The organism is Microcoleus sp. FACHB-831 (assembly GCF_014695585.1).
Classification (GTDB): Bacteria; Cyanobacteriota; Cyanobacteriia; order Cyanobacteriales; family FACHB-T130; genus FACHB-831.
In genome coordinates this window covers 1-57,115 of sequence record NZ_JACJON010000023.1, presented here as the reverse complement: position 1 = coordinate 57,115, position 57,115 = coordinate 1, and the positions used below count along the sequence as shown (strand labels likewise).

Here is a 57,115-nt window from a genome sequence, read left to right as displayed (position 1 = left end):
TTGCTAGGATATGCTGCGCGTCATTTGCTCACAAGGTGCTGATTCTTCTACAAATTTCAGCTTAAGCCTTGTGAGTTTTCTTACAACAGCCCCCCACTTTTAAAACATCCTCTTAGAGAGGTATTCTTGTTTCTTAGCTGACTTCTACCTCTCTTCGGCTGCCTAATTTACAAATTTGCCTATCAACTTGGTCAGTTTGATGAATTTGTCGAAAGTAGTGCAAAATGTAAGTTTTAATAGAGTTTGGCTAGTAGCCTGGAACTACAATTCCAGGCTTACTGGCAGCGAAGGAGTTAATTGATGAATCAGAAAATCTAGCTAATGACAAAACTAACTTAGATTTAAACAGCCGCAAAGTAAGTCTTAGACTTGACAGGATCGGGAACCATTGTTTTGTCCCCTTCTTGCCAACCAGCGGGACAGACTTCATCGGGGTGAGACTGCACGTACTGGAATGCTTTTAGGGTTCTGAGGGTTTCATCGACGTTGCGACCAACAGCGAGGTTGTTGATGGTTGCGTGTTGGATGATTCCTTCTTTGTCGATAATGAATAGACCGCGCAGTGCTATTCCAGCTTCGGGATCGAGGACGTTGTATGCGGCGCTAATAGTTTTCTTGATATCAGAAACTAGAGGGTAATTCAGATCGCCTATGCCGCCTGTCTTGCGGTCTGTCTGAATCCAAGCTAGGTGGGAAAATTCGCTGTCTACTGATACGCCGAGGACTTCAGTGTTGAGTTTCTGAAATTCTTCGTAGCGATCGCTAAAAGCGATGATCTCTGTCGGACAAACGAATGTAAAGTCAAGAGGGTAGAAAAATAAGACTACATACTTGCCGCGATAGTCAGAAAGTTTAATGGTCTTGAATTCCTGATCTACAACCGCTGTTGCAGTAAACTCAGGTGCTTGTTGACCAACCCGAATACATTCTGTTTGATGCATTAATGGATTCTCCTTGATTGATTGTGCATCGACTCGCGTCGGTGGGGGTTAATCTAGTTGCAGCCTTACCGCCGACCAATAATGCTCATTTACGAACTGTTACAAATATATCATACTCATAACGAGTTTGAGTAAAAATGGCTAAATTAGATACGCGCGAGTGGCTCCTAACTAATGGGCTGGGAAGTTTTGCGAGTGGTACGGTTTGTGATGCCCGTACTCGCACTTATCACGGCTGGTTAATAGCTGCTTTATCGCCGCCAAGCCAGCGCACTCTATTGCTGTCTCATGTCGATGCAAGCCTAGAGGTGGCAGGTCAACTATATGCACTTTCGACGAATTTTTGGATGGGGGGTGCAATCGACTCTTTGGGCTATCAACTGCTACGTTCTTTTGAAATTGAGCCAGTCCCTAGTTGGATTTGGGGTGGCAATAATTGGCAGTTGAGCAGACAACTGGTAATGCCCTATGGGATGGGAAACTGGGGATGGGAAACTGGGGCAGAGTCTTTCTCTTCCCCAACTGATAATCCTCCATCCAAGATATCGAAGCCTGAGTTTTGTAACCGTGTACTAATCCAGTACCGTTATGAAGGTGCGGAGGTAGCTACTCTAAGGTTAAGGCCGCTGATTGGCGATCGCGACTTTCACCATCAACAATCAGCATCATCGGGATTGTACTTCTCTTCTGTAGTCGGCCAACAGCAAGTTTTGCTGCAAGCACATCGTCCAGGCTGGACGGGGACACCTTGGCAGTTGCGCTGGACTGCTGGTGACTATCAGCCAGATGGAGTTTGGTACTGGAATTATTACTACCCAGCGGAAAATCGCCGGGGATTGGGCGATCGCGAAGATCTATACAGCCCTGGCTACCTCAGCGTGAAACTGCAACCAGGAGACTTGCTCACCCTAGAAGCGCGAGTGGGACTGCCACAACCCTGGCAACCTGACCTTAAACCCCAAGACTTTGAGCAAGCAGTAATTGCCGAACAACAACGACTATCTGAAGATTTGGGATTAGGCGCGGCTGGTGACGAATCCGAAGCAGTAGAGTCCCAAATACTATCTAATAATCCAAAATCTCATTCCCAGGCAGAGCCTGGGAACGAGCAAAATCCAAAATCAATATGGCAGCAGTTGTTACGAGCGGGCGATCAATTTATCGTAACCCGCGCCATAGCTAACAGTCCTACTGTAATTGCTGGCTATCACTGGTTTAACGATTGGGGACGCGATACGCTAATTGCTTTACCAGGATTGGCGTTAACGACTGGGCGATTTTCTCTAGCCAAGGGACTGCTGGAAGCGTTTGGTCGCTATTGCAGTAATGGTTTAATTCCTAATACCTTTCCTGATGCGGATTCTCAGCCAATCTACAACAGTGTCGATGCTTCGTTGTGGTGGATTGAGACCCTTGGACTTTACCTGGAAGCAACGCAGGATTGGGATTTCTTGGCATCGCAATATCCTGTAGTGCGGCAGATTTACAAAAATTTCTGTACTGGTACGAGCTACAACATCCACGTTGATGCTACGGATGGATTGCTGACTTGGGATGCTCCCGGTGTGGCGATTACCTGGATGGATGCTGTTATTGATGGTCAGCCCGTGACGCCCCGACGGGGTAAAGCTATAGAAATTAACGCCCTCTGGTACTCTGCTTTATGTTGGGCAAGTATATGGGCTGAACAGCTCGACACTGGAACAACGGCGAATTCAACGAAGTTAATTAGCCAGCAAAAGCGGTATGCCCAGCAGATAGTACAGGTGAAGCGATCGCTGCAAAAATTCTGGAATCCAGCGCTAGGATACTTTTACGACAGAATTGGGCCAGATGACGTACCTGATGCCAGCATTCGCCCCAATGCGGTTTTGGCTCTTTCCCTAACTCATAGTGGGTTTAGGGGAGATCTGGCTCGTTCGGTCTTGCAAGTGGCACGCGATCGCTTGCTTACCCCCTATGGTCTCCGCAGTCTAGATCCAGCCGATCCGGACTATGTGGGTACTTATTCTGGCGATCGCTGGTATCGCGATCGCGCCTATCATCAAGGCACTGTTTGGAGTTGGCTGATCGGCCCATTCATCCGTGCTTGGAAACGTTTTTACGACTCACAACCCGTTCCCTTTGACTGGCACCCAATGCTCGATCACTTCCAAGAGCAAGCATGCATAGGCTCTATTTCCGAAATTTTTGATGGAGATGCTCCTCATCACGCCGAAGGAGCGATCGCGCAAGCTTGGTCAGTTGCCGAAATAATCCGCCACTACAACGACTAATGTTTTATTGGTCGTTGTAGCGGCAACATCCAAAATACTAATTTAATACTTTTCAAATGGCTCAAGGCAGATTTGAACTGCCGACCCCAGGCTTATGAGTCCCGTGCTCTAACCAACTGAGCTACTGAGCCGTTTTTTCTACTTTATTAGCTTAACACAGCTAATTTATAAATTGCTACCCCCTTTTCAGAAATTACAAAAATAAAAAGGCAAAAGACCATATGGTCTTTTGCCTTTTTATTTTCATTTTTCCCTACGCTTTAGCTACGGCGGGGTAGAAGAGCAATTGGGTTTACCGCACCCTTTCCAGAAGGATGTACTTCAAAGTGAAGGTGTGGCCCAGTGCTGTGTCCTGTGCTGCCCATTAAGGCAATTTCTTGACCCTGCTCAACCGTTTGACCTTCACGCACTAGAATCCGGCTGTTGTGGCCATAGCGAGTCATGGTGCCATCAGGATGCCGAATGTCTACCAAATTACCGTAGCCACCGGAGTTCCAGCGGGCATAGACTACTACACCAGGGCCCGCAGCCACAATTGGCGTGCCCGTCCCAGCAGCAATATCAATTCCCTTGTGCATCCGTCCCCAGCGCCAGCCGTAACCAGAGGTTAAGACACCTTTAGCAGGCCATATATAGCCTGTAAATGCCTGTTCTCCATCAGGATAGTAGCTATCCGGTACATTAATGGGCGGTAGTTCTGGAGATACTGGCTGACCGACGGGGATCTTAATCACCGGGTTATAGGTGTCGGTTTCAACAGGCGAGGTAGCAACAACTCGACGCTGTGTTCTAGGGCTGGGGTTTTCGGGAGCTGGAACCTGGATCTTAATTGGACCCTGTTGAGAGAGCGACTGAGGTCGCAACTTCTTTTGATTTTCGCCTTCTTTGGCTTCGTTGTAATATGCTTCGGGATTAAACTCCGGATTGATGTATTCGGAGGATGCAGAAGCATTGTTGGATAAAGGTGAAACTGGTGGCTTGACCGTAGGAACCGTTAGATTCAGCGGCTTGGCTGCACTATTTTCCTTCTGATTTTGATACTGCTCGCGTAACTTGTTGATTTCAACCCTTAATTTGTCAACGTAAGGGTTAGAATCAGAGCCTGCTTTTGAGTTGACCGACTGTTTTACATCATTTGCAATCAACATCGTGGAATTGGGCACAGCAGTTCCCGCGCTCAATGAGGTGGGGCTGCTGGGCGATTTACCCTCAGCCAACGCATTTATCGCAGTGGGTGTGGGTAAAGACAGCACAGAAGGCTTCGCGACAACGAGGTTGCTGCTCGTTGGCAAACTAGGAACAGCTAAAGTCGGTGCTGGGGCATCCGGAGATTTTCCGAGTGCAGCAATTGTAGCTGTAGTTTTTAGGCCGGGAACTAAAGTGGTGGCTTTGGGTTGCGGGATTCTCAGATGTTGACTGACTTGAAGCCGATTCGGATTGTCGATTCCGTTGACCTGCATCAATTCTGAGCGAGAAACACCGTAGGATTGGGCAATCTCATCTAGAGTATCTCCCAGCTTCACCTGGTAATCTACTGCCGGTACTGCCACTTGAGGTTCAGCGATGCTTGCAGTTGGCTTTTCTGCTGTCGCTGAGGCTTTTGGTGTCTGTTCGGCTTCAATATTTAGATTGGGTATCGGCGCTGTTGTTGGAGCGATCGCCGCAGGTGACGGTACTGGGCTAACCAGCGGTGTTGGCATCTTTGCTGTTGAGGGCGCTACTACAACGCTCGATGCTGCTGGTGTTTCTAGCGACGGTACCGGGCTAACTGCGGGTGTTGGTACCAGCACTGGTTTTGGTGCGATCGCCAATGGTGACGGCGCTGGTGTTTGCAGCGACGGTACTGGGATAACCGTCGGTGTTGGCATCGTTGCTTTTGAGGGCGGTATTACCACGCTCGGTGCTACTGGTAATTCCAGCGATGCTACCGGGCTAACTGTTGGTGTTGGGACGCTACCAATAGACTGTGGTGCAGTTACCATCGGCACTTCTGCTTCAGAGGCAGCAGTTGGGATGGTGACACTTGAATTTTTTTCAGCAACGGCTGACGCCCCATTTTGCTGATTCGCCAGATTTAATGGACTTGTAGAAGACTCCTCAGACTTCAACTCCGCCAGACTGTTCTGCAAGCGGTCCCGCTTCTCTTGCAATCGCGTGCGGGCATCCTCTTGTCTTGCCTTTAAAAGGTCATTTACTTTGCCTGGGATGGCGATCGCTTCGCCCTCTGGCAGTACGCTTGATATCGTCCCTGGCACTTGCTGTAACTGAGCCGGGGTAACTCCGTACGACTTTGATACGCTCTCGACGGTATCGCCCAGTTTAACTTCGTGAACCAGGCCGTTTACTGAGGGAACTTTCAGTACCTGTCCGGGGGGGAGGACAGAGCTTTGTTTGAGCTTGTTGGAAGCAGCGATCGCGGCAGGCTCTACCTGATACTTCTGCGATACTTGCCAAATTGTCTGCCCCGGCTTTACCTCATGTTCAATTACTTTTGGTTTCGATACCTGTGCCGATTCGCGCTCCACCTGTTCTGGGGTGTTTACCGCGGCAGATGGGGCATCTTCCGCAGGAGGCGTATTGACAGCGGCACTAACAGGCTCACTATGCGGCGAAGGAGAGGCAACAGCGACGGACGACTCTTCCTTCGGCTGTGTCGAGACAACATCGGCATTTTCCGTTGCGGCGCTAACTGCTGCGCTTGTCGGCTCTGTGGCGATAGCTGAGTCTGCTGCCATTGCTTCATCGCTTTGTCCTGGCATCAATAGGCTAGATGCGCCCATTGAAATTGCCAATCCAATCATGGCGGCAGATCTGCGAGCGCGACGGTTAACATCGGTCGAAGTTGGCCTCAACGAACCTGAAGCTCCGACTGCCTGCTTTGTGCCGTTGCAGTTCTCGCGTAACGCATCATTGCCTGCTGCATTGTCTGCTTCACAGGAAGGAACTGATTTAACCTTCTGCCTAGATTCGCTTTTCAAAAACGACCTCCTACTTATGACGAGCGCTTAACTGTCCCTGAATATCTTGCTTTTCTAGCAGTCAAGGGGACTAATCACACAAACCAGTGATCTAAATCACTCCCAATTACGATACTTAGGCAAGATTACCTTGCTTTTTTAATTTAGACAAGTTACTTGACTGTTTTGGAAAAATTTCCATTCAGTAATGGCTCAGTTATGACTACTGTCTTATTTTTATTGATTTCGTCAGTTACGAGCCTCTTGTCAAGATACGTGGGAGATGTAACCTTGACTGTTGCGGCCAGCATCCTGGGAACAACATACTGGCTAAACATGGATTTCTCCGGAAGACTTCCAGAAGACTCTGGGTTCTTTGCCTTTCGCACCCTGCTTCGTTCCAAAATGCAAATCTAAGCTGATTGTAATTAAAGCAACAACCATAGAATCACTGATATCAGCAATACAAATGAATCGAGCAAAAAGTGCGTAAACCAGCTGAAAATCGTGCTATTGCTTGCATTGAGGTTGCTTCTGCCTTTTGGTAGCCCATGATTTGGGATGATCAAAATCTATCGCTTGTTGGAGCTTTGGCGCTCATATTTTTCATATAAATTTCTTATCAAAGGCGCTTGGGTTTTGTATTCTAGATAGCTAAATTTAGGATAACCAATTTTCCTTACAATTTCCGGAAATCGCAGCTTTTAAGACGTTCGTCTACCTTATATATCCATATAGAGATACAGTTGCGATCGCTCCTAATTACAGATGGATTTTGCTTGATTTTCTTGTAGCTGAAACCCCAAACAGCCTTATCAGATCTAAATAAAACAACACCTTAAAGTTATAAACAAATCGCGTCTCCAGATGGAAATATCTCAGTAAGAGGGCACAATAAAAGAAACCAAGAGGAATACATTGATACCAAACGATAAAACGAGCAAAGGAGAGTGCATTGCTCTAATGGCTGATGAAAGCATTCACAATTTCCGATTACGCAAAGCCCTACCTGGTTTAAGGAGGTTTTCTATATCACAAGCTAGATGTAGAAATCGCTCTTTTAGGACGCTAAGTTTTGTTATCCCAGATAGCCAAGCTGGCGACGGGCTTCAAATATACCCACTGCGGCGCTGACGGAAAGATTTAAGCTGCGGACTCCTGGTTCAGACATGGGAATATGAACAGTTGCATCGCAGGCATCTAAAACCTGTTTGGGCAGGCCAGTCGTTTCGCTGCCAAATAACAGCCAGTCGCCAGCTTGAAACTGAAACTTAATATAACTACAACTTCCAGAAGTGCTGAAGCCGATCCATCGTCCACCCTGGAGTCGATGCAGCGCTTGAAAATCCTCTAGAGAGTCGTGACAGTGGAGATTGACATAAGGCCAGTAATCTAAACCAGCTCGTTTCAGATAGCGATCGCTTATTTCAAAACCCAGCGGCCCCACTAAATGCAATTCTGTCCCCGTAGCAGCGCAAGTACGGGCAATATTACCCGTATTTGGCGGAATCAGGGGGTTAACTAAGACAACCCTTAACATGATCTGCCCCAAACTTATCGCCAATGAAAAAATCTTTAGGCATTCATAAATATACCTAAAGACAGATGCCTTATATAACTTATATTAATAGCGTGCAACTGGTAGGGATTGATTAGATATTTTGATTCCTCAACTAAACACTCAGAGAAAAAAATTAGGCTACCAACATTTGGCACAATTTCTCTTCGAGTTCTCGTTCCTGTTCGGCCATTGCCGCGATCGCTTGAACGATAATACTGCGGGTGTCAAAATTTTGGTTATAAAATTTTAACCAACGTTGGGCTGCGTTACCCTCCTTTAAAAGTTTTTGCAGGGGCGAGAGGAAGCAACTGAAGCCCCGTGCTTTAGCGATCGCCCAAACTTCTTGGTAAATTTCCCCAATCCAATCTCGTGCCAAAATCTCTCTCCCGTCTTCCCAGTGGCGCAAAACTGCATCTAAACTCTGACGTGCGGCAGCAGCTTCATTCTCGTCGGTCAAAGTAATTAATTCTTCTGAAGATAATTGACTCATTTCCAGGGGATCGAGACGGGGATCGTCGATAAGCTGGGTAATACGCGCCTCCAACAATGCCATGACTGCTAGCAACGCAACGGGATCTACCATCAAGTCACAGATCCTAAGTTCAACCCGATTGAGATCGTAGGGGCGGCGGTTGCCATTTGGGCGCACCGACGACCACAAGTGACGGACATTTTGCATCGTCCCGGCGACTAACTGTTCTTCCGTCCACCGGATAAAATGAGCGTGACTTTCAAACAGGGGCACGTGGGCGGGAGTTTTTGGGAAGAGACCCCAGCGAGTCGAGTGATACCCTGTAGCTTCGCCATCCAGGAACGGGGAAGAAGCACTTAAGGCAAGGTAAAGCGGTGCTTCTAAGCGAACCAGGCGAATTGCACGCATCAGGATTTCGGGATCGCTTATGCCAACGTTGATGTGGACGCTAGCGGTGACTACCTTTGTGCCGTAGGTGTTTTCGATGTAGGAGTGGTAGGGGTTGTTGGGATCGGAACGGTAGAAGCGATCGCTCCCTCCCAAAGACAACGTACTCCCAGGAAGAATCGTATAATCTCCCAAAGTAGTTAAATATTTTCGCAGTTCTCGCCGAGGACGGACTAGGGCACACAGCAACCTGTCATAACAACAGAAAGGCGCGGTGGTATATTCCACATTGCGGCTATCTGGCTCAGTTACAAATCCATCCAAGTCTGCCACAATCTTATCTGAGAGGCCGACAATATCACCCTGCGGCGTCCCAGTGTACATTTCAATTTCAAAGCCTTTTGATAAAAGCACAGTTTTTCCTCAGCTAAGTATGGCTTGGGACTAGGGGCTAAATCGCCGATTACCAATGATTAATCAGCATTAATCAAGAATAAAGTGTATCTGGGGAAACAAAATAACCCCTCTGTCAATAGTCTGGCATTAAAGGCGATACTGGCGGTAAACTTCACTGGCGGCGCGGTGCAATAATGAGTGGCGATAAACAAGCGAATCAAGGTCATCGGCGTAACCACCGCCAATGACGCAGGCGACGGGATAGCCTGCGGCGAGACAGGTACTTAATACTTGCATTTCGCGGCGAAATATACCTGTATCGGTAAGGGAAAGTTTTCCCAAGCGATCGCCTGCATGAGGATCGACGCCAGCATCGTAAAGTACCAAATCTGGCTTGATTTCTGACAACAAATCTGGTAAGTAATTAGCCAAGGTTTGCAAGTATTCGTCGTCTTCCATGCCAACAGGTAAGGGTACATCGAGATCGCTTTGTTGTTTGGTTCCAGGGAAGTTGACTTCGCAGTGCATGGAGAAAGTGAAGACACTGCGATCGCCTTGAAAGATAAAAGCAGTACCGTCGCCTTGATGGACATCTAAATCGACGATAAGGATTTTTTGGACAAGGTTTAGCTGTTGCAAAACGCGGGCAGAAATCGCTAAATCGTTGAAAATGCAGAAACCAGATCCGTAAGTGGGGAAGGCGTGGTGAGTACCGCCTGCGGTATTGCAAGCTAAACCGCAATTTAGTGCGAGTTGGGCTGTAAGAATTGTACCGCCTACCGCCCTACAAGTTCGTTTTACGAGTGCGGGACTCCAAGGCAATCCGATGCGACGCTGTGCTTTGGCGTCCAGAGTTCCTTGATAGTATGCTTGGGCGTATTCGGGGGTGTGGACTAATTCTATCCACTGTTGGGGTGGGGGTTCGGGCGCGTGAATTTGTTCTGGGGTAGCGACTCCATCAGCTAGTAACATATCGTGGAGTTTGCTAAATTTGGGCATGGGGAATCGATGCCCTTCTGGTAGTGCGGCGACGTAATCTGGGTGGTAAATTATTGGCAAGTCCATGTTTTATATTTTGGACTTATCGGGGAGATTACCCCAACGCCACTTTTAAAGGGGGGCTAAGAGTTTGTACCGCAGAGGCGCAGAGGTAGCAGACGAAGAAGGGATTAAAGATGCGATCGCACTTTTAGCACCTAATCTCTATATTCTGTTACCTTCGCGCTCTTGGCGTCTTTGCGGTTCATCAAGAATTTTAACCGCAAATAAAGATGCGATCGCAATTAGCATTCCCGAATAATTTGCAGTAGCGAGATCCCCGACTTCTCTAAGAAGTCGGGGATCTGAAATGACATCTCACACTTTAGCGGGGACGAAGGAAACGACGTACTCCCCAGATTATTGCCGCGATCGCTAGTGGTGCTATACTCCATCCAAAGGCGTAAGATTGGGAAATGGGATTAATTTTTTCTGGTGGATCTTTGGGTGAGGCGAGTTGGGTTGAGATAATTGTTGCTGTGACGCCGCTGAGTCCTAATCCGAAGCTGGCGATCGCTATTGTATAGTTTAAGGCGCGATCGCTCTTAGTTTGTTCTATGTCGATTATGCCTTGAATTGTGCGGATGAGGTTTTCTAGTAGTGTTAATCCTGGGGTAAGGTTGGCGCTATCTGACTCTATCTGTGATAAATATTTTTCAAGGGCATAGTTTCTAAATTCTGCTAGCGATTTAAGCAGGTTGTTATCATCTTTTTTGGCTAGCATCTTCAGACGCTTTCTATAATTATCTAAATTTACTTTAATTGTGACGCTTTGGGCATTAAGGCGGATTAAGCTATCCGTGTAATTTGATATTGCGTCTAAGTTATCAGTTAGATTTTCCCGCAGCGTGTCGAGGCTGTAACTATGGCTATTAGTTTGTTTGGTAAAATTTATAATAGATTCTCGCCCTAAGCGATATTTATCTTTTAGATCTTCTTTAATTTGGCGGCTTTCTCGATAAGCCCAATTAATTTTATTGCGGTAGCAAAACAGGCGGATGAAGTCAAAATAAACCTCGCTTACTTTTGTTTTTAATAATTTTAGGTCTTCCCCTGGTGGAAATAGCCAGACTAAGATGTGAGAAGTTTCTTGAGATGAAGAATGCTGATTGAATTCGTATAATGTACCTCCTAGCAGTTGGTTCGCTTTTGATATAATTCCTTCAGCTTTAGGCGCTAATTGCTTATAGCATTCTTCAGCTACTTGCTTGGAGTTTTGTTGAGCATCTGTAAGTTGTCCCCAAATTAGCCAAGTTTCACCAATTGTTCCGCGCCATTTCCCTGCGTCTGGCTGGGGATCTATTTTAGATAATATTATTTGCTTCAGATCAGCTAAATTTTTGATAGGTTGGGGTTCATCTTCTTTATTTGTTTTGGAGCCAGAAAAGTCAACGTGAAGGGCATAAGTATCGCGCAGCAGTAGAGGATAATAATACCCATCGAGATCGGAAGCAAGCGCTATACCTCCTAGTGGGAGAAAATCTTTATCTGATTTTTCAGCTTCCTCTAGCTTATCTAAAAAAGCCTTAGCATCGGTTTTCTCTAAGTCGGGATAAATTTTTTGGCAGAAGCGCCGACGATTGGAGGTGATGTTTGTAGTTGGTTGTCCTAAACCTTCTCCCAAGTCATAGAGAAATAGATCGACTGTAGGGTAAATTATGTTATCCATTAGCAAGGATACCCAGATGCAAGAAGCGCTGCAATTTGGGCTGGGGAGAGGTTATTTTCTAAAACTTTAGTAGCCAACTCCTGAAGTTTGTCTTCCTCAAGATTTTCAATTTTTGCAACTAGAGTGTTGCTAGTTTCTGTACTTTGTTGTTCTGCGGCGTAATTGATGGTGGGTAAATCGGCTTTATTACGTTTTCTGGCATGGTCGTGTTCAGGCATACCAGCTTCTTGGTACAGTTTATCGAGTGGGGGATAACTTTCGGCGATCGCATCCAGTTTACCAAGATTTGCCATAATGTTGGGAGCGATCGCATTCAATTTTTCTTGCTGCTCTTGGGGTAGCGGCGAATCCAACTGAGCAAGAGCAATTAGAAAAGATCTTAAAGTAATAACATCAGCGTTTTTCATCATAACTCCGGTATTTTGCCAGTAATAGTAAACGCCGCCCAATAGTAGGGATGGTCGTAAAGTTTCTCCCCTGGTTCCATTCTATCAAGTTGCTTTAGCTCTCTTCTCAAAAACGGGCGGATAGTTCCCTCATCGTCGGGAAGCTTTTCACGTTCCGCTTGATAGAATTTAGTTAGATCCTCAACAGTCAAATCTCGCAGCCAGCGCAGTGCTTGTGCAAGCGCTTCTGCTGGTGGATTTGTGGCTAGCAAGCGATAGAATTGCATCATTACTAAAGCGCTGGCGGCTGATTCAACCGTCCACAAGGTAGTAACAACATGGGCGACACCCCAACGCAGAAAGCCACTGACTAAACCAACATATTCAGTTGTAATAGATTGATTGCCACTAATCGCGGTTTCGCAAGCAGAAAGGCTAACTAACTGATAGCTAGAATCTGGGAAGGCAAGGGGTAGAATTTCTTCTATAGCTAATCTATCTTTTCCACTAAGCGCCAAAGCAGAGAGTTTGGGATTATTAAAATTGTAGCTGCCATGCCCTGTAAAGTGGAAAATTTGGTGAGATTGTTGCAGCGCATCTTGTAATTTACTTTTAGTAGCTTCTGTGGCGGCGATGCGGGTGGTATTGGAGAACATCCGACAGATAATTTCAGATTCAATCTCGGCAAAAGGCAGGGGTAAAAGTTTTTCGCCGTCTTTATTTTCACTTTTGGGATGTTCGACGCTAAGTAGGGGAAATTCATAAATTGCCCCCGCCACTGGGGAGCTTGATGATAATTGCAGATTAATTCCCATTTGGGCGCTGGGAAGATAAGTAATAGTCAAGTTATCTGGAAACAGTGTATGCAGGGGGAAGCGGTGCAAATCGCGGTGAGGAATTAATATCAGATTACTAATGCTGTTGCGTGCGGATAAAGCAGATAAAATTGCTGGAATATCGAGGATTTTCCCCAGGCGATTTATCGCAGCGGGCAATTTATCTTGCCAGTTGTTTGTGGCTTCCCCTTGCTTATATTCAGATTTGCGATAAGCGGTGTAATCTGCATTCCAATCCTTCACCCATTTTTCAAACTCTGCTAGTTGTTTAACCCCCCTCAATTCCCCCGAAGCGGCGGTAAGCTGGAAACTTTCTTCTCCTTCCCCGTTTCGCGCAGGGATGGGGAGGGGTTCTTCTGCATCGCTTGCAATCAAAAATGTTGTCAGCGCGACTGGGCTAATATGCCAGTAAACTATTGCAGTAGTGGAATTCGCCAGTTGTTTAATATCTGAGTAATTGGGTTTGGGAATCTCATCACCCCACGCAGACAACAGCCAACTCAAACAAGAATTTTTGCCTTCTTCTGCTAACTCAATCGCCTGCAAGAGTTGCCCAGACTGAACGGCTATATCAACCGTCAACTGCTGAAAACCCGCAAATTTAAGAGCTAGCTGTTTTTTACTATCTTCTGAGCGATTTTTTTCATTCAGCAAACGCCGCAATAAATCTGTACCGCGTCGCCTTAATTCGTCTGCTTCAGTTGTTTGCCCCAAACCTAAGAGAGGTTTAATTAAATCTTGCAAAACATCGAGATGCAACTCAGGAAAATCTTCTGCTGTAAGAGTAATTAGGGCTTGCTTATACTCAACTACAGCTTTATCCCAATAGCCGCGATAATTTGATTTTCCTTCCCCTTCAAAATAGTGCGCGTCACCAATACGTTGATGCAACCTTCCCCAGCCTTCGGGGTGGGTGTCTTCGTGGCAATATTTTAAGCCTTCTTGATAACTCAACAACTCTCCTTCATAGCCGCGTCGAGCCAGAATCGGATTTAGCATCACTGATGGAGAAGCGGGGAATTGCATCTGCAAAATCATAGCTGCTTGGGGGTTATAGTTACGCGAATTCCCCGCAGCAACTCCTCGGTTAATCCAAGTGTCGTGGATGTCGTGTTTGACTTCTATAGCTTTATCAAAAGAAGCGATCGCATCTTCAAATCGCCCTAAATTTCCCAACGCAATTCCCCGGTTAAACCAAGCTTCGTGGAAGTCGGGTTTGAATTCTATAGCTCGATCGTAAAAAGCGATCGCTTCTTCAAATCGCCCTAAATTTTCCAACGTAATTCCCCGGTTAAACCAAGCTTCGTGGAAGTCGGGCTTGATTTCTATAGCTCGATTTGAAGAAGCGATCGCATCTTCAAATCGCCCTAAATTCTCCAACGCACTTCCCCGGTTAAGCCAAGCTTGGTGCAAGTCGGGTTTGAATTCTATAGCTCGATCGTAAGAGGCGATCGCCCCTATAAGATTCCCCGCCCTATATTGATCGTTGCCTCGATCAAACCATACTTCTGCATCTTGAGATTCCAAGTTAAAGATATTCTCTCTATCCTCTCTTTCCTCTGCTTCCTCTGCGCCTCTGCGGTTTGTATCTTCTCTTATAGACTTTGCATCTTGCCCGCTTTTCCCAACTGGTTTCGCTAACAAATCTCTACCAATATCAGCAGCAATTTCGCCAACTTCCCCACAACCCACACGACTCAAATTCACCATCCGCCACGCTAGCTGATGATCTGCATCTGGCAATTGCCGCAATTTTCTTCCATATTCACGCAGCCAATTTTTGAAGAAGCGATCGTTTACTCGATCTCCCAAATGTTGCAATATCTGCGACTGATTCCAATTCTGACTTACTCCAGTTAGAAGATTAGCGAACAACTGTTCATATTCGCGATCGCTCAGTCTTTCAATTTTTACCGCATTATCTCCCCGAATACCCAACAACCGCCGCAGGAATCGAACCAACCGCCGCCAAATTCCCCTAAGCATTTGCCGAATCTCCGCGATTATCGAATTTATCTAATTATAGGCTTGACAAAATAGCCTTAGCCAGTAACGTCGCTGTTATGTGATTAGCGCGGCGCAATCTGTTTTAATTTTCATAGTTTAAAGCGTGCGATCGCCTTTGATAATATTTTGGTTAGTGCCGAGTTATGGCGATTTTAAATATAGGATTGCGAGCGTTTTTAAGGGTGCGATCGCATTTATATTGACTATAGAAATATATATACAATTTACCCAGTTTGACTCGACATTACTGGCAATTTCTTCTGATTTATTTTGCTCTATATTTAGCAACTATTTTGCCAATTTTACCTAATTTGCTCTTCTAATTCAGCTTCAGCAATTATCGAATTTTTCACTAAAATTAGAGTATCCCAATGTTTGCAGTTAATTTGTGAGTGGGCATTGCCCACCCTACTAATGAAAAAATTTAACTAGCGATGCTAAATTCGCTGCTAGCGTCTGTGTCGGGCATTACATTTATCTAAATTCTAGGCGCAGCTAACTGGCGATCGCTCTTATGTGTTGTAGCGCAATGCGATCGCTTTTATGTGTCGTAGCGAGTATGCAATTGTTCTGCTGAAATATAACTAGCGTGCGCGATCGCGCATCGTAACGTGAGATCGCGCATTAACCTACCGCAGAAAGAGTTCTAGCATGCAGCAACTCGCGAGACTCCTGCTTTACCCTACCTTCCATCGCCTCTTTCTGTAAGGTGATGAAAGCCTGGAAGTCTTCAAAGTCATACTTGCTCTGCAAACGCTGACGCAACTGATCTTCTGCCTTAACCGTCAGATAACCACTAGCCAAAGCTTGTTCAACGATTTCACGAATCCGACACATTTTACTTACCCCCATAAGATACGAATTGCTACATTCCATAGTTGTAGACGAAGACTACAATGATTTGTGTCACAGTTCCGGATAACTTTACGCGATATCTTTCTAAAGAAAGAAATTTAATCGTAGTGCGATCGCACTACGATATATTTTATTACGTTTTGTGTCGCAAGGCGTCAAGTTGGCAATGCGCTAAGGATGCAAAGCCGTGCTAACCTATCCCCTATAAGTAGGAGCTATGCCCCGTAACGCGAGGCACTTCTCTCACCTACTCTCCCCTCCATACAAACGGATATTGGTGAGCGTTACGCTTCTTCCTGGGGAAAAATATATTGTGATTGTCTGTACCGCACGATTAGCCAAATCTATGAAGTCTTATCTCGCTGCTGCTATTCAAATGACCAGTCTGCCTGACGTGGAAAAAAACCTGGCTCAGGCAGAAGAACTGATCGATCTTGCCGTGCGGCAGGGTGCCGAGTTGGTAAGCTTGCCAGAAAATTTCTCATTTTTGGGAATGGAAGACGAGAAAATCGCACAAGCTAGTGCGATCGCCCTTGAAACTGAAAAATTTCTCAAAACAATGGCGCAGCGCTTCCAAGTCACCCTGCTAGGCGGCGGCTTCCCCGTACCAGTCGATAGCGGCAAAGTCTACAATACGGCTCTGCTAATCGACCCTAGCGGTCAAGAACTCGCCCGCTACCAGAAAGTCCACCTATTTGATGTCAACCTGCCCGATGGCATTACCTACCGCGAATCTACTACCGTTCAGGCTGGTTCTCAACTGCCACCAGTCTATCCTTCGGCAAATCTAGGTACGTTAGGACTCTCTGTTTGCTACGATGTCCGCTTCCCGGAACTTTACCGACATTTGGCGCACAAAGGAGCCGACATCATATTTGTCCCCGCTGCCTTTACCGCCTACACCGGGAAAGACCACTGGCAAATTCTGCTACAAGCAAGAGCGATTGAAAACACCTGCTACGTCATCGCTCCAGCGCAGACTGGCCGACACTACGCCCTGCGCCAGACTCACGGACACGCGATGATTATTGACCCTTGGGGCGTAATTTTAGCTGATGCTGGGGATGCGCCAGGAGTGGCGATCGCAGAAATTAACCCCGCCCGTCTAGAACAAGTGCGCCGCCAAATGCCCTCCCTGCAACATAGGGTTTTTGTTTAGCGTTGATTGCTGAACCATCAACCAATAAAAAACCGGGCAGCACTAACAGCTACCCGGAAAGCTTGGGGGGCGAACAATACGCCCTCCTTACCTTTTGTGTGAATTAGGCAGTAACAGCCTTCTTGGTGACAGCGTTCAAATCGCCCTTGGCATACTTAGCAGCATACTCATCCAAAGACATCTGCTTGATCTTGGTACCATTACCAGCAGTGCCAAAAGAGTTGTAGCGGTCTGAACAAACCTTCTGCATATACTTAATGGAAGGCTTCAAGAAGTGACGGGGGTCAAACTCCTTAGTATCTTTGGCTAGCGCTTCCCGCACAGCAGCGGTGATTGCCAAGCGGTTATCGGTGTCAATGTTGATTTTGCGGACGCCGCTCTGAATACCCTTCTGAATTTCTTCAACAGGCACGCCGTAGGTTTCGGGGATTGTACCGCCGTACTGGTTAATCAGGGCGAGCAAATCTTCTGGTACAGACGAGGAACCGTGCATAACCAAGTGGGTGTTGGGCAGGCGGCGGTGAATTTCTTCAATGCGGCTGATAGCCAGGATTTCTCCGGTCGGCTTACGGGTGAACTTGTAAGCGCCGTGACTGGTGCCGATGGCAACTGCCAAAGCATCTACCTGGGTTTGCTCAACGAAGGCAACAGCTTCGTCTGGGTCGGTCAGTAGTTGGTCGTGCGAAAGAACGCCTTCAGCACCGTGACCGTCTTCAGCTTCACCCATACCAGTTTCCAGAGAACCCAAGCAGCCAAGTTCGCCTTCAACGCTGGCACCGATCGAGTGGGCAACTTTCACCACTTCGCGGGTGACGTTGACGTTGTACTCGAAGGTAGCTGGAGTCTTGGCATCGGCTTCTAGGGAACCGTCCATCATCACGCTGGTGAAGCCGTTGCGGATAGCAGAGTAGCAGGTGGCTGGTTCATTGCCATGATCTTGGTGCATGACAATGGGGATGTGGGGGTAGGTTTCCACCGCTGCCAAAATCAGGTGGCGCAGGAAATTTTCGCCAGCATACTTACGAGCGCCACGAGAAGCTTGCAGAATCACCGGGCTGTTTGTCTCATGGGCAGCCTGCATGATGGCTTGGATCTGCTCCATGTTGTTGACGTTGTAAGCTGGGATGCCGTAATTGTTCTCAGCCGCGTGATCCAAAAGCAGCCGCATTGGTACGAGCGCCATATCTGATACTCCTATTAACTGGTTGTCAGTTAGTTTGTTCTGGACGGGCAAAATTATTACAATAATCTTAAGATACTTTTCGCCCCATAGCGTATTGTTTGCGGAAAATTGGGGATCGCCCATACGTCAACAAGTTTTCGGGTAAGCCCCTGCCACTGTTTTGATGCTTAAAAAACCCGCTCTGTGGCCAGAAAACGGGCTGGTTTAATTTTTTATTGAATCCGGAGGCCGGAATTTTATGGGTCGCCCGGGATTCGAACCCGGAACTATTCGGTTAAAAGCCGAGTACTCTACCGTTGAGTTAGCGACCCGTTCGCTGCGTTTTTGCAACGTTTACAACCTTAACACAGCTCTCTAAAAATATGCAAGCACTTTTCAGAAGAAAGTTGCACTCAGGCAAACTCGTGTTTCGCAACTAGCTCCAGGATCTAGGTAAATCAAGCGATCGCCACTGTTGAGCGCGTTACGAGGGGCACTCCAAGGCTCTAGGCAGTAAAAGTCTTTGCCCTTAACTGTCCAGAAAACTACGATCGAATAGCTTTCGTCGTAACTGAGTGTTAGCTGCAACTGGCGGCTAGCGTCGGTTACGTTTGCCGACTGGCTAGAAACATTAAGAAAAGCAGCGTCAATTTCATCGCTGTTGAAGTCAAAGTCGCCGTTGAAAAAATGGGTTGTTTTGGTGCGCTGGTCTGCGTATTGGTCGGATGGGATATCAAACTTTAGCTGTGTCTTGTCGGAAGAAACAAAGTAGGGATGCAAACCAGTTGAAAAAGGCATCGGTTCAGCCGACTGGTTGGTGTACCGTTGCCGAATTTCTAGGGTGTTGCCCTTAAGTTGGTAGGTGAAGGCTACTTGGAAATCAAATGGATAAAGGGCACGGGTTCGATCGTTGCTGTTGAGTACGAGGGTAATGCTAATCGGGTCAGCCGTAGTTGTGTCGGTGACTTCCCAAGGCAGGTCGCGGGCAAAGCCGTGTTGCTTGAGGGTGTATTGTCTGCCTTGATGGGTGTAGGTATTTTCAGGTAAGTTGCCGCAGATGGGAAACAGAATGGGAATTCCGCCCCGCACGCTTAATTCTGGATTGGCAAATCTTTCTGCATCTAGATATAGGATTTCGCGATCGCGAATCCGCCATTGTGTAATGATGCCACCGCGCTCTGGGACGACTTCTAGCTGCGCCTGGGCGGCAACATCTGAGAGGATGTAGGTTTTGTATTGCTGTTCGCGAACGGCGATCGCTTCCACGGCTGTTGTTTTTACTCGCTGGGTTACTTTCAGTTGTCTCGAACTTTAACAGAATTTTATTCAACTCCCCCGCTCAGCTTTACAGATTTTTAATACTTAATCTTTTATGCTGTGCTTAAGGACATAAGTATCTCTTGTGTCTACCCCCGGCCTCAAACACCAAAACTCGCTGCTGCTGTCTGTCGGTAAGAGAAAAATATTTCTTTGTTACGCATAGGCTAGATTTCTACATCTGTGATAAAGATCACAGGTGCATTTGCAGCACAATCACACTTATTGGCTGATTTCAATCAGTTTCTAGGTTTGAGAATTATTTCATAGTAGAATAGAAAACTATTAAAGGATGCTCTGCTAGTTATGATTCGCGCACTTGTGAAGTCTGCTTTCCAAACGGGTTGCTTCAGCGTGGCCTCAGAAGGTTTGATACGCCAGGTACTGGCGTATAAAGGCTACCATTCAGCCGATTTAGATGCCTTAGATACCCTCTGCGAGGCAGTGAAGACGGGCGAAATTCAACGAGAGGCGGGTGGGAGCGATACGCAGGTATTGAGTCACAGCACTCGCTAACATTACTTTGGGCTACTCGAACCCCCAAGCGCCAGCTCATAGCGGCATAAGGCGCCAAGTTTGTAGCGGGCAGAGAGAACTAGCATCAAAGAGAAGTATTAATAATAAAAATTTTGATTTTAACAATGCCCCCAGCGATCGCGTTGGGGGCAAAATTTTTAGATTAAAATATTATTACAGGACTTATTCGCGGGGAAAAACCCTGAGTTCTCAAAGATTAGCTACCCCGAAAGCTACCATTATTCAATGGCTAAATCATCATCGGTGCTTCGGTTTACAGGCTCCCTGCATGCCCGCTTCAAGGGTAGTGCCCCACCAACTCAACGGCAAAGCTCCAACTTACCGCGCCATTACCTGCGTGCAAGTTTCCCAGACGTTTCATAACCGCTCCTGAAAAAATGCAAAAATTTGCTCGCGCCGCCGACGACATACCATGTCTGCTCTATCCTTCAACAAAGCTTGCGAGTACGAGTAACATCGTTAAAAGCCTTGTGCGCGAGGATGACTTGGTTTAAAAGTAACAGTCGTTGGTATCGTGAAATTACTACCTTAAATGCCGCTCAATTCCAGCTAAACTGTGAGATTAAATCGGCAAGATTATCTAGAGATCTCACTTTGAGACAGGTAAAATCACGGGAACCCACCCCCGTCAAGTTAGATCTAAGCCGTATACCCCATCAGGGGGCGGTAGGTTCAAAAGCATTAGAACAGTTATATAGGAGAAGCAACCTATGCTACACCGCAAGATTTATCAACTCTGTTGCGATGGTCGTGAGGTCTGTATTTTCTTGCGGGATCAGCAACGTTGGATAGAACGCGCTCGCATCATCGACATTGAAGGAGATTTAGTTACCCTACGCTACGAGACCGACGAAGAAGATGAAGCCTGTTCTTGGGAAGAAATGCTGCGCTTAGAAAGCATTGGCGCGGTTCAGACGAAGCTGGCATCAGTACCTAGAGGCAATGCTGAACCTCTCGTCTCTGATGATTGCCCAGAAGCAGAACAAATTCGCCCTCGTTCCCCAGAAGATGGCGGGACTAGAGATTAGAGGAGTAGCAGAGTTAGAAGTTATGAGTTTAGAAATTTTCTCATAACTCCTAACTTTTAGCTCGGTACTCTATGGCGATCGCTCACTCCGTCCCGTGAGCGGGTTGAAATACGGGACAGTAACCTTCTGGCGTGACTTTAAAGCCATACAGAGGAGAATCTGGATTCCAACACCGCTGCCCCCTTTGGTGACGACAGTTGCCACAGCATTCGATATCAGCAGGGATTCTGGTGTTGCCCCCCTGACTTAGTAATTCGCGTTGGGATAACCCGCGCAACACCAGTTCCTCACCCTGCCAACGAGCTTCTACTAACCCAGTATCTGCAAAATGGTTCCAGCGAGGATCGGCAGCGATCGCTTCTGGTAGCGTAATAGTCACTACCGTTCCCAGCTCAGTAAGCTCCCCTTCGTAGTTGGTTTCAGTTGGTGCCGCAGGTTGAACAAACGTTTCGCCAATTGGCAGCTCTACCAAGGTTTGGGTTGTGGGAGAATGCAAGTGGTAGCGGTTTTGCAACTCCTCCAAACCAGTCAGGTCTCCTAAGTAAGTCGGAGAACCGTGAATAAAAATTACGTGCTGGGGACGCAAATTATGAATCAGTTGCGTTGTTCCCAGGCCATCGGAATGTTGAGCCAGCAAATAGGTTTCCACGCTGGCCAGCCCTAAGTCCTGAGTTCTGACGGGGTATCCTGGTGTTTGAGGGAGTAATAAGACCCAAGCATTAGCATCAGGCTGCCAGTATTCTCGCCAATCAACTGCTCTATCGGTAAGGACGATGCAAGGAGAGCGACCAACAGAGCCGCGTTGTTCTGGCGGCAAACGGCGCATCCGGGGGCGCACGCGAGCATCCCAAAACAGGGGTTGATGTCGAGCAAAGTTCTGTACAGAAGTAGGCAGGTGGGGCAGTAGTTCCAAGTAAGCATCGCAGCCGCCCGCCACTGTGCCATCTACCCAGATATCCAAGTCGCGGCCAGTGAAGAGGTGATGGCTCCGCAGGAGCATCAGAAGTTCTTGACCCAGACCCAAAGTTGGCACTGGTAGCAAGACGGATTGCTGTTGAGCGATCGCCAGGTTTATCCGATCCACCAGGCTGTTTTCTTGTTGACGACGATGGGGGTGGCGAGCCGTGCCATAACTGCCCTCAACGATCAGCACGTCTGGCTCCAGACCCCGCAAAGCTTCTAGGGGCAATCCCTCCACCAGCCGCGAGTTAGAGAGGAAAAAGTCGCCAGTATAAAGTATGGTGTAAGAGCGGTGAGGAGCAGTGTAAGTCAACTGAATCGCTGCTGCTCCAGGCAAATGTCCCGCGGGGAATAATTCGGCACAAAGCCCATCAATAAATTCGACAGGCGATCGCCAAGGCAACGCCTGACAGAATCTAATAATATCCTTCGGCTCGATATCCGGCCAATTTAGCGGCAACAACTGAGTTGTCACTTCGCTGGCGTAAATAGGCAACTGCGGGAAAGCTTGATGTAGAGCCAGCAAACCCCTCGCGTGATCCGGGTGTGCGTGAGTACACAACACTAAATCTGCCGGTGGTTTCCCCTCTACCAGCAATGGCGAAATGTCTGCTAACCCACAGTCAAGCAGAATGCGGTGTCGCCCCATCCTCACCAACAAGCACACTCCTTCATCCCCATGACCTGCGCCATAGGGGAAACACGCTAACTCTTCACTAGCCTGAGAGTGTGCTGGGGGACGTTGACTCATCCTTGGGGACTCGCGAATGGGGCATGGGGAGTGGAGGGAGTTTTGAATTAATAAGTCTTACGAGTTATTCGTAAGTTTACTCATAACTCTATTGCCAAATTCCTAATTGCTAATCGCTTTTAGTGGGCAGAACCGTTCCCATGATAGTTGTCAGAATCGTAGAATCCATTTTTAGTGCCAAAGAACAGGCACGAGACAGTAAACACAACTGTTAATATTGCTAAAGCTAGCTTGACATCCATTGTTTTTTAGGAAGGTAGAGTTTAATTTGGGTATATTTACTGATGAATTTTAGCAAATTTACTCAGATTGTAGAACCTAATTGGCTGGCGCGTCCATCAACCTTAGTAGCGCCAGATCTTATAGGCTGCACGTTAGTGCGCTTGCTGCCCAATGGCGAGATTGTTCGCGGAATAATTGTGGAAACAGAAGCCTACGGGCCAGACGATCCAGCTTGTCACGCCTACCGACGACGCACAAGGCGCAATGAGGTGATGTTTGGGCCAGCCGGAAGAAGTTATGTCTATTTAATATATGGTTTGTATCGCTGCCTTAATATTGTCACGGACAGCGAAGGAGTTCCCAGCGCAGTTTTAATTCGTGCCTTGCAGCTAGAATCAGTACCGCCTTGGATTGACCAACCTCCAGCGTCGAAAGTGCATAGAATTGCCGCTGGACCGGGTAAACTCTGCCAAGTTCTGCAAATTGACTTGAGTTTGAATGCACTTGTATTGCAACAGGGGAACCCCCTATGGCTGGAACATAGGCTAGAGCAATTTCAAGCAGACATTGTACAAACTACTAGGATTGGCTTATCGCAGGGGGCTGATTTACCCCTGCGATGGTATTTGAATAAGTGTCCTTCTGTCTCTAAGCTTTAGAGGTAAATTTCTTCCCCTTGCTCGGTGAAACGAACATCTTTAATCTTCCATTGCGAGTTACTGGTTAAAGTTTTCCGCAAGCTACCAAAGAGAGCAAACTGTTCGCACGAAGACAAAGAGACAAATTGGCGTCTAGAATTACCCGATACGCGCATATCAACTGTAGCTACACCAGTTTGTGAATTAACGCTGACGCGATACCCAGCAAGATTAAAATCTGAGTTGGCTCGATCCTCAATGACTCTACCCACCGCCGCTTCTACGGTACGCGCAGATGGAACGGCTACTTTTTCTGCCACCAGATCTTGGCATTGATTATCTGGTTTATAGATAGTTACTGTGACTGTGTTTTTGTCCGCAGCTATAGAAGCTGCAATATTCCCAGCAGTCTTTGAAGGCGGAATTACTCCTGGTGTTGTGACAGCAGGAGCAGGCTGATTAGGAGTATCTAGCGCCGCTTCAACTTGGCGGTTATCTGCTGGAGAAGTACAACTACTAAGACTAACGACAGTAGCGGCAAGTGCTACGGTTGCAAGATATTTTTGAATATGGTTCATAACTGGTGAAATCTGGATTTAGAGTGACTTGTACCGAACAAATCATGATTGTGGATTGCACCTTCAGGGGCTAGCATAGATTTACTGGTATTCCTAGCTAATATCAGTGTTGATTTCTAAAGATTCTATGGACCAAAGTCCATTCCCTGACAGTAGTAAACTCCTCTAACCGGGCATCTAATCTCCCGGTTAGGGGAGACTAGGAGGTTTGATGCTCACCCAAGAAGGACGTGTTGCGCTGTCGGATATTGGCGATTTAAACCAGTTGAAGTCGGAACTGAATCGCATACCCGCTGTAGATGTAGGGGATTACATTGCTGAACTGCCCGCAGAACGGCGGGCGATCGCTTTTCGCTTGCTCAAAAAAGATCAGGCGATTGACGTATTTGAGTATCTACCGCCTGAAGTGCAGGAAGAGCTAATTGGTTCGCTTCACGACACCCAGGTTTGCCAGATTGTTGAATCTATGCGCCCTGATGACAGGGCAGAATTGTTTGATGAGTTGCCTGCTGGGATAGTCAAGCGGCTGGTGCAGCAACTCAGCCCGACTGAACGACAGGCAACGTCGATGATTTTGGGTTATCCAGAAGGCACGACAGGGCGCGTGATGACAACAGAATACGTGCGCCTGCGCGAGGGATTGACGGTAGGAGAAGCTTTGAGCAAAATCCGCCTCTCCGACCGAGATAAGGAAACGATTTACTACGCCTACGTCACCGACAACAACCGCAAGTTAGTGCAGGTAGTTTCGTTGAGGCAATTGCTGTTTACGATTCCTGATGTTCTGATTCGGGATATTGCTAGCGATCGCGTCGTCAAAGCTTATACCGAAACTCCCCAAGAAGAAGCTGCCCAAACAATGAAGCGCTATGACTTGATAGCCCTTCCTGTAGTCGATCGAGAAGATCGGCTAGTGGGCATTATCACCATTGATGACGTGGTGGACATTTTAGAAGAGGAAGCAACTGAAGATATTCAGAAACTGGCTGGCGTCAGCGGCGGCGACGAAGCAGCTTTGTCTCCTCCATTAGTGACAATCCGCAAGCGTCTGCCTTGGCTGGTCGGGAATATTGGTTTGTACATTGCAGCCGCAAGTGCGATCGCGCCCTTTCAAGGCGTGATTTCAGTTGTCCCCGTCCTAGCCGTGATCATGCCAATTTTGTCCAACGCCAGCGGTAATGTCGCCATTCAGGCTTTATCTGTAACAGTGCGCGGGCTGGGTGTCGGCGAAGTAACTCCTGCTGATACACCACAAATTCTCCGCAAGGAACTCCTAGCTGGGGTGGGTACAGCCGTGGCATTGGGCTTGTCGTTGGGTATCCTGTCTTTAATTTGGTCGCCTGCTAACGAGCGATGGGTAGCGATCGTGGCAGCACTCGTGATGTGTGTGAATGTGTTCATAGCCGCCGCACTGGGAACGTTACTGCCAATGGGTTTGAAGCGATTAAAGCTAGATCCGGCGCTAATTAGCGGGCCGCTACTAACTACCATGCTAGATGCAGTCGGTTTTTTGACCTTTCTCAGCCTGATTTCATTTGCTTTAAAGATAGTAGCAAGATGAGCGGTCAATTACGTTCGGTTCACCATAGTAAAAATTTGGTGTTAGCGAGAGGTAGGATGTTTTAGAACACGAATTCTAGCATTAAAACCTCAAGTTATATCTAACTTCAGCAACACCAATTTTTTATAGCCAATGCTTAGGATAATTCCTATTTTCTACAACATTATTACAAACCACAGCCTAAGCACCAGAATAATGGAGCCTTCAATTGCAGAGGTTAGTAAAAGTGCTACTTTGCGTTAGTCATAATTATGGCTAACGCTACTGCTTCCCAAGGGAGATGTAGAGTTTTAATTAATTGCATACTTCCAATTGCAGTTGCTACTGCCATACCCCCTGGCCAAAGTTCAAAACCAAAAGATAGAGAATAGTCAGGCTGACTAAAGTAGCAATGAAATTCCCGTCTATCGCATTACCAGTTTGTGGCTTCGGGATAATATGATTGAATAGGCAATACATGAACATGAAAACGTTAAAATATCATTTACTTCAGCAACTTTAAACTTCTTACAGCCAGTGCTTTGGATAAGTCCTTTCTTCTGCCAGATTATTAAAAACCACAGCGCATAATACCAGAATAATAGAACCTTCAAGGGCAGGAGTCAGCAAAAATTGCCAGGAAGCCTTTGTCATCATCACGACTAATGCAACTGCTCCCGCAGGCGGGTGCAAAGTTCCGGTAAACTGCATCATACCGATGGAAGTGGCGACAGCAAATCCCATCGCCCAAGGTGACGAACCGAAAAGATGCAGAATAGTTAAGCTGACTACAGCAGCTACGATATTACCCCCAATCACATTACGGGGTTGAGCCAAAGGGCTGTCAGGTACGCCAAAGATTAATACGCTAGTGGCACCAAAGGGAGCCATAAGCAGAGGAGTATTTGTTTTCGTGCTTAGGTAAGCCGTTGCTGCTATTGCCAGGAAACTACCGAACCAACTCCAAAAGATATGTCTGTGATGAGGTCTATCTATGGGGCACGTCAGGGGACACGAACGCCACCTTCCACGTATCTTGAACCAGTAATTTTCCCATTTCAACTGAATTTTTTTGTAATTTAACCTGGATAAATAGGTGTAATTAGTGCGTTTTTGGGGTAAATTTCCTTTCATAAAATCCACAAGTAATAAATAAACAGTAACCTTGCAACAAATTTTCTCGAAACGCTCAAAATTTCACTACAAAGAAAAAATGCGTTCCAAGTTTTTGGCTAAAAAATATCTAAAGTTTCGAGTGCAGGCTGAAGATTAGGGCACGCGCTTCTAGCTTGCTATTCTTCCCTAGTGGCTTGGATATCTACCCCCACTAACGTGCATTTTTCCATGAGGTAAATTTAAGAATTTAAACACGGGTTTAACAAATGTCATGGAATCTTGACATATCTTTAATTAAGCTATCGTTAAACTTCCAAAAATGGAACTTATAAACTATATGTATAGTTAATAACAGGAATAACATAAAATTATATAAAATAAGCTAAGGCTTTTAAACCTGCGCCTCTATCAATGGCTGGATTAGTGTAATTTGTTAAGGAAATTTCTCAGTTATCCGTATGCCTTCTAATACATGGACTCGCCGCCACATTATTTCCTTGGCTGACTTCACTACAACTGAATACGACACAGTGCTGCAAACTGCTGCGAGTTTCCGCGAGGTACTGTCGCGGCGGACTCCGAAAGTGCCGACATTGCAGGGTCAGGTAGTGGCTAATTTGTTTTTTGAACCTTCTACCCGCACGCGCAGTAGTTTTGAACTGGCTGCAAAGCGATTGTCAGCTGATACGCTAAATTTTGCCGCCGCAACGTCTTCTTTGACTAAAGGGGAAACCATTCTGGATACGGCAAAGACGTATCTTGCAATGGGAACCGATATTATGGTAATTCGGCATCAAGAGGCGGGAGTGCCACAAGCGATCGCCAACGAGATGGATCGGCTAGAATCGCGGGTGGGCGTCCTTAACGCTGGTGACGGTCAGCACGAACATCCTTCACAAGCACTTTTAGACTTATTTACCATCACAACCCTTTTAGACCCAGACCGACCTCGCATCGAACTTCTGAAGGACAAAAAAATTGCCATTGTCGGGGATATTTTACACTCGCGGGTGGCGCGGTCTAACATTTGGAGTTTAACTGCAACTGGTGCAGAGGTGCATCTAGCCAGTACGCCCACCTTATTACCCCAATTGTTTGCTAATTATGGTATCGATAGACCAGGCAAACTATTTCTGCATTGGGATGTTGAGCCAGCTTTAGAAAATGCCGATTTTGTGATGACATTGCGGCTGCAAAAAGAAAGAATGACACAGCATTTGTTGCCTTCTTTGCGAGAGTATCATCAACGGTATGGAATAACGCGCGATCGCATCAAACTCTGTAAAGATGAAGTCAAAGTTTTGCATCCCGGCCCAGTTAATCGAGGCGTTGAAATTAGCTCTGACCTAATGGACGACTTGCAATTTAGCCTCATTTCTCAACAAGTGACTAGCGGCGTTGCGGTGCGGATGGCACTATTGTATCTGATGGGTGGCGGCAAAGCTTAAAATAGCAACTCTTCATTTTTTATAAGTTAATTCTCAGTGAGAACTAAATTTATAGTTTTTAGTAATTTTTTGGAGGTGTAGGGTTTTGACAAAAATGTTTTAACCGTACTACCAGCATTCTTGGCAATTTTTTCATTTGCAGTGATGCCGCTGATGGCAATAATCTTGACATAGGGGTTAATTTTTTGCAAAGTTCGTATGGTTGTTGCACCATCCATAGACGGCATCATCATATCCAGTAAAACCACGCTGATATCGGATTTTTTTTGGGCATAAGTTGCGATCGCTTCAATTCCATCACTAGCAGTTAACACTCGATAACCATAAGTTTCTAGCGATGTCTTTGTAACCTCACAAATAGCGACTTCATCATCAACAACGAGTACTAATTCGCCGTTTCCTTTAGGCAGTTCTAAATCTTCCCTATACTGCGTTTCAGTTGCTTCTACGGCTGGCAAGTAAACCTTAAACTGCGTTCCTCTTCCCACATCGCTAGTAACCTTTATAAAGCCGCCGTGACTTTTAACAATCCCTAAAACTGTTGAAAGACCTAGACCAGTGCCTTTACCAATTTCTTTAGTTGTGAAGAATGGCTCAAAGATTCTATCTAGAATATCTTTGGGCATCCCCGTACCCGTATCCGATACTGTAAGAACAATATAAGCACCAACCTTAGCTTCAATATTCATGCGGGCATAGTTTTGATCGACGATCAAATTTTCCGCGCAGATACTAATAGTGCCCCCGACGGGCATAGCGTCGCGTGCATTTACGCAAAGGTTCATCAGAACTTGATGCAGTTGCGTAGCATCTCCAGAGACAGTCCAAAGGTCTTGCGGTATATCAGTATAAAATTCTAGTGATTTCGGGAATGTTTGTTTGGCAATCTGTTTAATTTCAGATATTAAATGTCTTACTTGCAGAACCGTGCGTTCGCCTTCAATTCCACGTGCAAAAGACAGCACTTGCTTTACCAAAGCGGCTCCGCGTTTAGTATTGTTTTTCAGTATTGGTAACAGCCGTAGACTTCGCTCATCTGTTACTTGCGCCTCTAAAAGTTGAATTGCCATCATAATTGGCGTCAGCACATTGTTCAAATCGTGTGCAATTCCGCCTGCAAGCGTGCCGATGCTCTCCAATCGTTGTGCCCTGAGAAACTGGGCTTCGAGTTGTTTGCTAGAGGTGATATCTGTATTAACAACGAGGATTGATTTGGCTTGCGCCTGTTCATCGCGTACCAGCGTCCAGCGGCTAGAAACTATGACTTCTTTGCCATCGCGGTTGAATTGATGCAACTCACCCTGCCATTCGCCTTTCTCAGCAAGAGTTTTCTGGATATCTGTAGGAGGAAAGCGGTCTGATGATAAGTTTGAGTTGCTATTAACAAATGAAGCGCCGAAGTCTTCTTTGGTAGGCAGGATTTTGCTATACAAAAGCTGCACGGCATTTTTGCCCAAAGCATCAGTCGCTTTCCATCCGTAAAGGCGTTCAGCACCTTTGTTCCAGAAGAGGATTTTGTTATCTCGATCTTGCACAAAAATAGCGTCTGTTGCGACATCAAGTAGGGCAGCTTGTTCGCGTATTTTTTGTTCTGCTTGCTTGCGTTCGATGGCGTAGCGAATGGAATGTTCTAGCAAAGGCGCGCCAATGTGACCTTTGTCCAGGTAATCTGCCGCACCTGCTTTCATCGCTTCGACATCTATTTCGCGATCGCCCTGTCCGGTAAGTAAAATTATCGGGGCTTTGCAGCCTTTGGCAACTGCTTCGCGCAACAGTTCCAATCCGTTGCGATCGCCTAGACGATAATCAACCAAATACACATCATGCCGAGTTTGAGCGATCGCTTCTAGTGCAGCATCATAAGTCGCTACCCATTCCAAACTAAATCTAACTCGTTCGACTTCATCAAGCAAATCGCGAGTCAGTATATAGTCATCTTCATCATCCTCGACTAAAAGGACTCTGATTGGGTAGATGTTCATATCCGTCTTCCACTCCTGCTGGTGGCAGTTCCACAATTTCAAACCAATATTTTCCTAGAGCTTTCATTACCTCAACTAAAGACTCGAACGTTACAGGCTTAGTAATAAAAGAGTTTGCGCCCAAGTCATAGCTGCGATAAATGTCTGCGTCAGCTTTTGAAGTTGTCATTACCACAACGGGGATTTGCCGCAGATTCGGGTCGGCTTTAATCTCCTTAAGTGCCTCGCGCCCGTCTTTTTTCGGCATATTTAGATCTAGCAGTATTAGACCAGGGCGGGGCGAACTACTTGCCTGAGTATATTTGTTCCGTCGATACAGATAATCTAGCAATTCCTCTCCATCCTCAACAAAGTACAAACTGTTAGCCAATCTGCTCTCTGCCATTGCCTCTCTAGCTAATAGACGGTCATCAGGATCGTCCTCAGCCATGAGGATGGAGATCGGTATTCCGGGATCGTTCACTTTGGGTTTACTCCTTTGGTTGTTTAAAAGGCAGCGTGACAATAAATCTTGCCCCTTGTCCTGGCGTGCTTTTTGCCTCTAGGCTCCCGCCGTGTAGCTCGGCTATCTTGCGACAGATAGCTAAACCCATACCCGTGCCTTCGTATGCGCTGCGACCGTGCAGGCGTTGAAAAACGTTGAATATGCGGTCTAGGTACTTTTCGTCAAACCCAATACCGTTGTCTTCGACTATTATTTGATACAGATCTGCGATGGTAGATCCCCCACTAGAGCGTTTTTCCGAAGGATTAAGCAGTTGGCCATAAATCTTTACAATTGGCGGGTGGTCGTTGCGGTGGAATTTCAGCGCATTGCTAATCAGGTTTTGTAGCAATTGACGTATTTGTATTGGCTCGGCCTCAATTACAGATAGATCTCCCACTTCCACCCGTCCACCAGTTCGATCGATCCCTACTTCCAAATCAGATAATACCTCTGACACCACAACCGACAAATCTACCCTCTCAAAAGCTTTAGCTTTGCTAGTAACCCGCGAGAACGTCAGCAAGTCGTCGATGAGAACTTGCATCCTCTTGGCAGCATTCTGCATTCGTTCTAAGTAATCGCGTCCTTGATCGGTGAGTGCCGAATTGCATTTATCTTTTAAGCGATCGCCAAATGCTTGAATCTTCCGCAGCGGTTCTTGCAAGTCGTGGGAGGCTACATAGGCAAACTGTTGCAATTGGTCATTAGAACGAAGTAATTCTGAGCGCTGGCGGGTTTCTTGTTCCAGAAGTTGGGCTTGTGCCAGTGCAATACCCACCTGGGTTGCCAATTGTTGCAGCAGGTCAACTTCAAAGCTTTGCCACTTTCGGGGGCGATCGCACTGATGAGCAATCAACAAACCCCAAAGGTCTTCCTTTAGCAAAATGGGGACGACTAATTTTGCCTTTACCCCGAACTGATGCAGAAATTCAACAACGCAAGAAGAAGTTTCAACGCTATTATTTAGGTCGGCAATGGCACGAATCCGCCCCTCGCAATACAATTGTTGAAAATCTTGGGGAAAGACTTCCTGGGAGAAGGTTTGACCTAAAACACTAGGCCAGCCAGGAACTACTGCCTCTGTCACCCCGGTACCGCTGCCATCCGGCCAAAGTCGATAGATTAAAACTCTATCGCTGTTAAGAATTTTTTGCACCTCGGTGACAGTAGTTTGGAGAATTTCATCAATTTGTAAGGATTGGCGAATTTTTAGAGCAATTTCGGCAAACAATTGCGATCGCCTATTTTGTCGCTCTAATTCCTCTTGTACCCGCTTGATCTCGGTGATATCGCGGCTCACAATCAACGCATATTTAGTTAAACCTTCATAAAACTCCGGAACTACGCGAGATTGGTAGCTTCGCAATCCGTCCGTTGAGGGAGACTCAAATTCAATTGATTGTTCCATCCCCGTTTCAAAGACCAGCCGCACGGTTTCTTCCCAGAGTTGGCACAGCTCTTGAGGTATGCCTAGTTCTTGGCTAGTCTTGCCAAGTATTTCCGCTGCTGCCTTTCCAAGTAAGCGTTCCACTGCTTGATTCACATAAACGTAACGCACTTGGCGATCGCAGCGAATAATTACATCCGGATTATTTCTAAGTAGCGCTGCAAATTGCTGTTCTCGATGCTGTAGCGTCTCCGATGATCGTTTGCGATCGCTAATGTCGTTAAAATAAACCGACAAACCTTCTAAAGAAGGATAAGCGTGAACTTCAAACCAGGCGTTTAGGCACGGATAAAACTCTTCAAATGCGACAGCTTTTTGTTCTGATACTGCTTTGTGATATTGCGTGAACAAAACCGATTCACCTTCAGCAAGTTTGGGGAATTCCTCCCATATATTTTTATCTAGTAATTCATCTCGTTTTTTTTGTAAAAAGCGTTCGGCTTGGGGATTTATATAATTGAACTTCCACTGACAATCTAAGCTATAAAATGCATCCGTAATACTTTCCAGTATATTAACAATACGCTTATTAGCTCTTATAAGCTCTTGTTCAACAGCTTTACGACTGGTAATATCCCGGGTTGATGCATAAATTTCTATAACATCACCCGTCTTTTCGTCTCGTATAGTTCGGCTAGTTGTTTCACACCAGATATAGTTACCTGAACAGTTGCGGATTCGATAAGCAACTGTATTAATATCTACCAACTCTAAAATATTTGTGTGAGCCTTAGCTATCTCCGCTAAATCTTCTGGATGGAAAAACTCGTATGCCGAGTGCCCAATCAAATCTTCTGGATCGTAACCCAGAAGCGTGCGCGATGCAGGTGAAACGTAGAGGTAAACTCCTTCAGCCGTGTGGCGAGAAATCATATCGGTTGAGTTTTCAGCCAAAAGCCGGAAGCGTTCCTCGCTCTGCTTCAGCGCAACTTCATTCCGCTTGCATTCCTCAATTTGCTCTAGCTGTTCCGTCTGAGCCTGGAGTTCGCGCTTGACTATTTGGCGGTAGTTCCTAAAAAAGTCAACTAACCCAGGTTCTTCCTCAAGTAATGCATCAAGATTTTCTATCGCTCGTTTGTCAGCTTCATAACCAACTTCGGGAAAGTTTTCCATCCATACATGGCAAGCCTTAACATAAGCTACAAATGATACTAAATGTTGATAGGTAGAAGGTTCCAGAAGGCGGCGCAGACTTTTGCGGATGTTCTGTGCCTCTTCTCTTTCTAAAAATATATATATTGAACAGTAGAGCAGGCTTTGTTCTAGTGCCGCGTTCAAAGTCGAGCTAGCGATCGCTTCTGTCTGTGCAGCTAGAAAGTTTAGGTGTTTCTCAATATCAGTTGCGCTTGGTGGAGGCGATTTAAGCAACTGTAACACATCCCGCGCTTTCATACCCAAAGGACGCAACGAACAACTGTGGCAGATCATGCAGTATGGTACCGCACAGTAGCGCGACAGGTATGCAGAGAGTTTTTCCTTTAATAGAGAAGATAGAGGATTATTTACATAAGCACTAAGAGTGTATTGCCATAGGTTTTCCAATACCTGGGCATCGTGTTGGGCTGGGGCAAAAAAAATTGGGAAAAACCCAATTCTATCTTCTATTTCTGCTTTTATTTGTTCGCTTCTTGCCATAAATTAGGTTGCGATCGCGCTGTTGCTTAGGAGCAATTATCTTAACTAATGTCAACTACTAAAATATTGATCTCCCCCTTTTTTATATAGCGATTCTCACTCGCCTGCATACGCTTAAGTCTACGGGTACACAGATTTGCACCCATACCATTGTATCGCACAGAATTGAGAAGCCCTATATTTATACTAAAAGCTATATATGCATTAAAAAGGTCACTTTATCTTTTTTAGCATATTCAAGCCTCAATCAAGCAGCTACACCCAGGAAATATTAAACTAGATTGCATCAATTAATAATTATTTAATTGGCATTGACGACCTGATTAAGAGTTTTTAACAACTCTTTGGCCGTGTATGGCTTCAACAAAAATGCTTTGACTCCAGTCCCAGCCTCTTTCGCAAGTTGTTCGCTGGAGGGAATGCCGCTACTGGCAACAACCTTGACTTTGGGATTAATTTTTTGTAGCGTGCGGATGGTTGTCGTACCCTCCATAAAGGGCATCATCATATCCACTAACACCAAACTGATTTCTAATTTTTGCTGTGCGTACAGAGCGATCGCTTCAATACCATCATTAGCGCAAATCACTTTGTAACCATATGTTTCCAGCGATGCTTTGGTGACTTCGCGAATTGCGGCTTCGTCATCCACAACTAAAACTAATTCGCCGTTACCTAATGGTAATTCTAGCTCTTCCGGTTGTTGCGCCTCATTACCCTCAACTGCTGGTAAGTAAACTTTAAATTGCGTACCCGTTCCCACCTCGCTATACACGTTCACAAAACCATTATGGCTTTTAACGATCACCATGACCGTAGATAGACCAATACCCGTGCCTTTTCCTACTTCTTTAGTAGTAAAGAATGGTTCAAAAATTCTATTTATTATAGATGCATCGATGCCATTCCCGGTATCAGATACAGTAATAGCAATATAAGGGCCAACCCTAGCGTCTATATTCATACGAACATAGTTTTCATCGATAACAATATTTTCGCCCTCGACGCTCAGAGTACCGCCATAGGGCATAGCATCTCTAGCATTTACGCAGAGGTTCATAAACACCTGATGCAGTTGTGTGGCATCTCCACAGACAGGCCAGAGGTTTTGCGGGAGGTCGGTATAAAATTCAATTGATTTGGGAAATGTGTGTCTGGCAATCTGTTTAATTTCAGAAAGCAAGTGGCTTACTTGCAGAATCGCGCGATCGCCTTCGACTCCCCGCGCAAAAGACAACACTTGCTTTATCAAAGCAGCCCCGCGCTTAGTATTGACTTTTAATATTGGCAGTAGCCGCTTGCTCCAATCATCTGTTAATTGTGTCTCTAACAGTTGAACTGCCATCATTATTGGCGTCAGCACGTTGTTCAAGTCGTGGGCAATCCCGCCAGCAAGCGTGCCTATACTTTCCATGCGCTGTGCCCTGAGAAATTGCGCTTCGAGTTGCTTCTTTTGCGTGATATCTGTGTTAACAACAAGTATTGATTTGGGAATTTCCTCACTGTCGCGCACCAGCGTCCAGCGACTATAAACAATAATTTCTTTGCCCTCCCTAGTAACTTGATGCAACTCACCCTGCCACTCCCCTTCCGAGGCCAGAGTTTCCTGAACTTCTGGAGGAGTGTTAATAAACGCGAGAGTGCGAGAGTATTCAGGGGAAAAATCAGGGCTTGCAGAAACAAATTGCTCGCTTGGCTGCTTTGCCCTTACGAACGAGTCTTCCCTGTACAAAAGCTGTGATACCTTCTTTCCTAAAGCATCAGCTTGCTTCCAGCCGTAAAGTAATTCAGCACCTTTGTTCCAAAGTACAATTTTATTATCAAGATTTTGCACAAAAATAGCGTCTGTTGCTATATCGAGTAGAGCAGCTTGTTCGCGAATTTTCTGCTCAGCTTGCCTGTGTTGCGTAGCCGCCGCCACGGTATCGCTGATATCTGTATGAGAACCTACCATCCTCACCGGGTTACCGCTTTCGTCCCATAGCGCTTGACCGCGAGACAAAATCCATTTGTAGCTTCCGTCTTTGCACAAGACTCGATGCTCGCTAATGTAGAAAGGCGTTTTTCTTGCCAAGTGATCTTGAATGCCTTTTACCACAGAGCCTTTATCATCCGGATGAACTCGTGAAGCCCATTGATCCAAATAATTGGCAACCTCCAATTCATCGTAACCTAGCATTTCCTTCGAGCGAGCTGAAAAGAAGACCTCTGACGTTTTAATGTTCCAGTCCCATATACCATCGTTGTTGCCACGCAAAGCCAACTGCCAGCGTTCTTCACTCTCCTTGAGGGCGGCTTCAGCGGCTTTGCGTTTGGTGATATCTTGAGCTGTGCCAAGAATCTGGTGAGGTAAACCATCAGGAGTTCTGCTAAATACGGTATCTCGGCTGTAAAACCACCGCCATTCACCGTTGATGTGTCGTATGCGGTACTCAGTCTCAAGGATTTGACCATCCTTGGTAGTGACTAAGCGTTGATGCGTTTGCTTTAGTTTGCTCCAATCCTCCGGGTGAAGGAGTTTTTCTAAGAACCCGCTTCCCATTTCTTGCAGCGCTTGTGGCGAATACCCTAACATCTGAATAATTTGGCGGTTTGTATAGATATTGCGCTGTTCGATCAGGTCATATAAATACAAGATTGCTGGCATTGCCTCAGCAATCTGTTGAATTAAACGCTGATTTTCCCACAAGGCTTTCTCTACTAGCTGTTGCTCGGTAATGTTCTGATTAACAACAATTGCTCCGATAATTTCACCGCTTGCATTTCTCCGGGGCACTGCTGAATTAAGAATTGTCTTGCGCGTACCGTCAAAGCACTGAATATCAATGCACTCGTTGAGGGAGGTTTCTCCCTTTGTGATGGCACGAACTAGGGGCCATTCATTGGGTTCTATTAACTTGCCAGTATCTGTCCACCACCCAGTAAATTTTGGATTATGGATAGCACTAAAGGCATCGTTATCGTTAGGCAAGGCGGCAGTATGTTGTTTGGTACAAGGCGCTACACCATTTACAAATTGCAAATTATTAGAGCGATCTTCGGATGCAATTACTTCGGATAAGTGACAATTATCGGGCAATCCACAATCGCATTCCCACGTAGGTTTAGGGAACGATGGCAATGTAAAATCGAACGCGGCTCCCCAAATCTTTTGAAAAGCCGGATTTCCTTGCAAGAGCAAACCTTGCTTATCTGTAATGCCAACTCCAACCGGGATGGCATCTAACACATTTCGCAGGAGTTCCGCCTGTTGAGCGATCGCAAAAGATCGTTCTAGCAATAATGTTTCGGCTTGTTTGCGTTCTGTGATATCAGTCCAAACACTAATTAGACCAATGCATTTGCCCTTTTCGTCTACAATGCAGTCGGTACGCAGCAGCGTAAGCAATTTTTGGCCGTTCTTGGTCTGGATCTCGACTTCGCCCCTCCACGAGCAATCGTGCGAAATCGCTGACAATATCTGCTGTCCAATTTGGGTATCGGCAAACATGGCTGACAGTCCCCCGATGCTGTTGAGATCGTCAACTGTGTAGCCGTAAACAGCGAAAAACGCCTGATTGTGGTAATTACATTTAAAAGACAGGTCGGCTATGGCAATCGCATCACTTGTGCTTTCAACCGCTTGAGTAACGCGGATGAGTTTTTCCTCAGCCTGCTTGCGCCTGGTGATGTCTGTTTGAATGCCTACGAAGTAGAGTAAGTCGCCTTGTTCTGAGAATACTGGCGAAATTTTTAGTTCGTTCCAGAATGGCTGACCATCTTTGCGATAGTTGAGCAAAGTGGCTGTCACCTCTTTTCGTTCGGCGATCGCTGCTTTAATTTGCGCCAGAGCATCCGGATCTGTCTCCTCTCCTCGCAAAAAGCGGCAATTGCGCCCTAAAATCTCCTCTGGCTCATACCCTGCAATCCTCGAAAAAGCAGGATTGGTGTAAATTATTGGGTTGTCTGGTTGGTTAGGATCGGTTATCAGTATGCCCTCTGAAGCTGAAGCTACAGCTTGAGCCAGCCGCATATTTTCCGCAGCTACTTTTCGCTTGGCTTCCTCTGCACTTGCCAGACGAGTTAAATTACGCCTTAGCTCTAGTTGGGCGACTACTTGGCGACTTAAAGCTTTAAGTGCTTCTATCTGTTCTGAGCTAATTTCTCTCGGTACATAATCGATTGCACACAGGGTACCTATGGCGTATCCACCAGGTACGAGCAGTGGCACTCCCGCGTAAAACCTGATATCGGGAGGCAAAGTATAAGTAAAGTTTGTTCTTACCTGTTTATCAGCCAACGTATCAGCAATAATCAGAACTTCGCCTTGGTGAACGCAATGGGGGCATAATCCAATATCGAGCGGTAGTTGAACGATATCCATCCCCACCTTTGACTTAAACCACTGACGGTCGGTATCGATCAGAGTAATTGAGGCAATAGGGGTTTTACAAATATAAGCAGCTAAATGTACCAGATCGTCGAATGCTTGTTCTGGCTCTGTGTCAAGAATATGATACTGGCGAAGAGCCTCCAGCCTCGCCGCTTCATTGTCAGGGAGTAGAGCTTGCATAAATTGTTCCTACTCTTGCTGGAGTAACTAGCGCGGCTTGGAAATACCTTTTCCCTGTCTTTAGACTGGGTATGTCAACTGACTAAAGTGAGATTGCCTCTGTCTTATATAAATGTGCTAACTTTCCAGTCCACCGCATCAGTATATTCCTCATAAATTAATTACTTCACCTTGCTGAGGTAAGGGTTTTTGCTGTAGAGATAGATTATTTGTAACCTATTAGGAACAGGTATTGTACTAAGTACATAAACCAAGTAGAAAATTACTGCCCTTTAATGTCGCACAATAGATTTAGCTGTCTTGAGCGCGATCGCACAAAACTACATGAACCTTGGAGCCAATTCGTCCCTAGCTTCTCCAAACCAACACCAAGCTCTAGATAGCTTGGTTATTACCTTTGCGCCATTGTCTTTAGAAGATGTCTACGCGCTTGCAGATGCTCCCGGCAACGGAGCGGTGGTGGTGATGAGCGGCATGGTACGCAATCAAACTGATGGCAAACAGGTGGTTGCGCTAGAGTATCAAGCTTATGAACCGATGGCTTTACAAATCTTTAACCAAATTGCCGCTGATATCCGCAAGACTTGGCCTGATGTCAATAAAATTGTAATTCATCATCGGACTGGTCGCTTGCAAATTGGGGAAATTAGTGTTTTGGTGGCAGTTGGATGCCCGCATCGGTCGGAAGCGTTTGAAGCCTGCCGCTATGCGATTGATACGCTCAAGCACAATGCCCCAATTTGGAAAAAGGAACACTGGGGTGATGGTTCTAGCACCTGGGTAAGTATCGGTGCTTGCGAGGCGGAGGAGAATTAGAGTTGGGCAAAACTCGCCGTAGGCAATTTTTACACCGCACCTTCATCTCTCATAAGATTGATATTTGTAAATATTCCTCTATGTCAGGAGACTTATATTTTAGACTGTTCTGCAATTGAAAAGCTTGAAATAAACAGCTTTATGCAGATGCTAAATCTAACCGGGTACGAATTGTTACTTCTCGTGTCTTTAATCGCTTCTATTGCTGGTCTTGTCTTACTAGATAATGCCAAAGATACTCAAGCCGATGATATTGAGGATTCAGAGCGATCGCTGTTAATGATGACCTTTGGCTATTGGATGCTCCATTGTATCGCTGTAGGTCTTCAGAAAGTTACTTTTCCGGACTGGGAAATCGTATTGATCAATTTAAAGATAACGGCTGCCCTGTCTTACCTTCTAACTTTTGCTTGCGTGCTGAGTTTGCCACTACACCGGATGTCAGTAAGGCAAGTCGAGTAAATCGGGTATGAGGGATAGAGACTTTCAATGCCCAATTACCTTTTGAGGAGTTGGGCGATCGCATCCTCTAATTCATTTTGGCTGCAATGGGTGATGATAAAGACCTCTTGAAAGGTTTTGCCTGCCCTAGCTATTAACTTATATCCCCCGAGAATTGGTACCGACACCTTTAATTGCAATTTTGGACAATGGCCTTTAGCCCTGCCAATTACGCCTGGGGTAATTGTTTGCATCCCGGCGCAAGCTGTAAGTTTGTCTAAAATGGCAATTAAGCCAGGAATATGGGTTGAGTGATTTAACACTAACCTGCCACGAGGAGGGTTGCCCATAAATTTAAGCTGCCTCCAAGGGAGCCATTGTTAAGCCTGCTCTACTAAGTTGTTGGTGGTATAATTCCGCTTGCTCTTGGGGGCCAACCCAGACAATGGCTTGACCTTCATAGTGAACTTGGTTGGTGAGTTCCCAAGCGCGATCGCTCGTCATATTAGGAATATACTTCACCAAGCAATTTTGTACGTGCTGAAATGTGTTGAAATCATCATCCAACACGATCACTTTGTAATTGGGATACTTCTTGGGGGTAACTTGACTTGAGCGTTCAGGCGCTATAGTAGGCGAAGTTGTCATAACGTGTCTGCCTGCTAAAATTACCATCGTCATAGGCGAGTTACCCAATAAAGCTTAACAAAGTTACACAATAAGATTTTAATTATAGTAGTTTAAATGCGTGCAAGCCGTTAACTACCAAACTGAAATATTAAAACCCTGCACTGTGTAAAAATCAGCCCCAGTTACCATGTGGGTCAAAGGGCTAATAGCTAGCCCCATGAAGGTAAGCTAATCAACTCACAATGATATCAAATCCCCAACACAGCACTTTAGGGGAAATTTATAACCGCGTTGCATTCAGATATCGCACCAGCACCCCCCTTACAAAGGGGGTGCTGGAGATTGACTACTTGAATGCAACTCAGTATCAAAACTCAAAGCTACTGCTTAACGCCAGTCTTCCCAAGATTCATTAAAAATTGAGGTATCGGGAAAAGCAGTCGGGTTGCTATTATTCTTCAAACGGCTTACCAACACTTCTAGTTCAGGTTCGCGTCCGGGGAGTTCATCCACCAACTGATAAGGCATAATTCCCCTTTCCAGAGCAAAAGCAGCCGAAGTTCCAGCCGCCGCACCAGATGACCATTCAAAAGAATGTATCCGATACGCCGCCGCCGCGATGTGGCTGGTAGCAATGCTCTTACCCGCGACTAACATATTGTCGATTTTCTGGGGAATTAGCGCCCTGAGAGGGATTTGGAAAGGATACGCTTGCCCTTGTCCCCGCCGTTCGCCCTCACGCTCTTTGTTACCAGGGGCTTCTGGTGGGGTTTGAGTCATGCAGGGGTGGAAGTCAATTGCATAGTGACCGATTCCCACACCATCGGGGTAGATAGTGGAACGACTGCGCTGCTTGACTTTATCCACAGTTTGGGAACCACTAAGCACGGCAGGTATTTCCAGCCCAGCGAGGGCTACCTGCAAACTCTGATACATTTCCGCTGGCAAATTCTTGGTGTAATATTCGTCGCGATAGTTGCGGCGAGACATATCAATTTCATTGATAGTAAAGCCTTGAGAATATCCCCAAGCCTGTCTGCCAATAATCCGCCGCCCCTCTCTCATGTAGGGATACTTAGACAAACCATGTACAGTACCCATCGGTGAATCTAGTCCGCTGAGAAAGCGGTTGTTGGGGTTGGGCTTCTTAACACCTTCGCCCAGTTGCGAGTCAGTCGTTCCAGCGACGAGCCAGTAGTAAAAGCCCAGAGCTTTTTCCTCGGCGTTGCCTAAAGCTTGTGTCCGCAAGCCGCCCATCCAGCCTCCTGGCTGTAGTTGACCTGTGGATTCTAACTGATCGCGGCTGTAAATTAAGTTATCTTGTGCGGTTCCTGGACGGTAGTCATTGCCCCAAGTCCAGTTTTGCATGGAGATGTCGCCGGGAGCGGGATCTGTAAAGTTGACACCTCCGAATTGAGTTTTCTTGCCTTCGCCAGGACTCCAAATGCGCCGATAGCTGAATACTAGGCCAAAATTAGCCAATCGCGGCAGTTCATAGCTGTAGTAAGGGGCATATTTGGAATAGAAGGAGGGCATGGTCTGCGTTTGCGGCTCCTTTGTTGCCTCCATTGCAAAGGTATAGGTAAAGCCTTGGGTGCAGTAAGGATCGGCAGTTTTGCTAGAGGAAGAGGGTTCGAGATAAGAAAGAGGATCGATGCCGAGTCTGTATGGTACATCGGCAAGGCCAATAAGTTCGCCTGTTTCTGTTGCGTCTACAACATACCACTCTGCTGGTTGGGGGGTCTTAGTGTTTTTAGTTGCGGGTGAGGGTGCGAAGCGGATTATGCTTTTTTGAAATCTAGGAGAATTGTCGTAGCGATAGGCGTCTTCGATTATTTGTGAAAGTGGCTCGGTATTGAGGGGTGGCGTACCGGGAACTGGACGGTGTTGAATAGCGATCGCGCTTTGAATTTGTTTACCATCTGAGTTAAGTTGCAATTCCTTAACTACGGTAGAAGGAAACCACTTAAAGGTTCCTTTGCCGCGTTTGGCTGCATCTTGCAACATGGAAAACAAGATTTTGTGAGCATCGCCGGGAATGTAACAGGCTTCGCTCACCCAGCAATCTCCGGGATTGAGTTCACCATACTTCTGCGCTATGCGCTTTCGCAATTCTAGATAGCCGCGCGAATAGAAGAGACGCTGACGCTGGGTGGCTCGTTCGTCAAGTGCGGAGGTTCCCTGAGATGAAATTTGTCCTCCAACCCAGTCGGTTATCTCGGTTAGGCAAACTTTTCGCCCTGCGAGTAAGCCTTCGTAGGCTGTAGCTGCACCAGCTAATCCACCGCCTGTCACCAATATTTCGCAGTCTACGGTTTGGTCGGGGGTTCTGGGGGGTGCAGCTAGGGCTGATGGGATTAAGGATGAGAGGACTGTAGAGCAGAGGGTAAGAAATGATAGCGATCGCTTCATGGCTTGAATTTATTTTTATCTCCTGTGTTTAGCTAACCCTCAGACGCTACCATACCCAAAATGTTCATCTCAAGGTTTTCTCTAGCCAGAGACAGAAAAGCTGACAATCCTAGTGCGAGTTGCGATCGCTGCATAAGTCGATTTTAGTATCAAGCGCTACATAGTTACATTTTGCAACCAACCTTACCTCAAGACAGAGGAAGTATATCGAAAGGTAACGAATCATTAAAAGAGTAAGTAACCTTTTTGAGAAACCGAATTTAGCCATGTTTAAAACACTAACCGTAACCAGCGCTTTGGTAGCAGCAGGATTATTAGGTGTATTGGAATCGTCAGCCATAGCTCAGACAAGCCGCCCCACAAGGTCTGCGCCTGCATCGTCCTCAAGCCGCAACCAGATTAGTGCCTTAGACAGGCAGTTTGTTATAGACGCCGCGCACGGGGGAATCGCGGAAGTAAAAATGGCGCAACTGGCATTGCAGAAGTCAACTAGCCCAGAGGTGAAGCGGTTCGCACAGCAGATGATCGATCAGCACACGCCAGCAAATAAGGAACTGATGCGGTTAGCCGCCCAGAAGGGAATCGCTGCTCCCACCGATGAGGGGCCGAAATATAAAGCAGCAATGATGCGAGTGATGCAGATGTCGGGAGATAGTTTCGACAAAGCATACATGAGCGAGGGTGGGGTTAACGGTCATCTTGAGGCGGCAGCCGTTTACCAGCGCCAAACCATGATGGGACAAGATCCAGATCTAAAAGCTTTTGCAGCTAAAATGCTGCCAGCCGTGCAGGGTCATTTGGAAATGGCTAGCATCATGACAGGTTATAGAGTTGCACGCGATGGCAATACTATGCCTGGGATGACTGGAACATCAGGGGCTAACACTACCATGCCTGGGATGACTGGGACGCAAAGGGGTAACACTACCATGCCTGGAATGACTGGGACGCAAGGGGGTAGCAATATGATGCCTGGGATGAATGGAACATCAGGGGGTAACACTACCACGCCTGCAACAACTGGTACACCAACGAGCAGATAAGATAGCGCCACAGAGAGATTAGTAACGCGATCGCACTTTATTACTTTCAAAAGAGAGTGCGATCGCACTCTCTTTTAGTAGTATTTTTTTAATTGAAAGCATCGGGATCTATACCGAGCGATCGCAGTTTTTCCTCTAATTTTCTAGCGCGTTGTTCTGCTTGGTAGGCGCGTTCTTCAGGCGTTAGAAATCTTTGCCCTTGCTCGTCGTACCAATAAAGCCACTCCCGCGTTATTCCTTGATAAGTTCCTCGTTCTCGTCCAATTGCTAAACCTATTTCCGGTAGCCAAAGCGGATTTCCCGACTGCAACACATATTCATCATTCACTAAGCGATAAACTTCTAGAGGTGCTTTTCTGCGGCGACGGGGATTGTAAACCGCATAGTACAACACTCCCATTTCGGCATAGAGTTTCTTCTTGGTGCTATATTCCCCGCCTGGTTTTTGGGAAACAACTTCTAGGGCTAAAATTGGTACGCGATTTTCTTCCCAAAGCAAGTAACTCAAGCGCAAGTCTTCGTGAAAAACGCGCTCGACTCCTAGACTCAAAAACCCATCTGGCGCGATCGCTGGTTTTTCTGGGTCATAATATATTCCCATATCAACACCAAAAAACCAATCTATGCGCTCTGCCCACACCATAGCCAGGATCTCTAAAAGCAGGTGGGGAATTAAATCTTGGAGTTGATTATCCACAGGTTTATCGTCGGAGTCGGGTAGATCCTCCGCAGAGGGCAAACAGTGCAGCGGGTTGTACTTAAACATGATGAATTAAACCATATTTCGATAATCCGATGGTAACTCCAATAATGTTATTGTATTGGCATTTTTGTGTCAGTCTGCTTTGTAGAAATAACTAGAGCGAGCGCTCCTACAACTAACAACAGTGGCGTTAACCAATCACCCCACCGCACATACAATGTCTGCGTCTGTCGCAGATAAATTGTATCTGCATGAACCTCATAAGAATTAATCCCAGAAAGCCATATTGTTCTACCGTGAGGGTCAACAATACCAGAATAACCAGTATTAGTTGCTCTTGCTGCCCACCTATCAGTTTCAATCGCCCGCATCACATCTTGGGCATGGTGTTGCGCTGGCATTTCTTTACTGTAATGGGCATTATTAGAAGCCGTGATAATAAATTGTCCCCCAGCCGCAGCTTGACGCTGGAAATGTTGGGCGAAAACAGATTCATAACAGATACTGACAATCGCCCGACCAAAAGGCGTGTCAAATAATTGAGTCGGCTCACCTGCAACCAGGTGAGCATCTAAAGGGGAAAGTCGGTCGATGAATCCGCCAAAAAATTCTTCAAATGGAATGAATTCTCCCAGGGGAACTAATTTTGCCTTGCTGTAGCGGCTAAAAACTTCCCCCGTTCCGGTGATAGTAAACAAGCTGTTAGTTATACTACGTCCCTCTTGGCCAAACGCTCCCAACCAGGCGACAACCTTATTTTCTAAAATAGCTGAGTAGAAAGAGCCACGTTTAATTTCATTTATATAAAATGGCAAGGCTGTTTCTGGTGTTAAAACAGCTTCTACGCCCGATGCAGCTAAAGTTTTATAACCCTCTGTATAGCCTTCGATAGCCCGACGCCAACCATCTGGGTAAAGCTTAATTTCATTGGGAACATTGCCCTGAATAATCCCTACTTTTAAGGCTGTTTCTGGGGATTGATTTAAAGGTTGGCTATATAGTGCAAAACCAAGTATATGTAGACTAATTAATAATCCAGTTGCAATTGCTAAATAAGTTTTATGAGGAACGAACCGCAAAGTACCAGAGGAAGGAAGAGGAGAATTAGTTTCTTTTTTGCGATTAATCCAAGCTTCGGCAATTAAGCCATTTACGGCTACAATTGCTGCTGTTACTGCGGTGGGGCCAGAGATTTGGCCTAAGTGCAAAATTGCTAAATTGTGGGGACTTTGGGTGTAAGAAAGTGATGTCCACCACAGCGACCCAAGGCTCCAGAAATATTCTAAAGCACACCATAGGGCAACACCTATGAGGACGCGAGAAACAGTTCTTAGCTTCGTTTTTTGAGTTTTCAGTTTTGAATTCAAAATTGCCATTGCTACGCCCCAAGCTGTGACTAAGGCTGCTCCCCAGAGGGTGATGAATGTCCAGCAGAAGAGTGCGATCGCTATACTAGCGAGCCAGGGAACCCCCATCCATGTCATGGGGTGAATCCCGGTAATCCAAAACAAAGCTAGACCGTGATAACCAATTCCCCAAACTAGAGAATTTTGGATTTTGGATTTTAGATTTTGGATTGGTATGGAACCAACAACCGCTACCCAGAGGGGAACTAAGGCAATCCATGCTAAGGGCCAAGCCGAAACTGGGGCGGTGGTAAGCCCCATCAAAATACCACCGACTAAACAAGGTAAAAGGTAAAAGGCATGATGTAAAACTGAAGAATATTTTCCTTGTTTTGCCTTTTTACTATTTACTTTTGCATTCATTTGTAATTCCTATAAAAATGCGATATAGCAAATTAACGAGCGTAATTTCTAAAGGTTGTTTCTTAGCTGCGCGATGCACTTCAAAATCTTTTCACGATTTTTTGAACTTTTCATCCATCGGGGCAGCCTACTGGCAAGACTGCTGTTAGACCATCCCCATTTTTCGTGGGGCGATCGCTCTCTAATTTCAGCTCTTACATAACTTTCTATAAAATCTAAATGCTCTTCATTATAAGCCCACAGCTTTTCACCACAACAGCTTATTTCCAACCATAAATGCACGCTGAAGTTTGATACAAACTGCTGCGCTGGTAAATATTTCCAATTGTTGATTTCAAGCTCTTTAAGATAACCACAATTTTTACATACCAGCCTACTGAAATATAAATTTCTGGTTTCAATTCTTTTTTATAAAAAATTATTGCATACTTGTGGCATTGGGGACAACGTGCAATAATTTCTTTTTTAAACTGCTCTAAGGTTTGGCGATTATCTTTGAATCTAACAGTCATTTTTAATATGACTTGCTATTGATAGGTTTTATATAGAAAGTAAGGTGGGCATTGCCCACCCTACTACTACCTATTCGCTCTCTTCTTCATCGCCTTCCGCAGTTGGGGGAACGAGAGCCACAGCTGCGATCGCATCATCCTCATCCAACCTTTGTACCCGCACTCCAGTTGCACCGCGAGATTGAGTTGAAATTGCATTCACAGCCTGACGGATAATAATCCCCCGGCTCGTTACCATCATCAACTCATCTTCTTCATTCACAATATGGAGGGCGGCTAACTTGTCTTTAGGTTTGCGGAATTTGGTTGCAACTAACCCTATCCCAGCCCGATTTTGCAATCGGAATTGCGATACTGGTACTCGCTTTCCATATCCTCCCATCGTAATCACCAGCACCCAAGGCCCTTCTGATTTGAGGTTTTGGGTTTCGGATTTTTGATTTTCAACTTGCTCTTCCGATTCGACAATTTCTACCTCGGAAGTAGCATCTCCCAATCCCAAATCCTCTGTCTCTGTAACGTCTTCAGCAATCTCCGATTCCTCGACTTCTACCAGGTTAGCAACAACTTGACCGGGCAAAATATCCATGCTGATCAGTTCATCGCCATTACGCAGAGACATTGCTTTAACTCCCCGCGTGGCGCGACCGAGGGGACGCAACTGCTCGTGGCTGGTTCTATAGTGAATAGCCATTCCCGCCCTTGAGCCAATGATAATGCTGTCATCAGCTCTTGCACGTCGCACCCACCGCAACTGATCTCCTTCTTCGAGAGAAATGGCAATCAATCCATTTGCCCGAATGTTGCTAAAAGCTGCCAGTTCGGTCTTTTTGATATAACCACCTTTGGTCATCATCACCAGATATTCGTCGCTGGTGAATTCTGATACTGGCACAATGGAAGTGATTTTTTCAGCGCGGGGAATCGGCAACATTTGCACGATTGGCGTTCCTTTTGCTGTGCGAGTTCCAGTTGGAATTTGGTACGCTCTCAGACAGTAGACTACGCCGCGATCGCTGAAGAATAAAATGCTGTCGTGATCGCAGCAGGTGAGGAAATGCTCGATGCCATCATCGTCCTTCATGCCGCTGCCTTTCTTGCCTCTGGTGTTGCGACTTTGCGCTTCAAAGGTGTTGACTGGCATCCGCTTGATATAACCCTGTTCGGTGAGCAATATCAAGGCTTTTTCATTGGCAATTAGGTCGGTGTCATCAATCTCGCCTTCTGCGTGTTCGATGATAGTCCGGCGCGGTGTCGAGTGCGTTTCCTTTATTTGCTGCACTTCGGTTTGAATGATTTCCAGGATGCGTTCGCGTCTAGCCAAGATATCCTGCAAATCTGCAATCCGCGCTTGCAACTCATCATGTTCAGCCCGAATTTTCTCCGCTTCCAGAGCTGTCAATCGCCGCAATTGCATTTGCAAAATTGCATCTGCTTGCGCCTCTGACAGTCCGTAGGTATCCATCAATTCTTGACGTGCGGTTGGTGCATCGGCAGCCCTACGAATTAGGCTAACAATTCCATCTAAATTCAGGAGTGCTATCAGCAATCCTTGCAACAAATGGTCGCGCTCTTGCGCTTTCCGCAATTCGTATCGCGTGCGCCTTGCGATACAATCGATGCGAAAATCTAAGAATACTTTAAGGAACTGGGAAAGCGTTAGTAGCTGGGGTTCGCCATTGACGATCGCGAGCATATTCGCTCCAAAGTTCCCTTGCAATGGAGTCTGCTTGTAGAGGTTATTAAGGACTACGCGCGGATAGGCATCACGCTTCAGCTCTATGACGATTCGCATGCCATCGCGATCGCTCTCATCCCGAATATCTGCAATACCTTCTAGGCGCTTTTCATTCACCATTTCTGCGATTTTTTCAATCAGCGCCGCCTTATTTGTTTGGTAAGGCAATTGCGTGATTATAATCGCTTCTCTGTCCGGACGCCCCCGATGTTCGATTGTTTCAATCTGGGCGACACCGCGCATGGTAATTGAACCGCGCCCCGTCGTGTAGGCTTCTTTAATCCCAGAAGTTCCCAAAATCTGCCCGCCCGTAGGAAAATCGGGGCCGGGGATGTATTGCATCAGCTGGATATCGGTAATTTCTGGATTGTTGATTAGGGCAATTAAGCCATTAATCAACTCTCCGAGATTGTGGGGCGGAATGTTTGTTGCCATCCCCACAGCAATCCCGCTTGAACCGTTAAGCAACAACTGCGGAACCCGTGCTGGTAATACCAGCGGTTCTTGCTGGGAACCGTCGAAGTTATCGCCGAAGTCAACAGTTTCCGATTCGATGTCTTGCAACATCGCGTCCGTCGTCAGCTGTTGCAGACGGCACTCGGTATAACGCATTGCTGCGGGAGGGTCGTTGTCAACCGAGCCAAAGTTGCCATGCCCGTTAATTAGGGGCGATCGCATGGAAAAATCCTGCGCCATCCTCACTAAGGCATCGTACACTGCCGTGTCGCCGTGCGGGTGATATTTACCCAGCACTTCCCCCACAACCCTCGCGCACTTACGAAACGGTCTGTCTGGCATCAAGCCCAACTCGTGCATTGCGTAGAGGATGCGTCGGTGTACGGGTTTTAGCCCATCTCTGGCATCTGGAAGTGCCCGACCGACAATCACGCTCATTGCGTATTCCAGGTAAGACCGGGACATTTCGCCCCCTAAATCCGTGGGGATAATCCGCTCCTGGGAGAAGGTCATACTGTAAATAGCTCCAAAAGTGTAGAATATAGACAGATATCGAGCAAAAACTTGCCAAAAGTTCTGCCTTAATTCCAAAGAATGATAAGTTATATTAAAATTTTATCACATTTGGCCTTTTATCTGCCACTAGCCAAAGTTTATAGATAATAATTTGTGGTTCCAGGTTCCCGAAAAAAGACCGCAATTAGCTATTAACAACTAATAACTATTCATTCAGCGATCGCACTGCGCTTTGTCTTGAGTTGAGATGTAATTAAAGGCACTTTGGGAGCCAGAAAAAAGCCAATTAAACTCGCAAATAAAATTGGCGTGAACGGGCTGATGTTAGTCAGTTTCGCTAGCAGCAAAGTCGTACTCACAGGCGTGCGCGTCACCCCTGCATTAAGCGCAGCCATAGTACAGATTGTGGCTAAAGCAGGATTCACTCCAGGAATTAACATTGCCACTGCTTTGCCAATACAAGCACCCGTGAAAAACAAGGGGATAATAAACCCACCGCGCCAACCGCCAGTAACCGTAACGCCGATTGCGGTCATTTTTGCAGCAGCTAGAGCTATAAGGAAAAACGCAGGAAAGTTACTATCGAGAAGAGAGTCTAATTCCTCATGTCCAAAATAGCGAGTTAGGGGGTAGCTTGCGGCTAAAATGCCTAGTACCAAACCTGCTACTGTAGTGCGTACATAAATCGGCCCTGGAAGGATAGAAAAAGCGCGATCGCACCCGCGAAAAATACTCATAAAAATCCATCCAGCCGCTGCCCCAATTATCCCAAACAAAATAGCCGCACCAAAATCGTCAAATTCGGTTAAACCATACTGGGGAAAATGCCAGGTTGGTGCAATTCCTAAATGGGTAATTGCGGCAAAAACCAAATAACTAGCGCAACTAGAAACAATGGCTGGCATTAGCGCTTCGTAATACTCTAAAACGTGTTGGTGGTGCAAAATTTCTAAGGCAAACATAGCACCGCCAAGAGGTGCGCCAAACAACGCAGTGAAGCCAGCAGCCATCGCCGCCAAACTCATGGATCTAAGATCTTCCCCTTCCAGTTTTAATCGGTCAGCCACCCAAGTACCAAAAGATCCTGTAACTTGTACCAGCGGTGCTTCTGGGCCAGCGCTACCGCCTGCCGATATGCTAACTAAAGAGGCAAGAATCATCGAGGGATTTTTGCGAGCATCCAGCCTTCCGCCGCGAAAGTGGATGTTATCGACAATTACCGCAATTTCGCCAGGATTCCCCATAAAATGGATAATTAGGCCGATAACTAAACCAGCGAGTGGCATGACGATGAGTAAACTCGCCCCCTGAAATTTTTGCAGCCCATGAATCATCAACTCTAGGACATTCCAGTACAAGCTAGCGAATAAGCCACAAACAGTACCGACAATAGCCCAACGTAAAACCCAGCGCGAAATCATTAACGGATTACGCTTTACAAGCCCTGAAAGCTGAGTAAACGCCCAATGTTGAGTTTTCTTGGGGCTATTGCTTTTTTTTGGTAACACAGATGTCTCCTAGCGATCGCAGCTAAATAGCATATACTCCGCCATGACTCGCAATCTGGCGTGAAACTTCTACTTATTAAATAATAAAGTGAATCTTAAGCTACAAAGTATTGGCATTAACTATGGGTTAACTGCATTTACGCTAATAGGAGAACTATACTGACAGCACTAAAAGTGTTTAATTATGTAGATAATAGCGATCCTTATATCTTCCGATAGAGGTAGAATTGAGTAAAAAAAACTATGAAACAGCTTCACTTGGCAATCGGCATTTTCGGTCTAGCTACTACTTTAGCCAGCATTAGCCCTAAAGTTTACGCCTTACCTTCCCCAAACATTATCCTTGCTCAAAACAACGCCGAATACTTTTTTAGTGGCGGTATGGAAAAAGCTAATAAAGGCGATTTCACGGGGGCGATCGCTGATTTCACAGAAGCAGTTAGAATAAATCCTAACTATTCCGACGCTTACTATAACCGGGGGCTTGCACGCGCCGCAAGCCAGGATTTACAAGGGGCAATTGAAGATTATACCCTGGCAATAGAAGTTAATCAGCAGTGGGGGAATAATAGCATTTCTTTCGCCTACAATAACCGGGGTAATGCTGTTAACAATTTAGGAGATGTTGAAGCCGCGATCGCCGATTACGATCGGGCAATTAATGCCAACCCAGATTTAGCGGAAACATACATCAATCGTGGTGTTGCACGGAGCAATTTAGCAGATTTTCAAGGAGCGATCGCAGATTACAACAAAGCAATCGAACTACAACCTAACAATGCTTTAGCTTACAATAATAGAGGCTCTGCCCAACGCAATTTGGGAGATTCTAAAGGAGCGATCGCCGATTACACTAAGGCGATAGAACTACAGCCAAATTTTGCCTTAGCCTATAACAACCGGGGTAATGCTCGTAACGATATCAAAGATTATAAAGGAGCGATCGCCGATTACACCGAAGCGATTAATCTCAATCCTAATGATGCTACTGCTTACAACAATCGGGGTATTGTCCGCGTTAAAATGAAAGACAAACCGGGGGCACTTCAAGATTTGCAAGCAGCAGCGCAACTTTACGAGCAGCAAGCTAACCAATCTGGCTACGAACAAATAATGCCTATAATTCTCAACCTTCAGAATTAGCAACAAAATTGTGCTGCAATATTTGAGTCAAAAATAAGGATTAGATGGTGAATACTGAGGAATGTTCCAAAGAACAGACCTTATATTTCAGTCTCCAGTCTCCCATTTATCCCCATGATAGCAAGGGAGGATATGTTCAATTTGGAAACATTTAAAATAATGGCTCAAATGGAATAGCGATCGCGTCTGTCTAGCGGAGAACGATATTAAAGGTTAAATTTATCAAGTCCATGCACAAATCAATCGCTATTCTCGGAACTTTTGTTGGCATACTTAGCATAAATTATACTATAAATGTATTGCATTCCCCCAACCTTGTCGCGCAAATGACGAGCGCAGAGGATTTCTACAAACAGGGAATGCAGAAGCTGGAACTACAAGATTTTCAAGGAGCGATCGCGCTATTCAACCAAGCAATTAATCAAAATCCCAATAATGCGGAAGCTTACCTTTATCGGGGGCTTGCGAAGCGCGGTTTATCTGATTCTATGGGCGCGTTAGCCGATTTTAAAGATGCATTGCGCCTCGATTCCAGCTATGGAGATGCTATTAAAACGTCTCAGCGCCATCCCAAACTTAACCCAGCTTACGACATCCTGAACAATGCCCGTCAGCAATATTTTAGCGAAGTTATCGAGCGTAACCCTAACGATGTTCAAGCTTATTTCTATCGGGGAATTGCCAATAGATACTCAGATACTCAACAGGCGATCGCCGATCTTACTAAAGTAATAAGCTTGCAACCCAACAATGCTGAAGCCTTCTTTTATCGGGGGACTTTCAACAGCCAATATGACGCAGATAAAGCGATCGCTGATTTCAACGAGGCGATTCGGCTTAATCCTAAATATACTGAAGCCTATCTCCAGCGAGGGGCAATTTACGCACATACAAACAAAGAACGTCAAGCCATCTCCGATTATGAGACTAGCATTCGGGTAAATCCCAACAATGCAGACTCCTACTTAAACAGATCGGGTATTCGTGAAAAACAGGGGGATATTAAAGGAGCGAGCGCAGATCTTACAGAGGCAATTCGCCTTAAACCTGACGAATTAGCTAGACTCTACACTAGCAGAGGAGAACTTCATCTTAAGCTAAAAGATACTCAAAAAGGGCTTGCAGATTATAGCGAAGCTATTCGCTATGCAAGCGACGTTAAGGATTACATTGGCGGAGGCTATCCATCATATATGGCGTATGGAAGGAGGGCAAATCTGCGCGATGAACTTAAAGATTATCAAGGAGCGATCGCCGATTACACCCAACTCATCCGCCTTGCTCCTCCTGGTAGTGCTTTCGATGGCGCTATTAATTCATCCGATATTTGGGCTGATGCTTACTTTAGACGCGCAGAGGCTAAAATTAAAATTAGTGACACGCGCGGGGCGCTTCAGGATTATCGCCAAGCTGTAAAATATTTTAGCGAACGGGGTTGGCAGACAGATAACTACAAAAAGGCAACCGCGCAGATTAAGAAGCTTCAGAAATAGTAAAACCTCACGCTTATTACTATTTTTTGCTACACCCTACAGGCGATCGCTTAAATCATTCTTTCAGGTAAAGCAAGTGATGCGCGATCGCCTTAATTTTGATCGATCAACTGTAATTCACACTGTTGGAAAACATAGTTTATCGCTGCCAATAGCTTATCTAACTCTCGAATTGTATAAAAATTAATATCTTTAGTAAAAACATCCCCAGTAAGTTTACCAAACTGCCATATACCACCATTAGATGCCATTCCATATATTGTCTGGTTCGGTTCGTTATTAATCTTCTGTGCTGCAATCATCTCCGCCAGACATTGCCCCCATCCTTCCTCAAAGTTGTCCTTTTTTGCCTCGACAAGCACCAAATAAGGTTTATCAAAAATTATTTTTCCCAGGGGCGATCGCTTTGCCAAAATATAATCAGGAACGCCAGACAATTTTGGATCGTAATTTAAAGGCTGATGACTCCACAAAATGAAGTTGTTACGATAAAGCTTCCACACTTCTCGCAAAATAGGATAAATTTGACTTTCACAAATAGCAGCTTCCGAATTATCAATTACTAACTCTCTCAGATTTAAGGCTAACTCATCTCTAAAATAATCATTGACGGGAAACTCTGTTTCTACAATACAGGCAGCTTCGACATATTTAATTTGATATTCTTTGGCAACTGTGCCAATATTCTTATAATCGCTAAAGGGCATATCAAGTATGGTAGGCAACGTCGGGCTAGGTTTACTGTAATTCATATTATCCAATCTAAGCCTCAAGATAGTGTGTGCTTCGGAGGGATAAGTTTAAGCTGAATTACATAAATGCAATGAATTTGGAAAAAAAATTATGAACGAGGAAACAGCTTCTAAAGACGCAACGCAGAACGAAGAAATCGATCCAGCAACAGCAAAACGGCTTGAGGTGTTTAAGGAAAATATCAAACATCCTCCCGCCATGATCGACACTTTGGAAGAACTATCACCAGCAGAACTTTTGAGTAATCCTGCTGTAGCACCTGAAATGGTTGACGATATGCGCGATATAAGAGGCGATTTGACGCGAGATTAGCCAAGGTTCTGCTGTAAGTAAGGATACAATGCCAGAAACAGCGATCGCTGTCTGTCATGTATCCTGCTACCTACAGTTCCCCGATTATGCTGCCTGTAATTTACTCGGATGAGTTTCTCAAGCACGACACTGGTCGATATCACCCAGAGCGACCAGAACGCTTAACTGCTATTGTAAACGCCTTAAAAGATGCTCCTTGGGCATCTCAAATTGACTGGCAGCTACCAACGCCTCTAGACAAGCGATCGGTGATGCCTCTGCTGCAAAGCATCCACGAGGAGAGCTATATTAACCGAGTCCGAGACTTGGCGCTGGGTGGCGGCGGTGGTTTGGATATGGATACTCCCGTTTCCCCGCGCAGCTACAATGTGGCTTTGCTAGCCGTAAATGCTTGGTTGGATGGCGTCGATCGCGTAGTAGAAACTGGCAACCCGGCATTTGTCCTCGCACGTCCCCCAGGACACCACGCCACAATTAATACGGGGATGGGGTTTTGTCTATTTTCCAATGCGGCGATCGCGGCTCGCTACGCTCTCGATCAACCAGGAATCAATCGCGTTGCTATCCTCGACTGGGACGTGCATCACGGTAACGGCACGCAAGACATAGTAGAAACCCATCCCCAAATTGTTTACTGTTCGCTGCATCAGTCTCCCTGTTATCCCGGTACGGGTTATGCAAGCGATCGCGGCGAACATAACAACGTCCTGAACGTTCCAATGGTTCCCAGCAGCACGGTAGCTGAGTATCAACTGGCATTTGAACAGAAGGCGATCCCATTTTTAAAGAATTTTCAGCCTGATTTGCTGATTGTCAGCGCTGGCTACGACGCCAATGCAGCAGATCCGTTAGCGGGGATTTCTTTGCAACCACAAGATTTTGGCCTGTTCACCGATTATTGTCTGCAAGTTACCCGCCGCATCGTTTTTGGTCTGGAAGGAGGATACGATCTTTCTGCTCTTTCTCAGTCTGTAGTGGCGACTATTGAGCGTTGTTTGATTTAGAACTATAACAAAAATCAAAAGTCGCAAGTACAAAGTCCGGAGCCTATATCCATGCGGCGATCGCGCTGATTTACTCAATATAATTTCACAGTATTTTCACGTAAAGCCAGGGTATGAAATGATTCCTGTATTTATATATGTTTAATCATAACCGTGTAACTACGCAGGAAATATTTCATTAAAAGGGTAAATCTAGTGATCTCTCGGTGGAATTTAACAGTCACGCAATGGAGTAATAGTAATTAAGGAAGACAAACGACAGCCAAGGGCTGGGAAGACTAAGCCATGACGACCTACATTTCTTTAGACGCCGCACTCAAAATGCTTGAAAACGCATATCTGGTTTCAGCGTTTGTGCTACTTGCGGGTTCTTACATCGGTTTGGCTGCGATCGCAAAGAGTGAAAATTCTGACGACAGTTCACCCTTACCCAAGTGGTTTTAGAAAAATCAGTTGATTTGGGCGATCGCTAGGGTAATTTGGGCGATCGCTACTACACCCCCTTTGAGGGATACGCGCTCATCGACTTAGCGAAGCTCTTATTTAAACGCCGATGTCGGTGGTGTGCGCGTTGCTACAATTCCCCGTTATAGATTTTTGACATATCTGCCTTTTCGTAATGGCAGCGATCGCCCCACACTGCTTGGGTTAGCAGCTCCAATTTGGTATCTTAGAGTTTTTTCTCTAAGGGAAGTAAATTGCCAGCGAGTGGCAGTTCATAAAGAAATAACATTGATATCCCTCTTTGGGTACATTTGTATACATCTTTGGGTATACTTGGCAAAATTGCGATCGCTGTAAAGGAGAAACGCAAGTGCCAAGCATGAATTCTTTAGAGTTAGAAACAGAAATCGGCAAGATGGCTAGGGCGATGATGACTCGTAACACCCTAATAGGGGGCGATCTCATAGCCAATCTGAGAACACAGATGACGGTAGAAGATGTGGCGGGTTTAATGCTTGTCAGTATCGAGCGCGTGATCTGGTTTGACGCCGATTCAGTTATCTGGACGATAAAACATCTGATTCCTGCTGATATTCTGCAAGAAATCCAAGCGATCGCTTCTGTCGCAGTCTGCAAGCGGTTGATTCGCAATGGATTTATACCAGGAAAAGACTTTAGCGTGGATGCAACTGGCAAACTGCTACTAAATGACAGTGCTAAAACATCCGTATTAGTTCGTTGAGGCAAAGTGAGGCACGCTGAACGTCAGCCGTTGGGGAAACCAGGTTTCTTCTGGGTAGTTAATAAACCTACTTGCTGCTTGTGCTGAGGAACGCAGCTTGCGATAGTTGCTTTGAGAAACCAAGTTTTTACAGCTAAGTTAAGTCACAAAATTAACCGACAAGCATCGTGGCAAAGGGGAGATGGGTGCAGGCTCATCGCTGGGATGCGATCGCGATACGGATTTCAATATAGCAATCCTAAATCAGTTGTGAGAATCTAAAGAGAGCTGAAATTTCCTTGAAATTAGACTCTGATGCGAGCTGACTTAAATAAGTTGATCCAGTCAAACCCAGACTGTC

The 57,115-nt window shown here is 46.0% G+C and carries 46 protein-coding genes and 2 tRNA genes; 17 read left to right on the top strand and 31 right to left on the bottom strand.

Features of this window, described 5'->3' with window-relative positions; genetic code table 11:
• Window positions 1-341: 341 nt before the first annotated feature.
• Entirely contained in the window at window positions 342-941 is a 600-nt protein-coding gene (locus H6F77_RS03280) for a peroxiredoxin (protein WP_190485307.1), read from the bottom strand.
• Between the two features lie 137 nt (window positions 942-1,078).
• Here H6F77_RS03280 and H6F77_RS03275 point away from each other — a divergent pair, with 137 nt between their 5' ends.
• Complete coding sequence (locus tag H6F77_RS03275; protein ID WP_190485305.1) at window positions 1,079-3,217, top strand: amylo-alpha-1,6-glucosidase; 2,139 nt, start codon at window positions 1,079-1,081, stop codon at window positions 3,215-3,217.
• 57 nt (window positions 3,218-3,274) lie between these two features.
• On the opposite strand, the gene H6F77_RS03270 is transcribed toward H6F77_RS03275, so the two are convergent.
• The 5 genes from H6F77_RS03270 to H6F77_RS03250 form a co-directional block, all read right to left on the bottom strand.
• Window positions 3,275-3,348: transfer RNA gene (locus tag H6F77_RS03270), tRNA-Met, on the bottom strand.
• A 129-nt stretch (window positions 3,349-3,477) separates the two neighbouring features.
• Complete coding sequence (locus H6F77_RS03265) at window positions 3,478-6,195, bottom strand: peptidoglycan DD-metalloendopeptidase family protein (RefSeq protein WP_190485304.1); 2,718 nt, start codon at window positions 6,193-6,195, stop codon at window positions 3,478-3,480.
• Window positions 6,196-7,252: 1,057 nt separating this feature from the next.
• Window positions 7,253-7,714: a tRNA (cytidine(34)-2'-O)-methyltransferase gene (locus H6F77_RS03260; protein WP_190485303.1), complete on the bottom strand. Its 462-nt coding sequence runs from the start codon at window positions 7,712-7,714 to the stop codon at window positions 7,253-7,255.
• A gap of 154 nt (window positions 7,715-7,868) precedes the next feature.
• Window positions 7,869-9,008: a glutamate--cysteine ligase gene (gene gshA / locus H6F77_RS03255; RefSeq protein ID WP_190485302.1), complete on the bottom strand. Its 1,140-nt coding sequence runs from the start codon at window positions 9,006-9,008 to the stop codon at window positions 7,869-7,871.
• Between the two features lie 129 nt (window positions 9,009-9,137).
• Entirely contained in the window at window positions 9,138-10,055 is a 918-nt protein-coding gene (locus tag H6F77_RS03250; RefSeq protein ID WP_190485301.1) for a histone deacetylase family protein, read from the bottom strand.
• Window positions 10,056-10,119: 64 nt separating this feature from the next.
• Here H6F77_RS03250 and H6F77_RS03245 point away from each other — a divergent pair, with 64 nt between their 5' ends.
• Complete coding sequence (locus H6F77_RS03245) at window positions 10,120-10,290, top strand: hypothetical protein (protein ID WP_190485300.1); 171 nt, start codon at window positions 10,120-10,122, stop codon at window positions 10,288-10,290.
• Window positions 10,291-10,353: 63 nt separating this feature from the next.
• Here the strand turns inward: H6F77_RS03245 and H6F77_RS03240 are convergent, their stop codons facing one another.
• The 4 genes from H6F77_RS03240 to H6F77_RS03225 form a co-directional block, all read right to left on the bottom strand.
• The gene (locus H6F77_RS03240) at window positions 10,354-11,697 is read right to left on the bottom strand and encodes a hypothetical protein (protein WP_190485299.1); all 1,344 of its coding nucleotides are present in this window, start codon (window positions 11,695-11,697) and stop codon (window positions 10,354-10,356) included.
• A complete protein-coding gene (locus H6F77_RS03235) occupies window positions 11,697-12,107 on the bottom strand; it encodes a hypothetical protein (protein WP_190485298.1) in 411 nt (136 codons plus the stop codon). Before H6F77_RS03235 ends, H6F77_RS03240 begins: the two co-directional genes overlap by 1 nt.
• Window positions 12,104-14,905 (bottom strand): CHAT domain-containing protein, encoded by a 2,802-nt coding sequence (locus H6F77_RS03230; RefSeq protein ID WP_190485296.1) that lies wholly within the window; start codon window positions 14,903-14,905, stop codon window positions 12,104-12,106. Before H6F77_RS03230 ends, H6F77_RS03235 begins: the two co-directional genes overlap by 4 nt.
• Window positions 14,906-15,550: 645 nt before the next feature.
• Entirely contained in the window at window positions 15,551-15,763 is a 213-nt protein-coding gene (locus H6F77_RS03225) for a hypothetical protein (RefSeq protein ID WP_190485294.1), read from the bottom strand.
• A 364-nt stretch (window positions 15,764-16,127) separates the two neighbouring features.
• Between H6F77_RS03225 and H6F77_RS03220 the strand changes: the two genes are divergently transcribed.
• Window positions 16,128-16,940, top strand: coding sequence for a carbon-nitrogen hydrolase family protein (locus H6F77_RS03220; RefSeq protein WP_190485317.1), 813 nt, complete (start codon window positions 16,128-16,130; stop codon window positions 16,938-16,940).
• Window positions 16,941-17,043: 103 nt separating this feature from the next.
• Here the strand turns inward: H6F77_RS03220 and fba are convergent, their stop codons facing one another.
• The 3 genes from fba to H6F77_RS03205 all read right to left on the bottom strand — a co-directional run bounded on the left by fba (window position 17,044) and on the right by H6F77_RS03205 (window position 19,368).
• Window positions 17,044-18,123 (bottom strand): class II fructose-bisphosphate aldolase, encoded by a 1,080-nt coding sequence (gene fba / locus H6F77_RS03215; protein ID WP_190485292.1) that lies wholly within the window; start codon window positions 18,121-18,123, stop codon window positions 17,044-17,046.
• A gap of 239 nt (window positions 18,124-18,362) precedes the next feature.
• Window positions 18,363-18,434 (bottom strand) — tRNA-Lys (locus tag H6F77_RS03210).
• A gap of 64 nt (window positions 18,435-18,498) precedes the next feature.
• Window positions 18,499-19,368 carry an aldose epimerase family protein gene (locus tag H6F77_RS03205; protein WP_190485290.1) on the bottom strand — a complete coding sequence of 290 codons (870 nt, stop codon included), beginning with the start codon at window positions 19,366-19,368 and terminating at the stop codon, window positions 18,499-18,501.
• A gap of 357 nt (window positions 19,369-19,725) precedes the next feature.
• Between H6F77_RS03205 and H6F77_RS03200 the strand changes: the two genes are divergently transcribed.
• Both H6F77_RS03200 and H6F77_RS03195 read left to right on the top strand, forming a co-directional pair.
• Entirely contained in the window at window positions 19,726-19,935 is a 210-nt protein-coding gene (locus tag H6F77_RS03200) for a hypothetical protein (protein ID WP_190485288.1), read from the top strand.
• 731 nt (window positions 19,936-20,666) lie between these two features.
• On the top strand, window positions 20,667-20,984 hold the full coding sequence (locus tag H6F77_RS03195) for a DUF6679 family protein (RefSeq protein ID WP_190485286.1): 318 nt from the start codon (window positions 20,667-20,669) through the stop codon (window positions 20,982-20,984).
• 82 nt (window positions 20,985-21,066) lie between these two features.
• On the opposite strand, the gene H6F77_RS03190 is transcribed toward H6F77_RS03195, so the two are convergent.
• Together H6F77_RS03190 and H6F77_RS28205 are read right to left on the bottom strand one after the other, a co-directional pair.
• Window positions 21,067-22,695 (bottom strand): MBL fold metallo-hydrolase, encoded by a 1,629-nt coding sequence (locus H6F77_RS03190; RefSeq protein ID WP_190485284.1) that lies wholly within the window; start codon window positions 22,693-22,695, stop codon window positions 21,067-21,069.
• Between the two features lie 119 nt (window positions 22,696-22,814).
• Window positions 22,815-22,937: a DUF8629 family protein gene (locus H6F77_RS28205; protein ID WP_255515684.1), complete on the bottom strand. Its 123-nt coding sequence runs from the start codon at window positions 22,935-22,937 to the stop codon at window positions 22,815-22,817.
• A 42-nt stretch (window positions 22,938-22,979) separates the two neighbouring features.
• On the opposite strand from H6F77_RS28205, the gene H6F77_RS03185 reads away from it, so the two are divergent.
• Window positions 22,980-23,576, top strand: coding sequence for a DNA-3-methyladenine glycosylase (locus H6F77_RS03185; RefSeq protein WP_190485281.1), 597 nt, complete (start codon window positions 22,980-22,982; stop codon window positions 23,574-23,576).
• On the opposite strand, the gene H6F77_RS03180 is transcribed toward H6F77_RS03185, so the two are convergent.
• On the bottom strand, window positions 23,573-24,133 hold the full coding sequence (locus tag H6F77_RS03180; protein WP_190485279.1) for a sporulation/spore germination protein: 561 nt from the start codon (window positions 24,131-24,133) through the stop codon (window positions 23,573-23,575). The genes H6F77_RS03185 and H6F77_RS03180 overlap by 4 nt on opposite strands.
• A gap of 211 nt (window positions 24,134-24,344) precedes the next feature.
• On the opposite strand from H6F77_RS03180, the gene mgtE reads away from it, so the two are divergent.
• Window positions 24,345-25,694 carry a magnesium transporter gene (mgtE, locus tag H6F77_RS03175; RefSeq protein ID WP_190485277.1) on the top strand — a complete coding sequence of 450 codons (1,350 nt, stop codon included), beginning with the start codon at window positions 24,345-24,347 and terminating at the stop codon, window positions 25,692-25,694.
• A 507-nt stretch (window positions 25,695-26,201) separates the two neighbouring features.
• Here the strand turns inward: mgtE and H6F77_RS03170 are convergent.
• Window positions 26,202-26,807: an HPP family protein gene (locus H6F77_RS03170; RefSeq protein ID WP_190485275.1), complete on the bottom strand. Its 606-nt coding sequence runs from the start codon at window positions 26,805-26,807 to the stop codon at window positions 26,202-26,204.
• A 440-nt stretch (window positions 26,808-27,247) separates the two neighbouring features.
• Between H6F77_RS03170 and H6F77_RS03165 the strand changes: the two genes are divergently transcribed.
• On the top strand, window positions 27,248-28,237 hold the full coding sequence (locus H6F77_RS03165) for an aspartate carbamoyltransferase catalytic subunit (RefSeq protein ID WP_190485273.1): 990 nt from the start codon (window positions 27,248-27,250) through the stop codon (window positions 28,235-28,237).
• 26 nt (window positions 28,238-28,263) lie between these two features.
• Here the strand turns inward: H6F77_RS03165 and H6F77_RS03160 are convergent, their stop codons facing one another.
• The 4 genes from H6F77_RS03160 to H6F77_RS28685 form a co-directional block, all read right to left on the bottom strand.
• Window positions 28,264-30,219 (bottom strand): hybrid sensor histidine kinase/response regulator, encoded by a 1,956-nt coding sequence (locus H6F77_RS03160; RefSeq protein ID WP_190485271.1) that lies wholly within the window; start codon window positions 30,217-30,219, stop codon window positions 28,264-28,266.
• Complete coding sequence (locus H6F77_RS03155) at window positions 30,179-30,682, bottom strand: response regulator (protein WP_375335916.1); 504 nt, start codon at window positions 30,680-30,682, stop codon at window positions 30,179-30,181. Before H6F77_RS03155 ends, H6F77_RS03160 begins: the two co-directional genes overlap by 41 nt.
• 7 nt (window positions 30,683-30,689) lie before the next feature.
• On the bottom strand, window positions 30,690-33,788 hold the full coding sequence (locus H6F77_RS03150; RefSeq protein ID WP_190485269.1) for a PAS domain-containing sensor histidine kinase: 3,099 nt from the start codon (window positions 33,786-33,788) through the stop codon (window positions 30,690-30,692).
• Window positions 33,789-34,089: 301 nt separating this feature from the next.
• Window positions 34,090-38,340, bottom strand: a complete 4,251-nt coding sequence (locus H6F77_RS28685; RefSeq protein WP_190485267.1) for a PAS domain S-box protein — start codon at window positions 38,338-38,340, stop codon at window positions 34,090-34,092.
• A 324-nt stretch (window positions 38,341-38,664) separates the two neighbouring features.
• On the opposite strand from H6F77_RS28685, the gene H6F77_RS03140 reads away from it, so the two are divergent.
• Together H6F77_RS03140 and H6F77_RS03135 are read left to right on the top strand one after the other, a co-directional pair.
• Window positions 38,665-39,156 (top strand): molybdenum cofactor biosynthesis protein MoaE, encoded by a 492-nt coding sequence (locus H6F77_RS03140; protein WP_190485265.1) that lies wholly within the window; start codon window positions 38,665-38,667, stop codon window positions 39,154-39,156.
• Between the two features lie 141 nt (window positions 39,157-39,297).
• Window positions 39,298-39,618, top strand: coding sequence for a hypothetical protein (locus H6F77_RS03135; protein ID WP_190485263.1), 321 nt, complete (start codon window positions 39,298-39,300; stop codon window positions 39,616-39,618).
• A gap of 35 nt (window positions 39,619-39,653) precedes the next feature.
• On the opposite strand, the gene H6F77_RS03130 is transcribed toward H6F77_RS03135, so the two are convergent.
• The 3 genes from H6F77_RS03130 to H6F77_RS03120 form a co-directional block, all read right to left on the bottom strand.
• Window positions 39,654-39,947, bottom strand: coding sequence for a DUF2103 domain-containing protein (locus H6F77_RS03130; protein WP_190485262.1), 294 nt, complete (start codon window positions 39,945-39,947; stop codon window positions 39,654-39,656).
• 4 nt (window positions 39,948-39,951) lie between these two features.
• Window positions 39,952-40,245: an ATP-dependent Clp protease adapter ClpS gene (clpS, locus tag H6F77_RS03125; RefSeq protein WP_190485260.1), complete on the bottom strand. Its 294-nt coding sequence runs from the start codon at window positions 40,243-40,245 to the stop codon at window positions 39,952-39,954.
• A gap of 369 nt (window positions 40,246-40,614) precedes the next feature.
• Window positions 40,615-42,639 carry an FAD-dependent oxidoreductase gene (locus H6F77_RS03120; RefSeq protein ID WP_190485258.1) on the bottom strand — a complete coding sequence of 675 codons (2,025 nt, stop codon included), beginning with the start codon at window positions 42,637-42,639 and terminating at the stop codon, window positions 40,615-40,617.
• 266 nt (window positions 42,640-42,905) lie between these two features.
• Here H6F77_RS03120 and H6F77_RS03115 point away from each other — a divergent pair, with 266 nt between their 5' ends.
• A complete protein-coding gene (locus H6F77_RS03115) occupies window positions 42,906-43,682 on the top strand; it encodes a DUF4142 domain-containing protein (RefSeq protein ID WP_190485256.1) in 777 nt (258 codons plus the stop codon).
• A gap of 88 nt (window positions 43,683-43,770) precedes the next feature.
• Here the strand turns inward: H6F77_RS03115 and H6F77_RS03110 are convergent, their stop codons facing one another.
• From H6F77_RS03110 to H6F77_RS03090, 5 genes are all read right to left on the bottom strand, one after another.
• Entirely contained in the window at window positions 43,771-44,448 is a 678-nt protein-coding gene (locus tag H6F77_RS03110; protein ID WP_190485254.1) for a Uma2 family endonuclease, read from the bottom strand.
• 47 nt (window positions 44,449-44,495) lie between these two features.
• Entirely contained in the window at window positions 44,496-46,052 is a 1,557-nt protein-coding gene (lnt, locus tag H6F77_RS03105; RefSeq protein ID WP_199321154.1) for an apolipoprotein N-acyltransferase, read from the bottom strand.
• Between the two features lie 362 nt (window positions 46,053-46,414).
• On the bottom strand, window positions 46,415-46,666 hold the full coding sequence (locus tag H6F77_RS03100) for a hypothetical protein (protein WP_190485250.1): 252 nt from the start codon (window positions 46,664-46,666) through the stop codon (window positions 46,415-46,417).
• Between the two features lie 70 nt (window positions 46,667-46,736).
• The gene (gene gyrA / locus H6F77_RS03095) at window positions 46,737-49,373 is read right to left on the bottom strand and encodes a DNA gyrase subunit A (protein WP_190485249.1); all 2,637 of its coding nucleotides are present in this window, start codon (window positions 49,371-49,373) and stop codon (window positions 46,737-46,739) included.
• A 212-nt stretch (window positions 49,374-49,585) separates the two neighbouring features.
• Entirely contained in the window at window positions 49,586-50,884 is a 1,299-nt protein-coding gene (locus tag H6F77_RS03090) for a chloride channel protein (protein ID WP_309228791.1), read from the bottom strand.
• A 243-nt stretch (window positions 50,885-51,127) separates the two neighbouring features.
• Between H6F77_RS03090 and H6F77_RS03085 the strand changes: the two genes are divergently transcribed.
• Both H6F77_RS03085 and H6F77_RS03080 read left to right on the top strand, forming a co-directional pair.
• Complete coding sequence (locus H6F77_RS03085) at window positions 51,128-52,027, top strand: tetratricopeptide repeat protein (protein WP_190485248.1); 900 nt, start codon at window positions 51,128-51,130, stop codon at window positions 52,025-52,027.
• 230 nt (window positions 52,028-52,257) lie between these two features.
• Window positions 52,258-53,520: a tetratricopeptide repeat protein gene (locus H6F77_RS03080; RefSeq protein ID WP_190485247.1), complete on the top strand. Its 1,263-nt coding sequence runs from the start codon at window positions 52,258-52,260 to the stop codon at window positions 53,518-53,520.
• A gap of 92 nt (window positions 53,521-53,612) precedes the next feature.
• Here H6F77_RS03080 and H6F77_RS03075 read toward each other — a convergent pair whose 3' ends face one another.
• The gene (locus tag H6F77_RS03075) at window positions 53,613-54,272 is read right to left on the bottom strand and encodes a hypothetical protein (protein WP_375335915.1); all 660 of its coding nucleotides are present in this window, start codon (window positions 54,270-54,272) and stop codon (window positions 53,613-53,615) included.
• Between the two features lie 91 nt (window positions 54,273-54,363).
• On the opposite strand from H6F77_RS03075, the gene H6F77_RS03070 reads away from it, so the two are divergent.
• From H6F77_RS03070 to H6F77_RS03055, 4 genes are all read left to right on the top strand, one after another.
• Complete coding sequence (locus H6F77_RS03070; protein ID WP_190485246.1) at window positions 54,364-54,585, top strand: hypothetical protein; 222 nt, start codon at window positions 54,364-54,366, stop codon at window positions 54,583-54,585.
• 86 nt (window positions 54,586-54,671) lie between these two features.
• Window positions 54,672-55,589 carry a histone deacetylase family protein gene (locus H6F77_RS03065; RefSeq protein WP_190485245.1) on the top strand — a complete coding sequence of 306 codons (918 nt, stop codon included), beginning with the start codon at window positions 54,672-54,674 and terminating at the stop codon, window positions 55,587-55,589.
• Window positions 55,590-55,874: 285 nt separating this feature from the next.
• Window positions 55,875-56,033 (top strand): hypothetical protein, encoded by a 159-nt coding sequence (locus tag H6F77_RS03060; protein ID WP_190485244.1) that lies wholly within the window; start codon window positions 55,875-55,877, stop codon window positions 56,031-56,033.
• Between the two features lie 379 nt (window positions 56,034-56,412).
• The gene (locus tag H6F77_RS03055; protein ID WP_190485309.1) at window positions 56,413-56,775 is read left to right on the top strand and encodes a hypothetical protein; all 363 of its coding nucleotides are present in this window, start codon (window positions 56,413-56,415) and stop codon (window positions 56,773-56,775) included.
• Here H6F77_RS03055 and H6F77_RS28200 read toward each other — a convergent pair.
• Window positions 56,764-56,898, bottom strand: a complete 135-nt coding sequence (locus H6F77_RS28200; protein WP_255515683.1) for a hypothetical protein — start codon at window positions 56,896-56,898, stop codon at window positions 56,764-56,766. The two genes, H6F77_RS03055 and H6F77_RS28200, sit on opposite strands and share 12 nt — an antisense overlap.
• Window positions 56,899-57,115: the final 217 nt, after the last annotated feature.

Coding starts and splice junctions, on each gene's coding strand:
- H6F77_RS03065 (WP_190485245.1), top strand. CDS start 54,672: ATGCTGCCTGTAATTTACTCGGATGAGTTTCTCAAGCACGACACTGGT.
- mgtE (WP_190485277.1), top strand. CDS start 24,345: ATGCTCACCCAAGAAGGACGTGTTGCGCTGTCGGATATTGGCGATTTA.
- H6F77_RS03220 (WP_190485317.1), top strand. CDS start 16,128: ATGAAGTCTTATCTCGCTGCTGCTATTCAAATGACCAGTCTGCCTGAC.
- H6F77_RS03275 (WP_190485305.1), top strand. CDS start 1,079: ATGGCTAAATTAGATACGCGCGAGTGGCTCCTAACTAATGGGCTGGGA.
- H6F77_RS03115 (WP_190485256.1), top strand. CDS start 42,906: ATGTTTAAAACACTAACCGTAACCAGCGCTTTGGTAGCAGCAGGATTA.
- clpS (WP_190485260.1), bottom strand. CDS start 40,245: ATGACAACTTCGCCTACTATAGCGCCTGAACGCTCAAGTCAAGTTACC.
- H6F77_RS03280 (WP_190485307.1), bottom strand. CDS start 941: ATGCATCAAACAGAATGTATTCGGGTTGGTCAACAAGCACCTGAGTTT.
- H6F77_RS03080 (WP_190485247.1), top strand. CDS start 52,258: ATGCACAAATCAATCGCTATTCTCGGAACTTTTGTTGGCATACTTAGC.
- H6F77_RS03055 (WP_190485309.1), top strand. CDS start 56,413: ATGAATTCTTTAGAGTTAGAAACAGAAATCGGCAAGATGGCTAGGGCG.
- H6F77_RS03120 (WP_190485258.1), bottom strand. CDS start 42,639: ATGAAGCGATCGCTATCATTTCTTACCCTCTGCTCTACAGTCCTCTCA.
- H6F77_RS28205 (WP_255515684.1), bottom strand. CDS start 22,937: ATGGATGTCAAGCTAGCTTTAGCAATATTAACAGTTGTGTTTACTGTC.
- H6F77_RS03075 (WP_375335915.1), bottom strand. CDS start 54,272: ATGAATTACAGTAAACCTAGCCCGACGTTGCCTACCATACTTGATATG.
- H6F77_RS03060 (WP_190485244.1), top strand. CDS start 55,875: ATGACGACCTACATTTCTTTAGACGCCGCACTCAAAATGCTTGAAAAC.
- H6F77_RS03195 (WP_190485286.1), top strand. CDS start 20,667: ATGCTACACCGCAAGATTTATCAACTCTGTTGCGATGGTCGTGAGGTC.
- H6F77_RS03085 (WP_190485248.1), top strand. CDS start 51,128: ATGAAACAGCTTCACTTGGCAATCGGCATTTTCGGTCTAGCTACTACT.
- H6F77_RS03135 (WP_190485263.1), top strand. CDS start 39,298: ATGCAGATGCTAAATCTAACCGGGTACGAATTGTTACTTCTCGTGTCT.
- H6F77_RS03130 (WP_190485262.1), bottom strand. CDS start 39,947: ATGGGCAACCCTCCTCGTGGCAGGTTAGTGTTAAATCACTCAACCCAT.
- lnt (WP_199321154.1), bottom strand. CDS start 46,052: ATGGGGCTTACCACCGCCCCAGTTTCGGCTTGGCCCTTAGCATGGATT.
- H6F77_RS03235 (WP_190485298.1), bottom strand. CDS start 12,107: ATGATGAAAAACGCTGATGTTATTACTTTAAGATCTTTTCTAATTGCT.
- H6F77_RS03100 (WP_190485250.1), bottom strand. CDS start 46,666: ATGACTGTTAGATTCAAAGATAATCGCCAAACCTTAGAGCAGTTTAAA.
- gyrA (WP_190485249.1), bottom strand. CDS start 49,373: ATGACCTTCTCCCAGGAGCGGATTATCCCCACGGATTTAGGGGGCGAA.
- H6F77_RS03200 (WP_190485288.1), top strand. CDS start 19,726: ATGATTCGCGCACTTGTGAAGTCTGCTTTCCAAACGGGTTGCTTCAGC.
- H6F77_RS28685 (WP_190485267.1), bottom strand. CDS start 38,340: ATGCAAGCTCTACTCCCTGACAATGAAGCGGCGAGGCTGGAGGCTCTT.
- H6F77_RS03230 (WP_190485296.1), bottom strand. CDS start 14,905: ATGCTTAGGGGAATTTGGCGGCGGTTGGTTCGATTCCTGCGGCGGTTG.
- H6F77_RS03165 (WP_190485273.1), top strand. CDS start 27,248: ATGCCTTCTAATACATGGACTCGCCGCCACATTATTTCCTTGGCTGAC.
- H6F77_RS03140 (WP_190485265.1), top strand. CDS start 38,665: ATGAACCTTGGAGCCAATTCGTCCCTAGCTTCTCCAAACCAACACCAA.
- H6F77_RS03190 (WP_190485284.1), bottom strand. CDS start 22,695: ATGAGTCAACGTCCCCCAGCACACTCTCAGGCTAGTGAAGAGTTAGCG.
- H6F77_RS03225 (WP_190485294.1), bottom strand. CDS start 15,763: ATGTGTCGGATTCGTGAAATCGTTGAACAAGCTTTGGCTAGTGGTTAT.
- H6F77_RS03150 (WP_190485269.1), bottom strand. CDS start 33,788: ATGGCAAGAAGCGAACAAATAAAAGCAGAAATAGAAGATAGAATTGGG.
- H6F77_RS03110 (WP_190485254.1), bottom strand. CDS start 44,448: ATGTTTAAGTACAACCCGCTGCACTGTTTGCCCTCTGCGGAGGATCTA.
- fba (WP_190485292.1), bottom strand. CDS start 18,123: ATGGCGCTCGTACCAATGCGGCTGCTTTTGGATCACGCGGCTGAGAAC.
- H6F77_RS03170 (WP_190485275.1), bottom strand. CDS start 26,807: ATGAAAGGAAATTTACCCCAAAAACGCACTAATTACACCTATTTATCC.
- H6F77_RS03260 (WP_190485303.1), bottom strand. CDS start 7,714: ATGTTAAGGGTTGTCTTAGTTAACCCCCTGATTCCGCCAAATACGGGT.
- H6F77_RS03070 (WP_190485246.1), top strand. CDS start 54,364: ATGAACGAGGAAACAGCTTCTAAAGACGCAACGCAGAACGAAGAAATC.
- H6F77_RS03240 (WP_190485299.1), bottom strand. CDS start 11,697: ATGGATAACATAATTTACCCTACAGTCGATCTATTTCTCTATGACTTG.
- H6F77_RS03185 (WP_190485281.1), top strand. CDS start 22,980: ATGAATTTTAGCAAATTTACTCAGATTGTAGAACCTAATTGGCTGGCG.
- H6F77_RS03160 (WP_190485271.1), bottom strand. CDS start 30,219: ATGAACATCTACCCAATCAGAGTCCTTTTAGTCGAGGATGATGAAGAT.
- H6F77_RS03250 (WP_190485301.1), bottom strand. CDS start 10,055: ATGGACTTGCCAATAATTTACCACCCAGATTACGTCGCCGCACTACCA.
- H6F77_RS03180 (WP_190485279.1), bottom strand. CDS start 24,133: ATGAACCATATTCAAAAATATCTTGCAACCGTAGCACTTGCCGCTACT.